Consider the following 57,671-nt stretch of genomic DNA (forward strand, 5'->3'; position numbering starts at 1 on the left):
ACCTCAGATGAGATGGCTTTAGCCTTAGGTCAGTATGTAAAACGTTGGCAGCGTTGGGCTGTCGCCGGTTTAGCGGGCATTACGATTGAATTCGCCATAGTTTGTGATGACAAACATAATCGCATGATATTCACTCTCACAAATCCCGATACACCGGCAAATCCTAATATAGCGTCATAAAAATCGACCGCTCCGCGGTAAAAGAAAAGGGTTAAAGGGATAAATAGTTAAAAAGCCCGAACAGCACGCACTCTAAGAACCCTGCTCTTGTACCAGTTGCCGTATTGTCCTCTCGCGGGATTGAATTGTTGGGGCCACGCGAAGCTATTGTGCCCACCGTGCGACGAACTCCAATAGCCGTCATGAGAAAAACCGCCGACAGCATCTTTTTGCATATATAACAGGGTTGCTTCATCTATGGAGGGCAAGTACCAACCCGGTCCGTAGGCCGATGCGACCGACGCGGCTGTAGTTTCGTCGCAACCAGCAATGATATCCGCCGTGTTCTGTTCACCCGTGCCGACCGCGGTACCGTTTGCGCCTGAGATTGACGTGCCATAACATCCCCACTGAGTTGCTACTTGGTCAGCCGGCGCCGCTTCTAGCCCATTTAAACCCTCATTCGAGACATAAAAAACGATACCCCCTGCTGGGCCCTGGTCGCCTATTTCATAGTACACGGGGCATCCCCCCTGGGTCCAGGTGGGCTGACCATCGCAGAATGACAGACTACCGGCATTTTCAGTCGGAGCCGTTATCATCATCCAAGCATTACCGTTCCAGTACTGCATGTCGCCCTCAAACGCGCCATCATACATGATGCCATCTGCGCCATCTGCACCATTTTTGCCATCTGGGCCATCTTTGCCAGTTGCGCCCACTGCGCCATCAGCGCCATCAGCACCATCAGCACCATTTTTGCCCACTGGGCCATCTTTGCCAGTTGCGCCCACTGCGCCATCAGCACCATCAGCACCATTTTTGCCCACTGGGCCATCTTTGCCATCTTTGCCAGTTGCGCCCACTGCACCATTTGTGCCATTTGTACCATCATTGCCATCTGCGCCCACTGCGCCATCAGCACCATCAGCACCATCAGCACCATTTTTGCCCACTGGGCCATCTTTGCCAGTTGCGCCCACTGCGCCATCAGCACCATCAGCACCATCAGCACCATTTTTGCCCACTGGGCCATCTTTGCCATCTTTGCCAGTTGCGCCCACTGCACCATTTGTGCCATTTGTACCATCATTGCCATCTGCGCCAGTTGCGCCCACTGCGCCATCAGCACCATCAGCACCATCAGCACCATTTTTGCCCACTGGGCCATCTTTGCCAGTTGCGCCCACTGCGCCATCAGCACCATCAGCACCATCAGCACCATTTTTGCCCACTGGGCCATCTTTGCCAGTTGCGCCCACTGCGCCATCAGCACCATTTTTGCCCAGTGTACCATTTGTGCCATTTGTACCATTTGTACCATCATTACCATCTGCGCCGGCAATTCCAGGCTCACCTTGTGCGCCAATAACATTTTCACCATTAGGGCCAATGACATCATCTACCACATTGGTTACTACCGCTAATAATGCTGCCGCTTCTGCTGCTTCTGCGGCCAGCTTTGCCGCTAACGCTGCGGCGATGGCTTCTTCGGTTCTTGCGGCAGCTTCTGCTACGCAACCCAAGACGTCTGCGTTAGTCATGGCTATCATGCCGTTGGCCATCACCCGACCTTTAACTGGCGAGTTTGATGCCACACCCGTGACCGTGACCGCTTTGCCTGCCAGAATATCGCCCTTAAAGTCACCTCGCGTCAGCGTCACTGCGTCCGCTACCCACCAAGTGACATTACAAGCTTCTGCACCGCCGCTCATATTCACCACGAAGTCGGTACCTGTCAACGCCCAGCCTTGTCCAATATGAAATGAGTCTTAACTAATTGCGTGTTTCCAAAATGAAATGCGTCTAAAGACTTAAATTCTGTTCATGATCATAAGATGCAAGCGATCATGAATATAGAAAACCTCACCACTATTGAAGAGCTTGAACGCTTTATTCAAGGTAACCAAGCCGTCGCCTTTACCGTTTTAGGTGATAAAAATCAGCGATATCAATTCATTCAAAAAACATTGATAAAATTTCGCTATATCACGTTAAAAAAAACCGACAAAGGGATCGTCAATCAATACCTTAAAAAGGTGACAGGCTACTCGCGGCAGCAACTCACTCGATTGATAAAACAATACAAGGACGTCGGCAGAATTAACTGGCAACCTTGCCGAACTAACGGCTTTTCAACCATTTACAGTACAAAGGATATTAAGCTACTGGCTGAAATGGACGCAAGGCATGATGATATCTGTGGTCATGCCACTAAAAAGCTGTTGGAGCGTGCCTACAATACGTTTGAGCAATCAGAATACCAAATGCTTGCCACTATCTCTGTTTCACATTTATATAACTTGAGGCACTCTCAAGGCTACCAAAAACAACGCAGACACTTCACAAAAACACAATCAAGACAAGTGCCTATTGGCGAACGGCGTAAACCTCAACCCAACGGCGAGCCTGGCTATATTCGTATTGATACCGTGCACCAAGGAGACCTAGATAAACAAAAAGGCGTGTATCATATTAATGCAGTTGATGAGGTGACACAGTTTGAGGTTGTTTGCTCAGTTGAACGTATTAGTGAGCGTTACCTCATTCCAGTACTAACGCAAATGATGGCCGCATTTCCTTTTATTATCAAAGGGTTTCATTCAGATAATGGCTCTGAATACATCAACAAACACGTGTGTAAATTACTCACCAAACTTGAAATAGAGCTCACTAAATCACGCTCAAGACACTCAAACGATAATGCCTTAGCAGAAAGTAAAAATGCATCAATTGTAAGAAAACAGTTTGGTTACACACATATTCCACAGAAATGGGCACCGTTAATCAATACGTTTAATTTAAAATATCTTTACCCGTATATCAATTATCATAGACCTTGTTTCTTTCCTGAAGTCACCACTGATGATAAAGGGAAACAACGTAAAACTTACCCTTACAAAAGTATGATGACGCCCTATGAAAAACTAAAATCTTTACCCAATGCCAAAACATATTTGAAAGCAGACTTTCATTTTGAAATACTAGATGAGCAAGCTATGGAAATGACAGATAATGCTTGTGCTGAATTACTTCAAAAAGAACGTAATGAATTATTTAACCAGATCTTTGAACAGAATAAACGAGCCTAAAAATTTACTTACTTAAGACTCATTTGTTAATTGGAATATACTCGCCCCGGCGCCTGACGCGCCAATTTTGAACAGCCAGGTGTCGCTTGCATCGCCATCAAGGGTTAGAACTCCACCGGTGTTGGTTGATGCGTTATCGACACAGTAAGTGCCAGGCTGGAGAACTTGGCCTGCCAGCGTTGTCAGAGTGTTATCGCACTGCTCAACGGCTAAAGCCGAGTACGCGGTGCTAAAATCTGTCTGTATATCTTGCGAAACAGGTGTCACGTCTTCCCCACTTTGCATGCAACCGGTTTTCGTACCCGCTACCGCAGAGCCCACATCTCCCTCGATAGTTGAATTAGTACAGTTGACAGCGCCTGAAGCGCTTAACACGGTGAATTCTGAAGCCGAGCCCAGTGATACCGGGTTTGCATTGGCTAAACCAGCGACAGACAAAGCCAAAGCGGTTAAGCAGGTTTTTAACACTATATCTTTATTTTTCATTATCTACTTCCATTTAATGTTACGTGATAACCCCATTGAGGGGTGACCAAGGTGTGAGGTAACAACTACCTATTAATCAACGCTCATGATATGAAGTGAATGAGCGTTGTTTTTCTGAAGAAGCAACAGCCTGTACCTTCATATTAGGTGCAATATATTGATGCTGAGCTTTCCGAAGCAATATACAATAATCACGCCAGAAATATTTATTCAATATAAAACAACGTGTTAGATAAATTTCACATTACCAATATATGGGAGTGTAAAAAAACATGACTCATCCATTTGGATTAAATTGTCATGAGATTGCGCGTACCATCCAAGGGCACTGCCATCACTTGATTTGCCGTTGTTTGCTAATAAGGCGGTGAAAGGGTGGCGTTTGATGGCATGTCAGTCATGATGTTGACTGCCCGGTATTTGCTCGGTTGAGTCAGATATCATCGAACAAAATTATAAACGAAAATTATAAAGACACCCATCGTAATAAACCCGAAACTATTTTTTGGGGTTGCTCACTATGATGACAGTCCTGCTAATTCACTTTCCAACTTCTACTTTATGAGCTATATATAACCCATTAGAATCCATATTGGGTTATATATAAACCATTTCAAGCTTGACTAGCTCCATACAACCATCTAACTTATGAGTTACATATAAGCCAATAACACACCTATTGTATTATATATAACTCATTTTATAGTGAAGCGATAAGTTTTGTAGAAACCGAACAATCGGAGAATACCATGCCAAAGTCAGTCACGCGTTCTTACTCGCGTTACACCGAAGAAGCGATAGCACTGTTATCAGGACTCATTCGCGCAGCAAGACTTGAGCGCAAGTTAAGCGCTCAGGAGGTGGCTGAGCGTGCCGGCATATCCAGAAGCATGCTTCAGCGGATTGAAAAGTCCGATCTCAAATGCGAAATTGGCGCTGTATTTGAAGTAGCCACAATTGTTGGCGTTAACTTGTTCAACGCCCAGCCCTCTTCCCTCACATTGGCACGTCACATTAAACAAACTGATGAAAAACTTGCATTACTGCCACAAAGGGCGCGTAAAAAGAACAAGGTGGTAGATGATGACTTCTAAAAGCCAATACAAAGAAGGGTACGTGTGGATATGGCTGCCCAACGAAACCAAGCCTGTTGTTGCTGGAAAGCTTGAATCTGAAGGCGATACCCTTGCATTTAACTACGGTAAGAGTTATTTAGAACGCATTGAAGATACGCCACCAGCCATGTCAATTTACCAGCCCGAGCTGCCGCTAAAATCTGGCATACTGCCTAACCTAGATGGATTGAAGATGCCCAGCTGTATTCGTGATAGCGCACCCGATGCATGGGGACGCCGGGTTATTATTAATAAAAAGCTAGGTTTAAAAGGGGCTGACACCGATACGGCATCACTTGATGAACTCACCTATCTATTAGAATCCGGTTCTGACCGGATTGGAGCGCTAGATTTCCAGCAATCCCCCACTGAGTATGTAGCACGTTCGGCCAAAAACGTCAGTATGGAAGAGTTGATACAATCAGCCGAACGTGTAGAAAAAGGCGTACCGCTTACACCAGAATTAGATCAAGCCCTCTATCATGGCAGCTCTATTGGCGGTGCGCGCCCCAAGGCATTAATCGAAGAAGATGGCACAAAATACATTGCTAAGTTTTCAGCCACTAATGACCTATACAGTGTAGTTAAAGCCGAATTCATCGCCATGCGGCTAGCTAAGATGGCCGGAATTGATGTTGCACCAGTGAAAATGGTAAAAGCGGCCAATAAGGATGTTGTGCTTATTGAGCGTTTTGACAGAATGCATAAAGGCAAAAACTGGACACGTAAATCCATGGTCTCTGCCCTCACCTTATTTGGCCTCGATGACATGATGGCACGCTACGCCAGCTACGAAACCTTAGCCGAAATTATTCGCCACCGTTTTACTGAGCCCAAAAATACGCTCAAAGAACTATTCTCACGTTTGTTATTCAATATCCTATGCGGCAATACTGATGATCATGCCAGAAACCATGCCGCTTTTTGGGATGGTAAACTGTTAAGCCTAACACCAGCCTATGACATATGCCCTCAAGGGCGAGCAGGAAATGAGGCTGGGCAAGCCATGCGTATTATTGGAAATAATAATTTAAGCCAGTTCAAAACCTGCTTAAGCGCAGCGCACAACTTCTTACTCAGTCAAGATGAAGCCTTTGGGATTTTTGAACATCAGAAAACAGTGATTGAACAGAATTGGCAAGCTGTTTGTGATGCAGCAGAACTGAGTGAAGTTGAACGTAACTTGTTTTGGCGACGCCAGTTTTTGAATCCGTTTTCGGTGGAGGAGTAATTGGCTATTTTATGGCCATGATATTGGAGATGTGACTTATAGTATGTGGATTATTAATCGTAGCTAATCAATACTATTAAGAATTATCGTGACTGTCCTGTTTTTTCAATTGAATCGAAGAACCCAATGGAAGTAATAAATGCCTACAGAAACACGCAGCTTTTTAATCACTAAGTCTGATCGTTGCCTTAAAGATAAAACCGGCAAGGTTTTTTCAGTGCCAACAGGTTGGGAAAATTTACCTGCCGGAGATGCCTCGGTTACACGCAAGGTGAAATCCCTAGGGCCGACTTGGACAGTTCAGGAAAAAAAAGGGCGTAAGGCATTTTCTCACGGCGTTTGGGCTGCAAAAGAACAGATTGAAGAAGCGATGTCTCTTGTCGAAGCGCAACGAGCCGATCCCAAACATCAAAAGAAATTAGCCCAGGTCAAAGTTCGCCGCGAAGAAAAGGAAACGGTTTTCGGCGAAGACTTTCAACAAGAGATCATTCAATTTCTCAACTTCGACCAAAAACATCACCTTTTAATTGAGCAATTATCAAAGCTTGTAAAAGAACACGCGGTGCCCGTTGGTAGCGGTACAGTAGCCCGTAGCTCATCGGTAACCTTGGAAGAAAAAGCAGCCTTGGCAGTCATGGCCTGGATGCGACATCAAACCAGTGCTTATGATTCAACATCTGTTGCGCGTGTTAAGGGCGCTAGGCGCGAGCTAAGGCGACAGATAGCGCGTCAGTCTGAACGAATTTTAGCAAAATACCGCAGTGGGGATGATGTCGATTTTAAGGTGTGCCCACTTTATAAGGCTTTGCATACCTAAAATGATTTCAAGGTCTGTGCCTAGCAATCTACAAACTGCTCTACCTTACTTGCATAATACAGTGGTAGCACTAAAGCATCAGGGTTTTCTATTGAGCCTTGGGAACCAATTAATTTTATTGTCTTTTCAGGTTGATAACGCTGAACATAAACATCAAGAGACTTAGCTCTAGTTCGTTTACCACTTTTCACTTCTATTGGAAAAATGCTTCCAGAATCATGCTTATATAAAAATTCAATTTCACTTCGAGCATATTCCCATGAATAAGTTGGATTACCATATTTTGCCACAAGCTCATTTTGTACAAAATTTTCAGCAATGTATCCTTTATAATTGAAGCCCTGATCTCTGTGCTCTTTATATGAAAGCCCGAGCATATTGCCCAGCAAGCCTATATCAAATAAAAATAGCTTAAATATATTTTCCTTTGCTAATGCTGGTAATGGTGAGCTCGGTTGGCAATCGATAGGTTGGCATTTAGACAGCAATTTACATTTATCTAACCAATTAATTGGCCCTGCTAGCTGCTGATATCTCGTTTTTTTCTGAATAACATCTTTGAATTTAAAGCGCTTTACCGAATCATCAATGTTTTGTGACAGCTGAATCCCAATGTTATGAAATATGGCTTGAATATGTTGTGCCGATACCTTGTCTGAGTACTTGCCAAAATCACGCTCATAACCAGCAATCAAAGCCGTATGAATTTGATTAACGATTTGAGTTCTTTCTAAGATACCTGTGGTGTTTTCAGTTTCAAACCATGCTTTGACAGCTTCAGGCATTCCGCCAACATAGTAATAATCAAGTAATAGGCTAAACAACTTATCGTGAGCAACTGTTGTCATTTTACTTTGTTCGAATGCTTTAATAAGAGGTGCTTGTTTTGACGCTAATAAAAACTCTTCGAACGTGAGCGGATAAAGCTCAAGGAGCTCTACTTTTCCAACGGGGAATGAGCCTAATAGGCCAATGTTAGAGCCTGATGCACACACATACATACCAGCACATTTTTCAGAAAAAAACTTTAACGAGTTGATAGCAGCTTGGCACTCTCCAATTTCATCGAAAATAATCAGCGCCTTGTCTCGTTTAATGCTGACATTCAGTTCAAGCTCTATGTTGTCGAGTATATCTTGTGGATCTAAAGAATCCTCAAACAGCTTGGATAATGCAGGTTGCTCTAAAAAATCTAAGCGGATAACTTGCTCGAAGTGCACCCCAAATAACTCTTCTAATAAAAATGACTTACCCGTTTGTCGCGCTCCATCGAGGAGAATAGGCTTACGCTGTATTTTATTTTTCCAGGCAATTAGTTTTTCAAGTAGTAATCGTTCCACTAGATACCCATTAAGCAAATGTATATTTGATTATCGAGTATATTCCAAAACTATTTCATGCGCAATAAAGTGTGCTTTATCCACATTTTTACGCGCATAAAAGTGTAATTAAACCACGCTTAACGTGCATAAAATTGTACGATGCATCCTAATTTATCCGCATTAAAATGTTTATATGTATATTTTACGTATCCACTATTGCACGTCAGTTACCGCCAACTTAGGTTATTAGCGGTTAATGGTAATGACTTGGATGCGACATCAAACCGGTGCTTATGATTCGACATCTGTTCCGCGGGTTAAGGGCGCAAGGCGCGAACTAAGGCGACAGATAGCGCGACAATCTGAACAAATTTTAGCAAAATACCGCAGTGGAGATAATGTGGATTTTAAGGTTTGCCCACTTTATAAAGCTTTGCATATAAAATAGAATGATTTCAAGGGCGCTGATCCTGCAGGTCACTGGCTGATGATTTAATTTAGTTTTGAGGAGAGATTTATGCCCTGAAGGGCACAGGCGTCCTTGCTGGTTTTTGACTCGAATCCAGCGCGGCGGCGGCCTTCAAGCCAGTCACTTTATGTTATGAATGACATCCATGTCATTCCCCCTTCGGGCCTCACTTCGTACGTTTTAAATTTATCCCTTAAATTTAGTCTGCAGCTAATAATAAAGTAACCACAAATTCGTCTGGAGCGAATTGACTCGCTACATCCTTGTAGCTCACCTGCAGAGCAGGCCAGCTTAAGCTGTTGTGATTTGTTCTAACAAATCTTGGTGAACATCCTGGGGATGGCCCGAAGGGTGAAATACAGCGGACGTATTTCATAAAAATAAGCCGCTCGCCACTATGTTCTTCATCCAATTATTTGTGATATTTTATATGCGCTCTTCCCAAACCAATGTAACCACTTCGAATTAGTCAATCACACATCCCTGATGATCGGCACTCGGTTACCGCGTAACAATCTCGACTTCCTTGTCGAGCTGTTCAACTGGGCGAAGCGGTGCTTCTAAAGAAACCAGTTTCACCCTTGCCATTTGCCCCAAGAACAAGCCATTTTCAGCTGAAACTTAAAAGGCGAAAACAGCAGTGGCGAAGCCACCAAAGCCACTATAATGACTGGCCTGTGCATTTCCTGATTGCGAGTAATTACAACGCAGCAATATGCGATAAGGTTTCAGGATGAGATTGTACTAATTTCAATAAGGTCACAGCTTGGCCATTGGGCGCACTGCGCCCTTGCTCCCAATTTTCTAGTGTTCGCACTGATGTGTGCAGGTAATTAGCAAATACCCCACGAGACATATTAAACTTTTCACGAATAGACAAAATTTCATGTGGTGAAATCACCAATTCATCAGCAATTTTCACCTCGTGGGTTTTTAAGGTTAACTTCCCTTCACTATGTTCTTTTGCCTCATTAAGAGAAGTTGTTAGCTCTGCAAATAAATCACGTTTGCTCATGTTTCCACACCTCCATAAAGTCTTTCAATTGTTTCTTTTGAGCACTGGTTAAATCTGTTGTTTCGTTTTTGGCATATATGGTGAGCAAATAGAAACGATTGTATTGGTCAAAGTGGTAATAAATCACTCGAGCACCACCACGCTTACCCTTCCCTTTTGCCGCTACTCGAACGTTTCGTAACCCACCAGCACCTTGTATTACATCGCCTTTGTTCGGCTCTGCTAACAACGCACATTGAAATAATTGATAATCATCGTCTGATAGATACTCACTACGATGCTTTTCAAAAATACTTGATTCAACAAATACTGATTCCATAGACAAAGTATACGCAGGTTGCGTACACCTTACAAATTATCTTTCGCTGAATTAACAGGAATATCAATAACTGGAACGCCAGTTCGATGCTCTTCAAGAAGTTAAAAGCATGGGATGTGCACACTGGGATCCATTCCAGATTTCAAAGAGTGGGGTCTTGTATTTTGTGCAAAACTCAAGACCTGAACCCTTCTGCCGTATTCGCTGTTTATTTCTCGCGACTAATATTGATCCCTAAATAATTCAGCCATTTGTCCTAACTTATACATTATGTTTCGAGATTTAGCCTGCTCATGGCCGTCAGGAGCGAGTATTGTCATAAGTAAGTAGTCGTCGTCGCTTGATGCACCTTGGCAATAAATAAGGTGAATATCGCTGGTTCTGTGAAATTGAATTTTCTTTAATGGAAGTGGTTTATCTTCATTGCCCAAGTGGATATGTTGGACCTCTTCTGATTTTACGATGGGTAATGTATTCGGGTGATCATAAGGTACATCTCGACCAAAGTTATCAGGCACAATACCTGTACTCTTATATGATACAAAATCGTTGACTAAATCATTTAACTCATCAGTTGATAATAAGTTTCGTATTAGCCGACTTTTAAAGACTCGTATCACTATTCAAAGTCAGCTAATTCTTTTTCAGAAGCGGTTAGCAATTGCTCGGCCCCTAAAGACGCAATGGATGCCAGACGGGCACTTGATGGACGAAATTGCGAACATTGAGACTTAGACTCTATCAGCCTAACCATCTGTTCATAGAGAGCAGCGCTAACCATATACCCAGCAGTCTTGTTATTAGATAAAACAGCTACTGGCTCATCTATAAAATAATCCATCGGTTTTTTTCTTAACTCAGAAACTGAAACCGTTTTTTCGGCCAAAATTAATTGCACTGACATATACGCACCCAAGAAACACAACATTAGACTTTATTATGTACTAAATTTTGTACTTTTCAACTTAAGTTTAATTGTTAATCACTCTAATGCCATTAATTGGACTGCGAACATACATGCGAGGGTAAATCAAAATACAAGAGCATAGGCTTTGCCGACAAACGGCAAAACTATGGTGACTGTAATGTTGATTCGTTTCAACGAACCTGCCCCACAGGTTCCTGCTTGCTACCCCGCCTCTTTATGCTAAATCCCGTAGAGTTCCTTCAAATGTGCCATAAAACCCGGCCTGTCAGCTGCGGCATCGGCGCGGATGGTTTTGACGTGGGGCCGCTCTTCCATGCGTGCGCAGTAGTCGCTCAGGCCCGGCACTGCAGCCAAGGGATCTTTGTTAAAGAATCGGTTGCCCACGCCGCGGACGACGGGCAAGTTCAGGATCGCGGCGATATCGGCCAGCGTAAACTGATCGCCATAAGCAAAGTTTTCAAAGCTGGATAATGCCGGCAGCGCAGCGGCTGCTTTAGTAAGACCTGATTCTACTTCCTTAAGCACCACCGGATCCGCTTGTCTGCCGCTTAGCAGGTTCGGAATCAATCGGCGTGCCACCAGCTCAAAATACAGCTCTATGAACTGCGAGAACTCCTGTACTTTGGCAACACCAAACGGCGTGTCGGGTAACAGGGAAGGTTCTGGATGCGCCCGCTCGATGTATTCAAGGATCGCCCGGGACTCGCTGATAAAGCCTTCCGGTGTCTCAAGGCAAGGTACTTTGCCCAAGGGGCTCTTCTGCAGATACTCAGGCCTGTATTTCGGACCGACGCCGGTATAGGACACGACCTCTTCAAACGGCAGGCCTTTTTCAAGCAGGGCGAGCTTGGGTACGTTGTAGTAATTACTGGAAGAAAATCCGTGGAGTTTTAGCATCTTTGTTTCCTGTCAAAAAGACACAGTGTAACAAATTTCTCAGAAATTTCAGGGGCAGTTTACCTATTTAACCCCGTAGCGCTGAGGATATCAGTCCCTGTATATTTGAAGTCTTTTACGTTGCAATATTCCCAGCAACCTCCTGCGAAAAAAACCAACAAGAGAGCAGTTTGTGAACCGAATCCCAAGAATCGCCTGCGAAACTGCTTTCGTGGGGATACCTCAGACTGACCCCGATAGTTTATAGTTTATAGTTTATAGTTTATATCATTGCTCCCTAAGACTTGGCCAAAGTTTGGGTCAAACCACCATCGTTTTTTACTTTCACGATTTCCTTTCTCTGTTATTTATCGAATTCAATCAAAACATATTTACATAGTCGCGGTTATGCATAACAGCAAACGGCCAGGATATTGGCTGAAACGTACTTAGATGGAGGGAAGTGAATACTTTAAATGAGAATTTAAATTGACTGTCCTATTAATTCCATAAATCAAAGACCCCGCAGGTTCGCTAATTACTTTTTTAGTTGCCCTAGTCCCATTTTGGGACTATTGTGGAACTTATGAGAATCATCGCCTTATCGACACTGAAATCTTTCTGGGAAGAACACCCAGAATACCTAGACGCTAAAGAGCCAACGTTGGCTTGGTATCGTCATGCATTAGCTGCCGACTGGAGTGCACCTGCAGCTGTTAAGCAGGATTACAGGCATGCCAGCATTCTTAAAGACGGACGCGTGGTATTCAATATTGCAGGGAATAAGTTTCGACTGATCGTATGGATCAACTATGTCTATCGAGTGGTCTACATCCGATTCATCGGAACCCATGCGCATTATGACAAGATTGATGTACAAACTATTTAATTGCCGGAGTAAACACTATGGATATCAAACCAATTAAAACTGATGGCGACTACCGTGCGGCATTAAAAGAAATTGAAAGCCTAATGATGGCGGACTCTGATACGCCAGAAGGCGAAAAACTGGATGTGTTGGTCACGCTCGTCGAAGCCTACGAGGCGAGACATTTTCCGATGGAGTTGCCCGACCCAGTTGAAGCCATTAAGTTTGAAATGGAAAGAAAGGGTCTAACAGTAAAAGACCTCGAACCAATGATTGGTAAAAGTAATCGTGTTTATGAAATTCTCAACCATAAACGCTCGCTGACATTAAAAATGATCAGGAAATTGCATGATGGTTTAGGTATTCCAGCGGAGTGTCTAATTAAGCCTTCACAAGTTAATGTTGAAGCAAAGTTATAACGATTCAAAATTTCAAAGTGCAGCTTATGATATGAAATTGACAACTTTGACGCGCTTCGCATCTACTTTGGGCATAGAAGTAGCATTACGACGAGTATATGAGGTGATGCGCTTGGTCATTATTCGCCCATTAGATATTTAATTTGACTACGTCCCTTTATTTCTAGATCTATTTTGAAAAAAAGCATGTGCTGTGCACACTGGAATCCATTCCAGATTTCAAACAGCATCCTTGCTGTCTGACTTATTTTCTTGCTACAGCTCTAGAAAGTAAGCAAAGAAAGCCGCTCGCCAACTATGTTCTTCATCCAATTATTTTTGATATTGAGTCCTTCTTTCGCTCCCAGATTCAAACACTTTAAATTGGTCAATCACACTTCCCTGATGATCAGCACTCGGTTACCGCGTAACAATCTCGACTTCTCGACAATTGCTCCTGCATTGTTCTACCTTCCGCCTTCCATGGCGGTCGCTTGTCGAGCTGTTCAACTGGGCGAAGCCGTGCTTCTAAAGAATCCAGTTTCACCCTACAAAATATCAAAAATAATTGGCGAACATATATGCGAGGGTAAATCAAAAGATAAGAGCATCGGCGGATGCCGACTTTAGTCACTATGATGACTGTCATGTTTATTAGTTTTCAACGAACCTGCCCCCGCAGGTCCCAGTTAATTGTAAGTGACCAGAGTATTTTCTAGCGCCATCAGAACAGGCAATGCATTTGCATTACCTGTTCATTCATACTAAAATCAAAACTCTTAATAGAAGTAAAAGATAGAGGTTGTTATGGCTCAAGTTGCTTTAGAAACTGAATCAACACTCACAGACCGTTTTCAAACTACAGTGCCTAGCTCTGTTCGTCAGGCGTTACACTTAGGAAAGAAAGACAAAATAAAATATGCAATTCAGTCTGATGGCAGCGTTGTTATCTCGCGTGCAGTAGCACAACAAAACGACCCGATTATTGGTGAATTTTTAGCATTTATAGCGCGTGATATACAGGCTAATCCTGGAAAGGTTGCACCGTTATCAGCAAGTATGCGCGAAAGTGTCGATGCATTGGTTCAAGGTGTTGATATAGATTTAGATGCTCTGTTATTGGATGAGGACGAGTAAGTTTGCAAAAAGCGATACCAATGGTGGTAAATGGTTGGACACTTTACACTCATCCATTGTTTAAAGAGCAGTATTTGAGTCTTAAAACACAAGTTGAGGCTCTACGTAAAAATGACCCTAAAGGTTACATTAAGAAAAATGCCACTAAACGATTAGCCGCTATTCAAAGGTTAATCTTCGAATTAATACCACACGACCCTACCAGTTCTGAATTTCGTCAAGGAAGTACATTAGGTTATGCTAACAAGCATTGGTTTAGGGCAAAGTTCTTCCAACAATACCGTTTGTTTTTCCGCTTCCACTTAGAGTCGAAAGTGATCGTTTATGCTTGGGTAAATGACGATAAAAATAAACGAGCTTATGGTAGTAAGACCGATGCTTACAAAGTATTCGAAAAGATGCTGAAGTCTGGTACTCCACCTGAAAAATGGGATGATCTTTTAAAAGCAGTCAAGGACAAAATACTCTCCCCATAAGCACAGCGCTCGCTTTTCCGCAAGGAAGTCCTATGGATCGTATTTCAGATAATTTTGTATTCAGGCACGAACTAAGACGACTGATAGTGCGTCAGTCTGCACGCATTTTAGCGAAGTATCGTAGTGGGGATGATGTTGATTTTTTGGGGGTGCATTTTATAGGGTTTTGCATGGGTAGTGGGATTGTTTCAAGGGATCTGGCCCAGCAGATCTTTAAGAAATTAAAAGCATGTGCTGTGCACACTGGAATCCATTCCAGATTTCAAACAGCGTCCTTGCTGTCTGACTTACTTTCTTGCTACAGCTCAAGAAAGTAAGCAAAGAAAGCCGCGCGCTACTAAAGTTTTTAACCGCACAAAAAAGCTTATTTTAGGGTCGCTACTAATGTGTTCCCTCCAACTTCCGCTCAAATGACTTCCCTGTCATTTGCCCCTAAAATAAGCTTTTTTGTGCTGAAACTTTAAATGCGGAGAAGGCAGTGGCGGAGCCACCAAAGATTAAAACTAAAGAGTTACAATAGCTCTTTTTTTGATGAGAAATTATTATTGTATGCCTGTTAATTCGTATTGTTGTTGGTAATTTTTTTCCATTTCTGATTTACTGATATTCTCCTTACTATATACAATACAAGTTTGAAATGGCCCAATCCATAGGATGGACAAGACAGCAATTGCTGGTAGCACTAAATATTTACTGCCGCACGCCATTTGGTAAACTTCATGCTAAGAATCCCGAAATAATTAGATTCGCTGAATGGATTGGGCGCAGTCCAAGTGCACTGGCGATGAAATGCTGTAACTTTGCCAGCCTTGATCCCCGAATAACCGAAACCGGTCGCGTAGGTCTAAAAGGGGCATCCAAAACCGACCGAGCAATTTGGCAAGAAGCGAATAAAAATTGGAGCCTATTACTAGATGAATCTATTGATGTTATCGAAACACTTAACGCCAAACTGATTGATATCAAAAACGTAGCCGATTTCGAATCCCCAGATTATAGCGTCGACGATCACTTCGTTACCGCAAAAGCACGTAAAGGCCAACAACTATTCCGGCAGACTGTACTTACCAGTTATGACAACCAATGCTGCATTACTGGTTTAAAAGAAACTAAACTAATTGTAGCTAGTCACATAATCCCGTGGCAAAAAGATAAGACCCATCGCCTTAATCCACACAACGGATTGGCCCTAAACTCATTACATGACAAAGCATTTGATCAGGGTTTAATTACTGTCGATGACGATATGACAGTGAGAATTTCCAACAGGTTAAAACAACACGATGAGTTCACCCAAAAGGCAATCGTAAAATTTCATGGTCAAGGATTGATACTGCCAAAGAGGTTTATGCCAAATACTGAGTTTTTACAATTTCACAGAGAAAATGTATTTACACTAAATTAAGCTTACAAGACAGGCATGAAAATTATTTACCGACTGAAAAACTAAACGTTGTTATGACTACGATTCAATCCACTTCCCGTTAAAAAAACCACTAGTCAATTATCCAACCTATTGTTTTTAAGACCTTTATCTAAAATTTATATTATAGTGGTTGTCCTGTTAATTCGGTTCGAAAATGCCATTCGTCCCTTTGCTGTTGGTAGGCGCGCCTGGTTATTTGCCGATACCCCAGCAGGCGCTAATGCCAGTGCAATCCATTATAGCCTGATTGAGTCAGCCAAAATTCATGAGCTTGAACCTTACGCTTATCTCAATGCCGTGTTCAAGGCGTTACCCTATGCTGACACGGTTGAAAAGATCGAAGACCTCCTGCCATGGAATTTCAAAAATTCAAAACCCAGTTGGCTACCCCCGCACGTTCAATAGCGCTTACTGTGAACTGTTAGATTATGACAAGGATATTTATACTTGGAAAGTACGTCGGTTTATTAAGCGCTTACAAAAAAACCACTAGTCAATTATCCAACCTATTTTTTTTAAGACCTTTATCTAAAATTTATATTATAGTGGTTGTCCTGTTAATTTCTACGAACCTGACCCCGCAGGTCACCGGGCTCAACCCAAGCATTGATCAATCTGGGACCAGTCTTAACCGTTCCAGCTTGTCAAAGACGGGCAGTACTAGATTACGAAAATCATTGTATATGCCAGCCATGGTTGCCGTCAGATATAACCCATTAATGCTCGCTTTTTATAATAAACTTTTAACCAAAGATAAGCCTAAAAAAGTAGCTTTAATCGCGGTGATGCGAAAATTACTGGTACTGGCTTTCGGTGTATTGAAATCAGGAAAGCCGTTTGATGTAAATTATCAACATTAATCAGATTTGGGCTTGATCCTCAAGACAGTATCTGACCCCGATAGTTCAAAGAATAAGCCATTTTTAGCTGAAACTTTAAAGGCGGGAAAAGCAGTGGCGGAGCCACCAGAGATTGGAATTAGTGCGTTAAAACGGCTCTTTTGAATAAATTTTTATCATGGCTGTGCTGTATATGGATTTAACTTTGTTCTGACCCCGATAGTTCATATGGATTTAACTTTGTTCTGACCCCGATAGTTCACTCTATGGATTTAACTTTGTTCTGACCCCGATAGTTCACTCCTTTAATTCTTAATTATTTCATTAGCGATGTATACCGTTGTGGCAAATCGTCCCATTTAGCAACCGTCGAAAGATCGTCTCTCCCCACAAAATTTAACATGCTTCTCCACTTTGCTCAGGCATGAACTAAACTGTATATGAAAATAAACAGTTTAAGGGAGTTCGAACATGAACACGCCAGAAGCCAGTTTTTTAACGTGGCAACAGCAATTCAGAACGAATAAAGATTGTCTCCAGTATCTGAAGGAAATGAAGTGGCCTAATGGGTTTATGTGTCCTCAATGTGGTCACGACAATGGGATTGACCTTCACTGCCGAGAATTAACCGAATGCAGCCTGCATATTAACATCCAACCCGATCACCTAATAACATTGATGCCGATCACCTAATAACATCCATCCCGATCACTCAATAACATCGAAGCCGATCACTTTTTGGTTAAAATGTTATTCAGTGACCGGCTTAATGTTATTGCCCAACTTTTACTCTTTTTTGTCTGTCCAGTAGGTGTTTTTAACCGTTATTCTTTTCATTTTTGATGGTGAGAATAACTATGCCAATGGCACCTATTTCAATGCGTAAGTTAAAAGAGATTTTAAGACTCAAATACGGCTGTTTGCTCAGCCATCGAAAAATAGCCAAAAGCTTATCTGTTTCAGCGTCAATCGTGTCTATTTATGCCATTCGTGCCACCTCTCTTGGGATCACTAGTTGGCCGCTTGATGAAAAATGGAATGATGAGACGCTTCAACGAGCATTCTTCAAAACCAAACCTAAGAGCAAGGGCTACATCATCCCTAATTGGTCTGTCGTCCAGCAAGAGCTGAGGCCGAAAACGATGACATTGCAGTTATTGTGGGAAGAATATGGTGAGCGGTATCCAGAAGGTTTTTACAGCTACAACCACTTCTGTCGTCTATATAAAACATGGCTAACATGTCAAAAACCGTCCATGCGTCAAAACCATAAAGCAGGTGAAAAACTGTTTGTTGATTATTGTGGACCCACTATGAATATTGTGGACTCAACAACGGGTGAATGCCGCACAGCACAGGTTTTTGTGGCAGTCATGGGCGCATCTAACTACACCTTTGCAGAGGCTACGTTTAGCCAAAAACTCGAAGACTGGGTGATGAGTCATGCACGATGCTTTGAATTTCTGGGTGGCGTACCTGAATTGGTCATCCCAGATAACTTAAAAAGTGCCGTGACAAAAGCGTGTCGTTACGAGCCGGATCTGAACCCAACCTACCAACAACTCGCCGCCCATTACGATACCGTTATCGTGCCTGCCAGACCTTATAAACCCAAGGATAAATCGAAAGCTGAGGTGGGTGTTCAAATCGTTGAACGTTGGATAATGGCGCGACTTCGCAAGGAAAGCTTTTTTAGCTTGCGACAGTTAAATCTAAAAATACAGACACTTTTAACCGATTTGAATCAAAGGCAAATGAAAAAGCATCCAGGCTCAAGGCTATCCCAATTTGAAGCGATAGATAAACCCGCACTGAAACCTTTGCCGTCACAACCTTATCGCTACACCTTAGTGAAACAGGTCAAAGTGCATATTGATTATCACATCGAGATTGAAAAACATTACTACTCGGTGCCACACGCCTTGATCAAGAAAAAGCTAGAAGCACATGCTACGGGGCAACTGGTCACACTTTATCATCAAGGGGTACAAGTGGCCGTTCATCCAAGATCATACCGCGTGGGAGGTCACAGCACCCTGGATATCCATATGCCCATCGCCCATCAAAAACAGCAGCAATGGACCCCCGAACGATTTGAAAGTTGGGCCAGAAAATTCGGAAAATCAACCGAGCAATTTGTCATTCAACTCATGCAAACCAAAAAACACCCCGAGCAAAGTTACCGTGCCTGTATGGGCATATTGAGTTTAGGAAAAAAGTTCACAGACAAACGACTTGAAGCCGCCTGCTACCGAGCGTTAGCAACAGGTGTTACGCGAGTAAACCAAGTGAAAGCTATCTTAGAGAAAGGGTTAGATAGCCAACCTCTACCGGAAAAACAGCTGGATCTTTTAAGTGAGATAGACCATCAAAATATCCGTGGCAATCATTATTACCACTAATAAAACCTAAGGAAACAACATGCAATCAGTGACGCAACAAATCAATACTCAATTAGTCATGCTAAAGCTAAGCGGCATACGTGATGCGTTATCACAACAAAGTGAACAACCCAATCTATACGTCGAACAAAGCTTCGAAGAGCGGTTATGTTTATTGCTTGACCATGAAATAACCCAGCGAGATCAACGTAAAATTGACCGACTGACCCGCCAAGCCAAATTTAGAGTGAACGGGACATTAGCACAGTTGGATTATGGTGCGTCGAGGCAGTTAAACAAAACGCAGATCCGCTCATTAGCGCAAGGTGAATGGCTTCGTCTTCACCAAAACATACTGATCACAGGAGCAACAGGTTGCGGTAAAACCTACCTTGCTTGTGCGTTGGGCCATAACCACTGCCAGCAGGGAGAAAACGTTTACTACTTTAGGCTCAAAGAATTGCTTGAAAAGATGTTTATGGCACAAGCGGATGGCAGTTATCGAAAGTTTATTAACAAACTCACATCAGCGAACTTACTGATCTTAGACGATTGGGGATTAGAGCCATTAACGGGGCAACAACGCAGTGATTTACTTGAGTTAATAGATGCGAGGTATGACACAAAATCGACACTGATTGCGAGTCAATTACCGATAGAAAATTGGTACGATATGATCGGGGAATCCACGCATGCAGATGCGATCCTAGATCGGCTTGTTCACGGGGCAATTAAGTTAGAATTAAAAGGCGAATCCATGCGAAAAAAACTAAATTCCTTGACTGAAGCCGATCACACAAGTTAGATTTTACTGAGTTCTACTGGAAGACAAAAAAGTGATCGTCTTCAATGTTATTGACCGATCGGTTTCATGTTATTACGCATGCAGCCATTGTCATAAGCAAACATCGGTGATGTCAGGTACTTTATTTCATGGTAGTCATCTACCGTTACTCAAATGGTTTTGGGCACTGTATTTTATAGGCTCAGACAAAGGCAGTATTTCAGCGTTAAGGCTAAGCAAGCTTATTGAAGTGAATTGGAAGACTGCTCGGCTTATGTTAACGAAAGTGAGAGCGGCTATGGGACACAGGGATAGCCTCTACCGATTGTCGGGCACAATAGAGTTAGATGATGCCTTTGTTGGCGGTAAGCACAAAGGCAAGCGTGGTCGTGGAGCAGAAGGGAAAACCCCCATTATCATAGCATGTGAAAACAAGCATAAAAAGGCAGGGTTTATCGCAATGAAAGCGGTTAAAAATGTGAATTTTAAAACAGTAAAAGAATTTGTATCACATCACCTTTTAGCTAATCAGCATGTCAGAACGGATGCTTATCCTGCGTTAAATATTATAGATAAAACACAGCAACATGAGCCAAGAGTCACGCCAAGTGAAAAGGTAGACGAATGGTTGCCTTGGGTTCATATCGCGATAGGTAATTTGAAAACGTTTTTGTTGGGCACGTTTCATGGCGTTACGGGTAATTACTTACAAGAATACTTGAATGAGTTTTGTTATCGGTATAATCGCCGTTTTGTGGAAAAACAAATACCTAATCGATTGTTAAACTTGGCAATTATTCATACTCCTTTAAAATCAACCTGAGTTAAATGGAGAAGCATGAAATTTAATTTAAAATGTATGTCCCAATCTTGTGTCATAACATTTTTTAAAATCAACGATTCACCTAAAGTAAATAGCCAATACAACTCATCTCCATTAAAGCTTAGCTCGGCACCTGCTTGCGCTATGCTGATATCTCCTCTTTTTACTTTTTCAGCCTTAATAATAGGGTAAAGGTATTTAATTTCTCTTTTCTGTCCTTCTAATTGAGTTAATGCAACAGCAAGATAACGTGCTTCAATTACAATGTGCTGCTCAATTTTTTGTCTTTTAAAAGCGGCTACTCGCGTATGATAAAACTTAGCTTTACCCGCATTGAATTGGTTAACGTACAACTCATTTCTGTTCGGTCCTAATTGATTGGCAGCAATAGTTAAATCTGTAAACCTTGAGATTGATGTCCCTCGATAAGAGATCCGAGGCGACTCTTCAACGAAATGTTTATCACTTGAAGCCTTATCATAAACTGTCTTTGCCCTACCTAATTTTTCTGCAAGAAACTCAGTCAACCAATAACTGCCTTCATTACTTTCACTGGGTAAAAGGCTGAATGCTCCAATGCCAATTTCGTTGATGGGGTCCTCATAGGGGTTTGGTTTGGATGTCTGTGCATGAAAACCTGGGTATAAAGCAAAGGCCCAAAAAACAGGCCTAGACTTCACAACTTGTTCGTAGTTTGACTGATTTTGATGTATCAACGCGTCTCTATATCGGTGCATCTGATTTATTGCATCGTCTGGCGCTAGGTCGCCTTGGTCAATTGGACTTCTTTCTTTATTTGAATCTTTCTTAATTCGGTATTTTGCATCAAAAATCCAAACAAACTGCTGACCATCGACAAAAGTGACTTCCAATAAAATATCGGGAATTTGAGTAGTGGTCCACGATTTTATTGGTGAACCATTTTTATTGAATTTTGGTTCGTGTGCCAACCTGATTTCAACTCCATCGTCACGTTTAAAGCTAAATGCCCCTTTCATACCATCTTGCATTGACACTTCAATGCCATTATTAACCATTGCCACTCTGGCACTTTCAGATTGTTCAAAACCTAACTCAAGCAATATGCGCCGCACTTCTAAAAAACACCATATTTCATAGAGCTCAGAAATACTGCGGAGTGACAGGTTATTTTGACCTTGTAGTAGTTCCAAATACCATTTCAGTTGTTGCCAAATTTTATAGACTCGCGCATATCCTGGTTTTTGTTGCAGTACTAGCGATTCACTCGACAAACCCGTGAAATTACCCACTTCCTTGAACATAGGTTGGCGCTGAAAAAAACGCATTGAAGCTTGCCATTTACCTAATTGATTAAAGAAGCTTTCAGAAATTCTCTGCTTGTCAGGCTCTAGTTGGTTTTCTTGTAATTGGTTTACAATTTTTGTGAGTTTACTTATGGAGCTCGAAACAACAGATTTGATAAATCGATTTTCGGGAGTATCTACACTCAATACTTTTTTATCTAAACGAAATCGTTTATCCCATTGACGATTTTCCTTTGCTTGATTGACTGCTTGCTCTAATTTAGGCGTTAACCTACCTTTAAGCCGATCCATATTTACAAATCTATGTGTAGCAACCAATCTACTGTGTGGGGCGTTTACAACCTGTTTTAACCCCTTTTCGAGATCAAGCCAAAGTGACTCAAATTGTGCTAACCAAAGAAGTAAAAACTGAGAATGAGGCTGCTTCACAGCTTTCATTTGGTGCTGGGTCTTTTCTGCTAACGAAAATCGCCATAAAGGATACTCTTCATCAATAGACTGATTCATCTTTTGAAAATCAGATGCTAAGTCGATTTTTGTAGGTAAAACCTCAAATGAAAATGACTGTCTGTAGGTTTCATTTTCAAATTGATATACAAGCTCTAGTCGAAACCAACCAATGTTATTAGCTGTATCAATGCTAGCCCTTAAAGAGTGAGTTCGTTCGCTATAATGAAATGAGTGACGTGGTTAACTAGATCCGACTACCTCAGTTAAGACATAATAAGCTTAACTGGAGATAGATAATGACAGCACGTAAGAAATACTCAAAAGAATTTAAATTGGATGCCATCGCATTGGTGGTAGAGCAAAAATACAGTCGAGTCGAGGCCGCTAGGAATTTAGGCCTCAGTCCTCAGATACTCGGTCGTTGGCTCAAAGAGGCCGAAGACGATGATGGTCATGCTTTTCGAGGTAACGGCACCCTGACACCCGAACAAGCCGAAATCCGCAGCTTGAAGGGGCAAGTCAAGCGTCTCGAAATGGAGCGTGAAATATTAAAAAAAGCGACGGTCTTCTTTGCCAAAGAAACGAAGTGAAGTATTCGTTTATTACCCGATATAAGAAGACCTGGCCTGTGCGCTTAATGTGCAGGCTGCTCGGTGTACAAAGTAACAATTATTACAGTTATCAGAAGCGTCAAACGAATAAACCTGATGATCTAACGCATCAAGAGATGCTGGAATGGGTAAAGGATATCGCCAAGTTCAGCGATAATACCTATGGCGAACGACGCATTCAAAAAGTATTGAATGCGCTGAGCTTTCCTGTGAGTCGCAGGAAAACAGCCCAATTGATGAAAGAAGCAGGCGTGTGGGTGCGGTATAAAAAGAAATATAAAGCCACCACCAACAGTGACCATAAAAAGCCTATTTATGACAATGTACTTAAGCAAGACTTTGTAGCACAAAAGCCTGACCAAGCTTATGTGCAAGATATCACCTACGTTTGGACATCAGAAGGCTGGTTGTATTTAGCTGTGGTGATTGATTTATATTCACGCAAAGTCGTGGGTTGGAGTATGAGTTCAAGAATGAAGGCCAGTTTAGTCTGTGACGCATTAACCATGGCGATATGGCAACGACAACCGAAAGCAGGATTGATTGTGCATTCAGATCAAGGCGTACAGTACGCCAGCAAAGCTTATCGACGCCTTATAAAGACATATGGTTTTGTAGGGAGCATGAGTAAAAAAGGATGTTGCTGGGACAATGCTGTAGCAGAAAGTTTCTTTGGAAGCCTAAAACAAGAGCGGGTGCATTGGCGCAATTACTCAACACGATTTAGCGCCCAACAAGATATATTGAATTACATGACCATGTGGTACAACAGCCATAGACTTCATTCGTACTTGGATTACCAAAGTCCTAATGACTTTGAAAGAGAAAACAATGAATTACAAAAAGTAGCTTAACTAAGGTGGTCGTATTAGGTTGACCACGTCAGAGTCCTCAATCGCTTTTAAGCGATGTTCTATAGTCGGTGCTTTCTCTTTAAACTCCTTTTTTAACCTTTCGTCAAATGTAAACTCAATATCATAGAGTTTGTTTTCAAAAAATACGGGATGTAATTGGTCGACTATATACTCATCACATAACTGCAATTCGTCATTTACACTTAACACTGGTGATAAGAGTATCCGCGATTTTTCAGGATATTTTCCTCTCGCAACTAGAGTCTTTTCTAGACGTTGTTGACTGCCCTCTACATTTTTTGACCATATAGCAAAAGTGTAATGTTCAGTTTTGAGCGCAACGAGCTCTGGCATAGGTATTCCTTAACTCAAGGCCAGAAACTAGTGAAGGTATTGGCTTCGAGTCGATTCTTCATCCACTCTATTTTTTTGCGTGAACGACACTCAATATTATCTATTTGTTTATCGTCATGGGTATTTCTGAAAAAATCCTTTCTTGTCTTTCCCTCAGCCCATATTTTAGACATATTTGACTTCAGAACCTCAGCAAGTGTATCCAATAAATTAACCGGTCCACTTGGGCGCACCAGCCGCAACTTATCTTCGTCTCCGTCAATTCTGGGTAATACTTTCGTCATCAGGAAGTCGTCCCAAACAGCATGTAATTCTTTATCATCTTGCGGATTAAAGCAGGCAACATGAAGTAATAATTCATTAAGGGCACGATATGCTAATTCAAAAGGAGTATGTTTAAGCACGTCATTAATTGACTCGAGAAATGCCACAGTTTTAGAGCCATCAACATCACCTGTGTTACTTAGGTCATTCTTAGTTGCATGAGTGAGTTGACTGTAAGTAAATACTTTAGGTTCATCTTGTTCTGTGAAGAACTTCTGATAGTCATTTGGAAAGAACTCACCAAAATCAAGTGTAAAGGCGCGGTCGATAACTTTGCGGGAAAAGCCATGGGTGGTTTCGTCCATATTTACCGTACCCGCCACAATTAAATTTGGCGGTAATGGAATTCCGTGATGACTAAAATATTCCCACAATCCATCTTCATCGTCACTAATACCCAGATCAGTTCGAAGACTGTTAATATCCATTTGGAAATTAGACTGAGTTAATAAAGGTTCGCAAGTGTACTTACCATTTTCGAATTTACGACTTTCTAAAACTGACAAGTAGTCTGCAAAATATTGCTCTACTGGCGCTAAATTCATCTCATCAAGACACAACCAATAAGGCGCGACAGACAAATCCAACTCACCCATACCTTCTTTGTCTGCATTTGGGGCCACTACACGCCAAGCATCAATAATAAATTTAAGGGCTTTAGTCGCGATATATTTGGTACCTGAAATTCGTGAAATATAACCAAGTAAATCAGAGGGCTCATGCCAATCAGGCCTGACAGGTATTTGGCAGAAATTGATATCACCGACGTTATGTTTAGCGGCCTGCTTTCGAACAAAGCGGGTTTTACCTGTGCCTGATATTCCAGCTAAGAGTAGAAAGGGTTTGGGGAGTTGGATTGCTTTTGATAAATCGAAAGGAATTATTTTAATAGTTTTATCCAAAACAAATTGGACAAAGCTATCGTCGCTTATATCTCGTGTCTCACCCAATTCATGTACATCTTTACTTAATAATTGAAGCACTTTATTTGGGGTGTCATTCCTACCACTACTTCCTTTCATGTATCCAATGGGAGGGAGACTCGCTAAGATTGTTTCAATGATAGTACGATCATTACTCCCAGAATGTAAAAAGGTATCAATATGAACAGGATTACCTAATAGTAATTTATCAATCACAAGGTTTATTCTTGTAAATTTTATACTTATTAACTTAATTCCTCTGCGGACTTCAACTTTTGGATCATCACTAGATAAATCTACACTTTCGATTATTACGTTATTACGTCCAGTAATATAATTTAACTTTTTATTTATTAAAGATTTAAGCCATATTTTTGTTTTTTCTAAGAACTCAATTTCATTTGCATTCACTTCAGTTTCCTTCTAAAAAGCTTTTTATAGTGCTCGCTATTCCTTCAGATGCCGAGAATGGTACACCATTACCGATTGTTTTAAACATGTTAGATAAAGTCATCGTTGGTGGCAAAGAAAACTCCCTTGGAAGTGATTGGATAGAAAGGGCTTCAGCTGCACTCAATCTGCGGTCCTTATAAGGATGAAGATGTACCTCATTGTTCCCGTAGGCAGCTGTGGGTGAATACCTCCAACGATGAAGTCGTTTAAATGACTTTTTGCTATCATCTCCCTCTAGTATTGATTGGAACTTAGGCAGCGCCTGCCTAGGTATAAAATGATGATTTGCGTTAGGGTGATTATAAACATCATTTTTTTCAAACCAGTACTGTACTGTTAATTCTTTAAAATCCACCAAATGTGCAGGCAATGCTTTTACAGACTCAGCCTTATATGCATCTTCTTTGGGCCACAACTGTTTATCGAGAACAATTTTTTTATCGAATTTTATATATTTTTCCCAATTGAAAGTTTCGACTAGTTTACTTTGGCTCATTGATGGGAAAGATTTATTTCTTATACCAAACATTAATATTCGATCACGATCCTGAGGTGCACCAAACTCAATACAATTTGTTAGCCTATCTGTTAAGAGATAACCATTTGCTCTTAGACGAACTTTCATTTCTTCGTAAAACGTGCGGTGTTTTGCTGTTCTCCATAACCCTTTTACATTTTCAAAAAGAAAAAAATCAGGTTGATTGTTAATTATACAATCAACATAAACTCTTGTTAATTTGCCGTTATCGCCTTCAGAACCTCTATTTTTCCCGGCAATAGAAAAATCGGGACAAGGTGGCCCACCAATAAAACCTACTAGTGAGTCTTCTTTCGATTCGTTTACATATTGCAATAATTCAAGCTTGTCAGGACCAGTCAGATAGTCTTCAATACTCAAATTTGAATGCCCATATTTTGGATAGGAAAGTTTCATTTGTTTTCTGGAATATTGGTAAGCTTCATTAAATGGTTTGTGAAATTCATTTACAAACCTGACATCAAAACCAGATTTTTCAAAGCCTAGATCTAAAAAACCACTACCAGCAAAAAATGAGAAAATAATTGGGTTATTACTACCTAACAATGTTGAGCCTTTATCTTTTTACAAGAGTTAATAATTTACGTCTCTATCAAATTAATAGAATAAAATTGATGATACAGCATTAGTCAGGGTGAATGCAGCACGACTCTATTCAAATTAATAAGATTTATTTGAGCAATTCTTAAAAATAGCTCTCTCATAGGCCAAGCTGGAGATTTTAACTTACCAAAATAGGCATAATTAAAAATCCGACATAAAAATTAATCCATTCAATTCAAGAATAAAAGGGTCGTAATCAATTTAGCTGAATAAAACGGCTCTGATACTTAGACAATTCCTTTACCCGATTAAACGCAAGGTGTACTCACTGCAAATCACTTGCCACAAAAAGCAAAGTAGTTATTTTTTGAGCGTTTTTGATGCTAGTGAGCACACCTCACCATAACTTCTCAAAATTAAGGTTTTTTTATTAAAATCGTGACAAGCTTCTCAAAAAAGGAAATTATTGAGAAGTTGATATTTAAGGAATAAAAGGGGTCGTAGTCAATTTAGTTAAATAATACGACTCTGACACTTAGACAATTCCCTTACCCTATTAAACGCAAGGTGTACTAACTCCAAATCACTTGCCATACCCATTCATATCCATCGAACGTAAATTATTGTTTTTAATAGTTTTTTACTACCGTCGAGCCTACTATTTTTACCAAGCAAACGCAAAGTGGTTATTTTCAAGCGTTTGTAATTCCAATGTGCACAGCACATGCATTGGCGGCAAAGCCGCTGTTTTTTGCCCTACCCTCGCATTTATGTTCGCCAATTAAATAACATAAATCCCCATCGTAACAGGCAAGATAGTCGGCTTCGCCGACAACCGCTTTGGTGGCTCCGCCACTGCTTTTCCGCATGTAAAGTTTCAGCAAAAAATGGCTTATTCTTTGGGCAAATGACAAGCGGACGCCGCGCGGGATGTCATTTGAGTGGAGCTTGTTATTCCAGTGTGCACCGCACATGCTTTGGCGGCAAAGCCGTTGCTTTTGCCCTACCCTCGCATTTATGTTCGCCGATTATTTTTGAGATTTAGTGGGTCAATTTACATGGATGTAAATTGAGTCGTAGAGTGCTGGGAGCACATTACGACGACCGGCTAAATCTCAAAAATAATTGGATGAAGAACATAGTTTGGCGAGCGGCTTCTTTTTGGTTACTTTATTCTTAGCTGAAGAAGAAAAAGTGACTGGCTAGCCATGGATGGCAGTCAAAAACGCAATGGATTGCGGTGTGCACAGCACATGCTTTGGCGGCAAAGCCATCACCTTTCGAATATTTCGAATACTTGACAAATTTCGAATATTGCGAATAATAACGCTAAGTCCAAACGATGGATACCTAGAGAATATGACAATGTTAAACGTACAGTCGTTACCAAGTGCCGAAGAGGTTGCACTAGCAAAACTGAGCAGCCAAGCGCTTTCAGCGGTAATGGAAACCAGTGGTGAGGTTCAACAATTTAACGTGGTAGGAAGGGATGGAGAAAATCATCCACTTACACTTCCTGCCAGCGCAGTTAAACTTATGATTGAGTTACTAACACAACTTGGCCAAGGCAATAGTGTGAATATTACGCCGATCCATGCTGAACTGACCACACAAGAAGCGGCTGACATTCTAAATATGTCTCGACCAACTTTAATCAAATTATTGGATGCAGGTAATATCCCCCATTCAAGAAAAGGTAATCGTCGTAAAGTAGCCTTTGTTGATGTGATGACGTTCAAGCAAAATATGGACAAAAAACGCCTTGCCTCTTTGGATGAATTGACTGCTCTAGATCAGGAACTCGATTTAGGATATTAATCAAATGACAACTTACACCGTTATCTTGGATGCGTGTGTTATGTATCCAGCACCACTACGTAGTTATTTACTTTACCTAGCACAAACTGGGTTATTTAGAGCCCGCTGGACAGCGCAAATCCATGATGAATGGATAAGAAATTTAATAAAAAACAACCCTAGCTTAGACAGGAATAAACTGCACAGAACTCGCCAACTTATGGACGCCCATATGCCTGATTGCTTGGTTGAGGGCTATGAATTCTTGGTGGAAAGTATTGAGTTACCAGATCTAGATGATAGGCACGTTGTAGCTGCCGCAATTAAAGGGCAAGCTGAAGGTATCATCACATTCAACTTAAAAGACTTTCCCGATGAGAAATTGGCTACTTATGAATTGTCAGCGATTCACCCTGATACATTTTTGGCTGATATGTTCGAACTAAGTCCCAGCGCGGCAATTGAAGCGGCACAGAAACAACGAGCAGCACTTAAAAATCCCCCAATGACAGTTGATAATTACCTCGACTGTTTATTACGTCAAAAATTACCTGTATTTGTTTCAAAATTAAGAGCTTTTGAGAAAATAATCTAAATCATAAATTTATGAGACCTGCTGTTTAGACAGCTGAAACAAACTCGACGTTATAAATCACGGATGCTCAGAATAAAATTAGCTATGGCGGCTGTCCTGCTAATTTATCCCAAATTATCCATCTGGATATTCTCCGGGGTCCTTAGATTTTCATAATACTCACTACAATCCACTGTAAGCCCTTACTAAATAAGTAGTTCAGTTCAAATAAAAACAATTTGAAACGCAATTAACCAACTTGCCAAGCCACTCTTATGTCAAATTAATGGCTAGTTTCCGATTTAACGGAAAAGTTAAATCGGAAACTCATGCATAGAATGCGAGAACAAACTGCAAAAACAAGGAAGATAAATAACAATTACTGAAACTTGACTTATTGAGTCAGAACGAACCTTCCTTGGCGACAAACTCGCTGCTTTTGACCTACCCTCGCATTTATGTTCACCAATTATTTGTGAGCTTTGGTGGCTCCACGACTGCATTTATGCTTTTAAAGTTTAAGCACAAAAAGGCATGTTTTAGGGGGAAATGGCAAGGATGCCATTTGAGTGAAGTTTGAAGGGACACATTCGTAACGACAACGCGGTTGGCGCCCATAAACCAAGTCTTTTTGTGCGGTTAAAAACTTTAGTAGTCGGCGGCATTTTTTGGTTACTTATTTTTTGCTGTTGAAAAAAAGTAACTGGCTAGAAGGGATTCGAGTCAAAAACCATCAGGGATGATGGCGCGAAGCGTCCTTTGGCGGCACAGCCGCTGCTTTTGCCCTACCCTCGCATTTTTGTTCGCCTATTATCAGGGGAATTTGGTAGGGCAATTGGCAAGAACCGAATTACATGGACACCATCGTAACAAGCACTGAATTAATGTTGTTCAACACACTACTTTTTTTTGTAACACTAATGTAGCGTGCTACACTACAAATATGATTAGATCGTTTGCAGACAAAAAAACGAAAGATATCTTTGAAGGTCATTTGGTAAAAAATATCCAACCCGAGCTTCAAAAGAAGGCGCTTCGTCGCCTACGTTATATTGATGCAGCACAACGGATTGAGGATTTAATGGTTCCGCCCTCCAATCAATTGTAAAAGAAAAAAGGCGACCTAAAAGAATTTTATGCCATTTGGGTCAATACTCAATTTCGCATTGTTTTTAGATGGGAAGATGGAAGTGCCCATGATGTAGAACTGGTGGATTACCATTAGAAAGGATAAAAACATGATTGATATAGAACACCCAGGTGTCATGCTCAAAGAAGATTTTCTAGATGACCTTGAAGTTAAGCCTGGTGCGCTGGCGAAGTCAATTGGCGTTGATAGAACAGCTATTAAAAACATTATCGATGGGAAACGCGGTATTAGTGCGGAAATGTCCATTCGCTTAGGCTTGTTTTTTGGAATGAGCGACACGTTTTGGCTCAATTTACAGCGCGATTATGACTTGCGTTTAGCGAGGCGAAAACGTCTTATTGAATTCAAGGCTAATATCACCCCCCTGACGGAATTGAGTTAACTCGAATAATGCGGGGTCAGCTTCGTTGAAAAATAGAAATCAGATGAGGAATTGAATCACCATATTTAAGCGACAATTCCTTTACCCGATTAAACGCAGGTGCTCTAACTCCAAATCACTTGCCATATTAATTCATATCCATCGAACTTAAATTATTGTTTTTAAAATTTTTTACTACCGTCGAGCCTACTATTTTTACCAAGCAAACGCAAAGTGGTTATTTTCAAGCGTTTGTAATTCCAATGTGCACAGCACATGAGTTTTTATCGGGACAGCCATAATAGTGGCATGACCAACAACCGCCTACTTTTTCAAGTACGAGGTGCATTAGTGCAATACGGGCTACAAAAAATGTGCATCGACGCCAACGTGATCAGCGCCGAACCACGCGCTCAGCAAATCGTGATTGAAAATATGGATGGGATTAAGAGGTGGTTGTTTGGGTGATGAGTCTGTTTTTCCATTGGATTGACATTACGTACGTTTAGTCGTACGCTAGTCTGTAAGGAGAAATTCAATGACAACACTTAATGCTACAGAAGCACGTTCTAAACTTTATGCCCTTATTGATGAGACATCAGCAAGTCACCAACCCATAGTCATTACGGGGAAAAGAGGCAATGCTGTGCTTTTGTCTGAAGGAGATTGGAACGCTATTAATGAAACTTTGCATCTTGTATCCATACCCGGCATGCGCGAGTCAATTCAAGAAGGTATGCAAGAAGAATTAACGGATTGCGAAAAGGAGCTTGATTGGTGAGCTGGACGCTTTATTACACCAAGCAAGCGCAAAAAGACGCCAAAAAGTTAGCTTCGTCTGGTTTGAAAGCTAAAGCCCAAGAATTGTTGAATATTATTAAAAATGATCCTTATCAAAATCCCCCACCATTCGAAAAACTTGTTGGTGACTTAACGGGCGCGTACTCACGTAGGATCAACATTCAACACAGACTTGTCTACCAAGTATTAGAGCAACAACAATCAATAAAAGTGCTTAGGTTATGGACTCATTATGCATAGACCAATTACCTCCATAATAAATTTTGCGCCAATGCTCATTCAAACGAATAAAAGAGGTCGAACGAATATAAAGGGGTCGTAGTCAATTTAGTTGAATAAAACGGCGCTTACACTTAGATAATTCCTTTACTCGGATAAACGCAAGGTGTACTAACTCTAAATCACTTGCCATAAATATTTATATCCATCGAACGTAAACAATTTTTTTTAGTGTTTTTATTAAGCACTCGAACCTACTATTTTTACCAAGAAAACGCAAAGTGGTTATTTTTTTGACTATTTTTAATTCCAGTGAGCGCAGCTCATACTTTGACGGCACAGCCGTTACTCTCAAATCTCAAAAAACATCAGCGAACGCCGCGCAGGACGATGGCGCGAAGCGTGCTTTTGATTTTCAGTTTTAAAAAAAGAATAAACTCCGGTGTGCACAGCTCATGTTTTGGCGGCAAAGCACGCTGCAACTAGATCCCCATAAACAACGCATCATAAGCATTAACAACATAAATCAAAGACCTTACCCCGCAGTCCCTGATTGAGTTGGTTGTTTTAAATGGATGATTTGAGTCTTTAGTGTGTGTGATGCATATCTGAGCTAATGATATATTTCGCGTATATGAACGATTTTATCATTACCACGGAACAAGCCAAATGTGGCAGTAGACCTAGGGTTATCGTCCAATATTTTGGCATCAATGCCATTCCAGTTCCAGTCATACTTTAGCCACGGATACGTGTCATATTGAACATGTATTGTTCCCTGATTACCTGCTCCCGGTGCAGTTAATATTATCATTCTAGTTTTACCTTCCTCAAGTTTTCCTGTGACTGCATTAACCCCGGATAAATTTTTATTTAATGTACCTGAAGTGAGTGTGATATTACCAGCATCATATTGTGTACAACTGTCTTGTTTATTCATCACATAACGGCCACTAGCATTTACATATTGTGCTGACAAATGCTGCCGAAAATCATCTGTTTCGGGGCCAAAGCTATTGTTGAGTGATGCACGACCAAAGCGAATGTTAATACCTGTTGTACTGGTTATATCTTCAGGATAGGTTATGTTAATACCATCACTGTCCACAAAGTGTGCTTGATCGATTAAAAAATCAATATCATTGTCTTGTGCGAACACTTCTGAATTTTCATTGCGCGGATAAAAAAAGTTATCATCATCAGCTAGCTCATAATGCAATATTCCTGCTCCGAGGGGCAAATCAAAGCTTGGTTCGCTTGTGACAAGTCCATTATGGCTCACAGTTCCAGGGAGTAAATGGGCGGTTAAAGGCAGAAGTTGAGAGTCGTTGCCTAAAATAGAAGAGTCTGTTGTAGGCGCAATAATAAAATTAGCACTAGCAATCAGTTTATTATAGCCCGTTTCTGTATAATTTTGCACTGTGACCCCCTGGACATTTTTCGCTGTTAGCTCAACAACAGGTATGACAAAGTAAGTAATAGCGCCTTTTTCAGCATCATTCACCAAAACTTGGCCTGTGTAAGCAAAAGTGCTGTTTTGAAAACAAACCGCATCTAGGCTGCCATGTTCAACCACCGTTTGCTCAAAATGATCAGGAGTAAAACGCCCCATATTAATAGCGTCAGCTGAAATGGTATTACCTAAAAAACCATAGTTTTCATCTTGAAGGTCGAGATTTAATAATCCCACCTCAGAATAAGATGCACTTTGAGAAGCAGACACTCCTGAGTTAAACGTAGTTAATGAAACGCTTTGATAACTTGGCATAAGGCGACTTGTCAAAGTGCCACTGCCATAGTTAAAACCACCATCAACGCCACCTACAGTTGGACCTGTTCGCGCTAATAACAGCTTAATATCATTAGGAACATAATTTGCTGTAACGTTGCCAGCCTCAGTGCCAAGAGAATTGTATGCTGTAACGGTAAAATCAAAAGCTTGCCCTGCTTTATGTTTGATAGTTGAGCTGTCCGAATTGCCGCTGATATTACTGCCATCAGATGATGCCGTAACAATTAATTTGGCAGGACTCACCCAAAAATCGGTACTATTACCCTCTAAGCTAACCCCAGCAACATTATATTTAGCATGCAAACGAATGTGACCTGCGTCTAAATACACTGGCGTTGGAATAATGGCTTTGCTATCCCCATCAAAAACAAGTGTGATATTAGGTGTAAAAGTGGGATATTTAGCAATGCTTGTACCTGAAGTGCCATTTACTTTTAAACTTAATTCAGCTGCGCCGCTAGGGGTTATATTTTGTTGCGACAATTCAACATCCACTTGACCAGCAAACAGGCCTGTACACACCCCATTTACATTTTCGACGGCTTGCAGTTTTATTATGTCCGCAAAGTTATTGCCACTTATTTGATGACCAATAGACGTGGTTTCAGTTGCGCCATATAAAAACCTGAAACCTGCATCAGCGAAAACCACATCACAACTGACTGAGTTACCATTTTTACATTCATATGTTTGGTCTACACTTAAGTTTGCCAATTCTGAATTAGTATAAGAAAAGTCAACAATAGTACTACCACCAGAAATAGTGACCGTTTGATCAAGAATGCTATTTATGGATAACTGCACGTCAATAGCATCAGTATATAAAGTGGAGCACGTCGCATCAGCACAAGCCTTCAAAGTTAGGCTCTCAGCAGAACAAGTTAAGCCTTTGCCATCATGTTCGATTTGAATGTATTCCAACGAAGGTGGTACTGCACAGCCGGGGGGGGCTGGTACAACTAACGTACTGTCGTTAGTTGTACTGTCCGTTAGTGTAACAACTCCTGCACCTGAAGAGGATACAGTGCCAGCAACTCGTGAGCTTGTTAACGTTATGGCGCCAGAGCTAGTGGCTACATTGCCGCCTATATTGACACTTGTTAGCGTCACAACACCAGCACCCGAAGGGCTAACGTTGCCTCCAACCCTACTTCCAGGACCAATAGTGATGGCGCCTGGAACGGTGTTGACATTGTTGCCGATTAGTACATTTGTTGCTATTGAGATAACACCTGCACCAGTGGTAAATACGCTTCCACACGCTGAGCTTCCATCTCCAATGGTAATGCCGCCTGCGTCGGTGCCTATGTCACCACCAACTTGTATGTTAGTTAGTAATGTTACAACTCCAGCTTGTGTGGAAAGCCCTCCCCCGACCGTGCTTAAACTAGCGATATTGATTGCACCGGCATCAGTCTGAATAAAACCACCTACCACGCTCTCGGCACCGAGGGTGACAACGCCTGTGGTAGTGCTTGCCGAGATATTGCCGCCAATGGAACTTCTAGCCCCCATGTTAATGGCGGCAGTGCCTGTTACATTTGCATTTAAAATGGTGTCAGCACCCAGTGTAAGTGTGCCTTTAGTGATGAGATTCAAGTCAGAGGTAGCACCTGCGGTATTAATTAAATTACCGGCGGCTGTTGTGAATGCACCGGTAAAAGTAACAGTAACTGGCGTAAACAGCGGTATCACTCCGACCATAACTGTGTCTCCTACTTCGAGAGAGACAACACCACAGGTATAGGAAGTACTGCTGAGTAAATCTAGACTACAGCCAACAGGCAGTGTTCCATCTGGGGTAAAACTATAATCGGTCGCCGCATATGCTGGCAGCCCAGCAAACGCAGGCAATAGAGTAACTAAAGCTAATAGCCACCTAAAGGTGATATTAGCGTTGGACAAAATGCCATCGAAGTGCTCTATTTTACGTTGTTTCACTTTTTTGATACCCGCCAGAAAACTAAAATGATCCTTGAAATGCACGGGTCTGGCTATTGGTAAAAATACCTAAACTTAAGGTTTATAGGGGTTAGAGGTTGAAACTATATTGAAAGAATAAAGGGAGAATAAAAGGGGGGGATAGATTCAAATTAACCGAAATAACCGAACATATATGGACGATCCCAAAATGTCAGTAATTAACATCAGCCATAGTAAGTAATCAAAACAATTGGCTTTTCCGATACCCGCTTTGGTGGCTCCACCACTGTTTTTCCACCTTTAAAGTTTCAGCAAAAAATGGCTTATTCTTGGGGCAAATGGCATGGGTGAAACTGGTTTCTTTAGAAGCACTGCTTCGCCCAGTTGAACAGCTCGACACGGATGTCGAGATTGGGTGCGGATCATCATGGATGTGCGAGTGACTAAATTAAAGCGTTTACACCGGGAAGGAAAATAACATTCGTAACGACAACGCGGTTGGCGCCCAAGAAAAAGTCATTTTTTGCGGTTAAAAACTTTAGCAGCGACGGCTTTCTTTGCTTACTTTCTTTAGCTGTAGCAAGAAAGTAAGTCATATAGCATGCGGCCGCGCGGGATGATGCCGCGAAGCCTACTTTTCTACCAGTAGGAAATAATGTCGACTACGCCCTTCGCCAACTGGCACTAATATTTTTTTCTTTAAAAGATCAGCTATATCTCTTGCTGCGGTGGCGTCGGTTGTTTTGGTTAGTGCCTTATATTAATAAGTGTTTGTTGGTGTCTTTGCCAAAAGTGAGTGGTTTGCATCACCCGTTCAAATTCTTTTTTAGCATCGAGAGCGGCTATTTCTACCATAGATAAAAACCAGACTATCCAAGCGGTTAAATCAAGACCGTCACTATTTTCGGTCGTGCTTTTCAAGCTTTCCATCTGACAACCTTGATGGTTCTGTAACTGTTGATAATATTCATTACGGTGAGTTTCAAGGGCTGACGATAAAAGCTCAACCATCGCATCACTTTGTTTGTTAAATTTACTTCCTTTTCCTATGCCTAGTTTATTGACGATACTAGAACGCACTGAATCGCGATCATATAACTCACCTTCAATTTTGGCTGAGGCTAATGTTTCATCGAGTAATATAGCGGCTTCCCAATCTAGCCTTTGTTCATCACTCAGTACTGCACTTAGTTGCTTTAACGGGGAGACGGCCTGAATACAAGACTCTAACCTCGTCATAACGGTTGCCTGATCATAAGTAAAATTAGGCCAATTTTTGTTCTGCCAAATGTACAAAGGCGAGGAGAGCATAATTTTCCTGAGTCGGTTACGCATTAATCATATCAAATTATGAGTCGATTAAATGTATTAATCAACTCAATTAGATATTTATCTCTGAACGATAAAGTGTGGGAAAAAGCGGGAAAAAGGGGTCGTAGTCAATTTAGTTGAATAAAACGGCTCTGACACTTAGACAATTCCTTTACCCGATTAAACGCAAGGTGTACTCACGCCAAATCACTTGCCATACCTATTCATATCCATCGAACGTAAATTATTGTTTTTAATAATTTTTTACTACCGTCGAGCCCACTATTTTTACCTAATAAAGCAAAGTAAATATTTTACTCCCGTTTTTAATCCCTGTGAGCGCAGCTCATGCTTTGGTGGCCCCGCCACTGCATTTCCCGCCTTTAAAGTTTCAGCACAAAAAGGCTTATTTTAGGGGCAAATGACAAGGATGTCATTTGAGCGAAAGTTGGAGGGACACATTTGTAGCGACAACGCGGTTGGCGCCCATAAAATAAGCTTTTTTGTGCGGTTAAGAACTTTAGCAGCGACGGCTTTCTTTATGAAATACGTCCTTGTATTTCACCCTACGGGCCATCTTTCAGATGTTCAAAATGGTTCCCGACCATTTTGTCTGGTTACTATTTTTTGCTGTTGACCATATTTACGGGATAAATATGGAACAGCTTCAGCTGGCCTTTAGGTAAAGTACAGCGGACGCCGCGCGGGACGATGGCGCGAAGCGTGCCTTTGATCTTCAGTTTTAAAAAAAGAATAAACTCCGATGTGCACAGCAAATGCTTTTGTACCTCATGAAAATCGACAAAGTCAGCCCTATTAGATACCTAAGCAATTTGTTATAAATGCCTATCTGGCTCCATGCTTTGATGCAAGATATCGATGATATCAATATGCGTATCTCTGATACGGTAATAGATTGTGTGCCTGCGTTCGTAGTAGCTGTAATAGCCCGTCTTAATTTCGCTTCTGGGCTTACCATCTAAGGGGGACTTAGCTAATTGCTGCATTCTTTTGCGCAACCCATTTAAATACAAACTTGTTTGCTGTTTACCGTAGTTTTCGAAGGTATAGCGCTGGATTTGTGTAAGGCTTTTTTGTGCTTGTGGTGAAAGAACGAATTTAGCCATCAATTAATTCTTTCATAAATGCATCACCATCAATACCTTGCCCTTGGTCGAGCTGGGCTTCCCCTGCGGCCAAAACAGCTTTTAATCTATCCAGCTTTGTTTCTTGCTCTTCAAGTAGGCGCAACCCAGCGCGTATAGCTTCGCTTGTGGAGCCGTAGCGGCCTTCTTGAACTTTGCTTTCTATGAAGCCATCAAAATGCTTGCCGAGCGTGACGCTAGTATTTCTAGGCATGGCAATATCCTTTATAAAATAGTGTATTACTTATTAATACACTATTTTAGGGATAGTTTCCAATGAACCTGCGGCTTCTTTTTATGAAATACGTCCTGTATTTCACGCTACGCGCCATCTTTCAGATGTTCAAATTCATTCCAGATGAATTTGTGCTTACTTTTTGCGGCTGTAGGTAAAAAGTAAGTTGAACCCAAGGGACTGGGTTTAAGAAACGCAATGGATTGCGGTGTGCACAGCACATGCTTTATCGGCAAAGCCATCACCTTTCGAATATTTCGAATGCTTGAAAAAACTACTAACATTGCGAATACATCAAATCACTGGACTCAAAACAAAATTAAACTTCCCTAGGCGGCTCAGCCGCTGATTTTCCCTACCCTCGCATGTATGTTCGCTAGTTATCAGGTGAATTTAGTACTTACTCCTTTCCTGCCAGATGTGAACGCAACTTAGAAAAGTGAAACATTTGAGGTAGTCAAATACACATCCTTGATGATTTTCACCCAAACCCAACATCCATGTTGTGTTGTTAAGTCGGATGGAGCAGTGCTCCAGAGAGCCCCGACTTAACCCTTGATGATCCGCACCCAATCTCGACGTCCATATCGAGATGTTCAACTGGGCGAAGCCGTGCTTCTAATGAATCCAGTTTCACCCTTCGGGCCATCCCGAGGATATTCACCAAGATTTGTTAGAACAAATCACAACAGCTTCAGCTGGCCTGCACGGCAAGTGAGCTACAAGGATGTAGCGAGTCAATTCGTTCCAGACGAATTTGTGGGCAACATAGATAATTGGTACCAGCATGAAATTAATTAGCTGTCGTCTTTATCGTAGCCAAATAATCTTTTTAATTGTTTACGGACTAAAAACAATATTAAGCCAAAGAATAGCGCTAACAAGGCTGCCCAGAATTCAGTTGTTTTAGCCCAAAATATATCCACAAAACTTTGGCGTCGCTGTTCATCTAATAAGGTTTGGTTTACTGCCACATTAACCTTGAGAGTATTTGCTGTTTTGGGAATGGCAGGGCCTGAACAATCTTGGGTATTAAATAAATTCACTGTGGCGCTGACCACAAAATTCCCTGCCTTTAGCGCGGTCAGATAAAATTTTGCATCAACTCCTGACGGGTGAAGTAATAAACATTTTGATGTGACGGGCGATACCTCAAAATCAGGTGCGTTGGCTTCTACTAGAGCATATTCACCTACGGCGATAATGTTAGAATCGGCTATATTCATGGTTTCGTCTGCGGCAGGTTGAAAGTATTCATCGCCAATCCAAACGTTGAGTAAACCTTTGCTACCGGGCAGTTGCAGGTGTTTAGAGCCTGAGACCACTACACGATAATATTCAAGGGTCGGCATGGATGCTCCAGCATCTGGTGGTAAAGAGGCAATCCATTCTTCAAGTGCTTTTGGGTCATTAGGTTCTGGTTGTGTACTTTTTTCAATAGGTTCTGGGGTGGGTGGTTGACCATTTGCGATGGGATTATCTGATTTTTTTTGCCCACATGAAGTGAGAATTAACAACAATAATAGGCCACCAATAATGCCTAGGCTACCTCGATATAATTGAGCTAGGTGCATGTCAACTCCCTATGATTTTTATAACCAGTGTTTTGATATTAATTCAACCATTGGGCTTAAACAAGCGTTAGCATCATGTGACTCGTGTCATCATTCTTTCTAACCTGCAGGTCAGGTTCGTTGAAAAAGATAAAAGGGGTCAAGATCCAAATTAACAAGATTTATCTTCTTTTCGCCATCCGACTGGCATGCCCCTACCCCCTAACTTAACCTAGGTATTCACAGAGACCGCACTCTTTCTTGCCATTCTTTATTGCAACTCTTTCTTGCCACTTAGATTTCTTGCAGTCATTGATCGCTTGGCATTTTTATATTGAACAACAAGCTTAAAAAATCAACAATAATCTACGCCAGCTATAAGGCCGTTTTTGCCTGCAACCAATACTATTCAACGGCGGCTATGAGCGATCAACGTTTGTTCAAGCAATCTCTGAATTTTTAGATTTGTTGATATACTAATGGCAACAGATCCGACAGAGCAGGCATACTGTAGTTATCATATGTGGTATTAATGTTGTGGTATTAATGTTGTCATCTTATAAATTATCTATTATGTCTTTAGCCAATTATTGAATTGTTTTTTTTACTTTAGGTTTAATAAAAACAGGGGAATTACATGACCTCAAAGCTTCCTGCTAAAAAGTCGAGCGCCCAAGATATCCAAGCATTTATTGGTAAAGTCAAAAATACTCCGCTGGTCACTGGTGTAGCCAAGGGCAGATTAATATTTGCAATGGATGCCACGGCAAGTCGTGAGCATTGCTGGGATATGGCGAGTCAAAATCATGCGGCTATGTTTGTCGAAGCATATAAGGTGAGCACACTGAATGTGCAGCTTTGTTATTACCGGGGAATGGGAGACTTTACAGCGCTTCCTTGGACACGCTGCGCGGATGACATTAAACAAGCCTTACTTTCGGTGCGATGCCTAGCTGGACAAACCCAGATTGCCAAAGTACTAGCACATGCATTGCGTGAGGCTCGCACAAGCAAAGTAAACGCGCTGGTATTTGTGGGTGATTGTGTCGAAGAAAACCCGGATTCACTTGGCGCCTTAGCAGGGCAGTTGGGAATACTCAATCTACCTTTATTTGTTTTTCAGGAAGGAAAAAATCCAAAGGTTGGCAGTATCTTTTCACAGCTAGCGACATTGAGTGGCGGCGCACATTGCCAGTTTGATCAAGGCAGTGCCAAACAATTAGGTCAGCTGTTAGCAGCGGTTGCGGTGTATGCAGCGGGCGGTAAACCTGCCCTAGAAAGTCATTTATTGAGTAAGGATACGAGCGTGCGCCGATTATTGCAGCAGCTAAAATAATCATGATGATACCCATGCCACCTCAAAATGCGTGTTTCAGAACGACTGGGGCGCTTCAACTCAAGGCGCGTCAATGACTGAATGTCGATCACCTTCTGAATTGGCGCAACGAAGAAGTGGAGTGCCCCAGCCGTTCCCTTCGGGCGGGTTTTAAAGCGATTTATCCGTTGTTGGCCATTTTTGACTTAGATAGCTAAGCCTGCAAATAGCCGCCTAGTCTAAATCGCTTTAAACTCCCACTGAATCCGTCATTTTGAGGTGGTATGGGTATAGATAGCCGCCAATAATTCAACTGTTTCCACGGAAATAACCACACCGTAAATGAAAGCATGATTGGCTTTGCGGCTTAACGGGTAACTCAAATAAGTGAAAACTCTATGTTAGTATTTGTCGCTTTAATAGCGGTTGTCATCATCGGCTATATCACAGTGGGATATATTCAAACCCTGAAACAGGAACAAAGAAAAAAAGCCGGTGCGAAAGCCGGCGTACTGGCTTTTATCGCGGGGCTGATCTTGCTAACGGTCACTGGAAAGCTTTATATTTTGGCAGCACTGGGAACAGGTTTAGTTGTATTTGCTAAGCGCTTGTTTCCTTTTTTACGTTACTTTCCGCTTTTTAAAGGCCTTTTCCAGAAAGCTAAAGCTAAACAGAGTGCGGGTTCGTCTAAGCATTCTACCGTTGAAACCAGTTTACTCAAAATGACCCTCGATCACGAAAGTGGTGAAATAGATGGTGAATTATTGGACACGGTTAGCGAGGGTAAATATCTGTCTGAATTTGAGCTGCCAGATTTAATTTCTCTGTATATTCTTGCTGGTAAGCAATATCCGGATTCTATTGAGATTTTGGCTACCTATCTTGATCGCAAGTATGGTGCTGACTGGCGCGAAGCGGCTAATGCAGGAAAGGGCTCTCAAGAGAGCGGGCAAAACGCTCGCACAAGCGATAGCAGTGAGATGACTGTCATTGAAGCTTATGCTGTACTGGGCCTTGATAATAACGCAACACAGGAAGAGATTATTGCCGCCCACCGCAAACTGATGCTGAAGCTCCACCCCGATAAGGGTGGAAGCAATTATCTGGCAACAAAAATAAACCAGGCGAAAGATTTACTAGTGAGCAGTAAAGACAAGTAAGCGAAGATAAAAGGGGATCAGATCCAAATTAAGCAGATTAATTTTCTTTACGCCATCCGACTGGCCTGCCCTTCTTTCCTTCCTTTAACCTTTTTCCTGTAAGGGCTTCAACCTCTTCAACATATCGTTTACTTCCTAAAACCAAATCTTTATTCGCCGCTTGACTGATATGAAAATTAACAAGAAAACATTAAATGCACTTTCCATCAACTATTGTTCACCACGACTAATGTTAAGTTTAGTGGCAATTTGCAGCCAAATTTATCAGGGCAGCCAAAATAGTGAATCCTTTAGATTCAACAAAAATTCCTTTGGCGGCAAAGCCGCTGCTTTTGCCCTACCCTCGCATGTATATTCGCCGATTATTTTTTGAGATTTAGTGGCTTTGGTGGCTCCGCCACTACTTTTCCGCCTTTAAAGTTTCAGCACAAGAAGGCTTATTTTAGGGGAAAATGACATGCGGACGCCGCGCGGGATGATGGCGCGAAGCGTGCTTTTGTTTTTTATAAAGAGTTAAAGCAGCGAGTTCCGAAGAACGACGACGTAAAACGTCCTTCTAAATTCCCATCAACAACGCATCATAAGCATTAACAATACCATCTCGTGAATCTATAACATTACAAACAAGGTCACTTAATCTATTACTTTCAATGGTTGCCATAACATTCATGCAAAGGTGAAATTCAGTGTCGTTTATGGATATAGGCACACTGACTTTATCAAAAGCCACTGTTGCATCGCCAGTGACAAAGCACACAACTCTAGTCGATAAACCATACAACAATTCACTTTGTAGGCAGCATACATAGGGATATAAGACACGCCCTTTGGCAATGGGGTTGATATACACATCGAATTGATTCATATCTGACTAGATCGCCATATCTTCATCATCAAACGGCAAGCCATTATCGGCAACATGCTGGTTGTAACGCTCTATTTTACCTTTATTGACCTCTTGCCATTTCTTAGCAATATCAGCGCGTAACGTGCGTTCAAGGGTCTGGCTCATATTAATGCCGAGCTTTTTAGCATCATCAGATAATGATTTCGAAATATACAAATTCACTCTGGATTTATCTTGCGTGGTTTGCATTGAATATATCCTCACACTCATTTTTATACACACTAAACCATACGCACAAATTAAACCAATGAATAATTTTTCAGTACTAATCTGTGGGAATCTTTTCAAGTACTAAACAAAAAATGTCGCTAATTTTTAGTAAGCAGCATTTTCAATCTATTACCCTTCGTAACAGGCATTTACAGTTGTTCCAGTATTAATAGACTAGGAGCCAATATCGACGGCAATTTTTAAACCGTGTTTTATGATTGAGGCTAGAATCAAATTTTAACGTTAACACCAATCCAATATCTATTGAATTATCAACTGCCAAGACAATCTTGGGATCGCCGTCTTACGTACAAATTCCATGATGCACTTCAAACTAAATTCAACGTAGTCATTGTTTATGGACAAAAATTGTTTTGGCGCAAGATTAGAGTCATCAATATAATTATAGTGGGCACAATTAATCACTTTCAAATGGACAAAAATGCCTACACTGACTCAACACCGCGTATATATTCCTACGAATGCACGCGCTAGCCACTATCTTTTAGCAGAAATAATTCCCAACGATGATTTTTATAAAAGCTTTAGTGATATTAATTGTTGTTATGAGGATATTGCGAAGGAGTTATTTACTTGTTGCGATGAGTACGAGCTTCATAACGTACATGTCTTAGCAAACGACAAGTTACCTGTAGTGAGATTTAATCATGAGTCTTATCAACTAGAAACCGATAAACAAATGTTGTTTTTTTACAACCCAAGCTACCACGAAGCGCATAACATATATTACACACCAGACACAGCAAGTAAAAAAATCAGGCTATTATTTTTAGCCACTGGCGATGATTTACGTGCTAACTCAGCGCAGTTTCATAATAAAGTTCAAAAGGTGTTAAACAACTTACAAAAGCAACTATTTCTAAACCAACCTCCTTTTAAACTGCGCGATCACCAACATTTAACCTATGATTTATTTGCCAAGGAAAAAGGCAATAAAGAAAGCTATGGTTATAAATTCAGAAGCCTCTACCCTCGTTATGAATCAAGACAATGCCATATTCCTAGTAATCATGCTGAAATGACTTATGCAACCTTTGCTATTCCTGTATCACGTGCCATTAAAACCCAGTTTCAATCACTGATACACAATAACGATTACACTCAGTTTTATGATTTTTTTGCAGATGTTTTTAAAGGTGCATGCCAATCAAACAAGTTAACTCACGGTGCTCTGGTAGCTAATGGCACGACGCCGATTGTCCGAAACAGTAAAATTGACATTAATGACGGAAATGCTGAATTACAAAAACTAAGTTTTGATGTTGAGTCAAATAAACCTCAAATAAAATGTATTTATCAAGCAACTAAACTAGTAGAGACACTGCATTTTGTAATTGTAGCAACTGAACAAAATAAACATCCAGTTGGTTACGGTCGTTTTATGAATCAAGTCGAAAAAACCATTCGCGTGCTATGTGATGAGTTTCCTATAAATAAGCAACGTCAGGATTTGTCAGTACGATTTTTTCAGCATATAAGCTACCTGTTATAAAAAAGCGGCCCAACTGATTGGCGTTTTGTTCTTTGATATCAAGCTCAATCAGTTGGTTTTTAACATGTTTTTTTATGCTTTAATCACTTGCATAACATGGCTAGTTACTAACTTTGGCTCTCCCCTAATAACCATGTGATTGTGATTTTTGGGGATCTCTAACTCTTGAATATCAAAGTCCTAGTCAATCTAAAAATTGGATAAATGGGCTCAGATCCGTTTTATGTGAAAAAATAGCATCGACAAAATCAATATTTACATAATCACCCCATCATAATAAAATGCAAAAAACAGTTGCTTGAAGAACCATTATTTCTATATACCTTTAGAGTTTTGGAGTTAATTATGGATATTGATAAAGATAAAATAGACGATGCAGCACTGGCTTTAATGTATCTCACATTGCACGATAACTTCCGAGTATGGAAACAAATTGATTGGGAAGTCACTAATCGGTTATATCAAATACGCTTACCCTAGGTTTATTTGCGGGGCGATTCAATTTAATGGCTACATCTTGATTGTCTAATGGCAGGAATTCAGGTAAGACTTTTAATTGCGTTTATTTAACTCATCCTTATTGCAGGTAAAAGTGCTTCTATTCTTTCATTAAACTTTTTGACCAAGTCGATCAGGGTTGTAATATTCTCAATCGCGTTTATGGGCTCATCAATTGAATCACCTAATTCATCCCACAATGCTTGTAACCCGTCTAAATCACTTTTAATGGTTGTAGCACTATGTTTTTGTATCGCCGAGGCGAGGTTGTCAGCATCAATACCTGACTCGGTAGAATACAAATCATAAATGAAGTTAAGGCCAATCTCGATGAGCTAAATAACCCGTTAAATCATGGGTGTTAACTTGGGTTATGACACTAGGATGGTAAAAACGACCATTGGTTGGTTCCCGCCTATAACGTTTCACAAGCATAAAGGGGTCATATTTGTGCGAAGCAACGGTCATTTTTTTAATACAATCGTCTATATCATCGGTGACGACATTCGTTTTGGGATCAGCACCATTGATGTCATTTACCTCGTGGATGATCCGGCTAACATTGGCAATAGACCAATATTTTTCAATCTTCTCGTGGACTGTACTAAAATGATCAAGTTCTTAGCCATTATTATTCACTCTTTAAGTATTCAGTATTAGCAAATAAGATTGGAAAAACAGTGCGGTATGAACACCTCCATATGCTTTCTTGCGTCGATTGATGTACATCCAATATCATCAGTGTTCAGTCTGTACTTCTGTACGTTTTTAGCTAGCCTTATGATTTATTAGAATAAAAATAGAAAATAAATAAGATTTTCATTCTAATAAATCATAACTTAAAAAAAATGCCGCTCATTTTACTGAGTGGCATTTTTATCAAACATAAATTTCGTCGAAACGAAGATTAGGGTGTGTAGTTACCCCTGATACTTCTGCATCACCAAAGTGGCGTTGGTGCCACCAAAACCAAAGCTATTTGACATAACTGTGGTTAATTTACTTGCACGGGTTTCAGTGACTACGTCCATGCCTGCGGCTTTTTCGTCCAAGTTATCAATATTGATTGATGGTGCGATAAAATCATTTTCCATCATCAAAATACTGTAAATCGCTTCGTTTACACCGGCAGCCCCTAATGCATGACCCGTCATGGCTTTAGTGGCACTCAGTGGTGGCGTGGTATCACCAAACACTTCACGAATTGCCCACAACTCTTTCACGTCGCCCACTGGGGTCGAAGTGCCGTGAGTATTGATATAATCAATGGGTTTATCTAAACCTTGCATGGCTTGTTGCATACAACGTACTGCACCTTCACCAGAAGGAGCAACCATGTCGGCACCGTCTGATGTGGCACCATAACCCACAATTTCAGCGTAAATTTTGGCACCACGAGCTAACGCATGTTCAAGTTCTTCGACTACCACAATTCCGCCACCACCAGCACCAACAAATCCATCGCGATCGTTGTCGTAGGTACGAGAGGCTTTGGTTGGGTTGTCGTTATACTTAGTTGACATGGCACCCATAGCATCAAATTCTGCAGACAAGGTGTAATGTAATTCTTCACCACCACCAGCAAAAACAATATCTTGTTTGCCTAATTGAATTTGTTCTAACGCGTTACCAATACAGTGAGCACTGGTGGAACAAGCAGAACTAATCGAGTAGTTCACCCCTTTGATTTTAAAAGGAGTAGCCAAACAAGCTGATACGGTACTGCCCATACAACGGGTTACCATGTATGGCCCAATACGTTTTACGCCTTTTTCACGCAAAATATCGATAGCTTCAACTTGGTTTTTAGACGATGCCCCACCAGAACCAGCAATAATGCCCGTTCTTACGTTAGACACCATGTCATCAGGCAAACCTGAATCTTCAATCGCTTGTTGCATGGCAATATAGGCATAACCAGCAGCTTCGCCCATAAAACGTAATATTTTACGATCAATGTGCTCTTTAATATCTATATTAACTTTTCCCCAAACTTGGCTGCGCATACCCGCTTGTTCAAATTCTTCGGAAAAAGTAATACCCGAACGACCTTCTCTAAGAGAGGTTGTTACTTCATCTTTATTGTTACCTATGCTGGATACTATGCCCAGCCCAGTAATTACCGCTCTTCTCATGATTAACCCTTCAGGAAAAATTTGTCCATATTCTAATGAATTTACTCAGCCAACTGGTCTGCTTTGAGCGCACACGTGTTAGCTTAATTTGAAAATCAAAGCCATGCAAATGATTACTGTGATTGTTGTGACCTGACGCATACCTTAAACTGTACAATTATATAATATCCTGCTTTGTATGCATGACTATCTAGAGTTTAATTAATTTGACTATTGCCAACGCCAAGATTCGGTTTAATGAAAATGGCACCCCTTATGCCACACAGTTTGAAGACCTATACTTTTCTGATAATCAGGGTCTCGATGAAACTAACCACGTGTTTGTTAAACACAACAAACTACTACAACGTTGGGAAAATTGGCAAAATCAACAGTTTGTCATAGCTGAAACTGGGTTTGGCACTGGACTGAATGTATTGGTGACTATGTTGCACTTCGACATATTTAGACAACAAAGCGACAACCCAACGTTTAGATTACATTTTATTTCTATCGAAAAATTTCCTATTAGTCATGAGGATTTAGCCAAAGCTCTCTCCCTTTACCCCGAGTTAGCACCCTACTCTCACGCTCTGCTTGAGCAATACCCGATACCCGTGGCAGGTTGTCACCGCCTGACGTTTCTTGGCGGTAAGGTCATTTTGGACTTGTGGCTAGGTGATGTGCATGAGGTTTTACCTAAAATGGAAAACAAACCCCAAGGTCTAATCGATACCTGGTTTCTTGATGGCTTTGCGCCCAGTAAAAACCCTGAGATGTGGACCCAAGGGTTATTTGAGCACATGGCGTTACTTGCTAAAGATCAATGCCACTTTGCCACTTTCACTGCTGCAGGACATGTGAAACGTGGCCTTAGAGAAGCTGGGTTTGATGTACAGAAACAACCAGGTCATGGTCGCAAACGGGATATGTTGGCGGGATCAATTGATAAACCAGCAGATAACCTTAGTCGATTACCTTATTTTGCTCGAAAACCCGCAACGATGAACAAAACACCCAAGATTGCCATCATTGGAGGGGGCTTAGCAGCAGCAAACTGTGCCTACGCCCTGAGTAAAAGAGGTTTACAAGCCACACTTTATTGCCAAGATAATGCTTTAGCGGCAGGGGCTTCAGGTAATGCCCAAGGTGGATTTTACCCGCAACTCAATGCACAAGCTGGTCACGCCAGTCAAATCCATGCCTTGTCATTCAATTATGCTAGCAAGTTATATCAACAGTTACTCAATCAAGGTATTCACTATAGTCATCAGTGGTGCGGTACTTTTCAGGTAGCCTTTAATGACAAGGTGGCCGCTCGATATCGTAAATTAGTTGATAACCAAACATGGCCAGACGCTTTGATACATTGGATTGACGCACAACAAGCAACAAACATTGCTAAAGTGGATTTACCCTATCCGGGCTTATTTATTCCACAAGGAGGATGGATTAATCTGCCGGAGTTGGTGGCAGGGCTTGTCAAAGCCGCTGACTCAACTGTGGTTATTAATCAACAACTAACCTCCTTAGCCCGCACCAATGGCCCATGGCAACTTAATTGGCAAGATGGTAGCCAATGTGATGCGGATATTGTGATTATGGCAACGGGCAGCGATAGCGCCGCTTTTCAGCAGATGTCACCACTGCCATTTCGCTTGGTCAGAGGCCAAGTAGAAGCGATCAACAGTCAAAACGCGCTAGCTAATCTATCCACAGTATTGTGCCATAAAGGGTATTTAACCCCAGCTTGGCAAGGCTCTCACGCTATGGGATCAACCTATGTCAAAGATGATACAAACCGTGATTATCGACTATCCGAACAACAAACCAATCTCACTATGCATCAGCAAGCCCTGGAAAAATGTGACTGGATTAATGATATTCAGCCCACTACGAGTGGCCGAGCAGCAATAAGATGCAGTACACCAGATCATTTACCCATGGTAGGAGCGGTGCCCGATACCAAGATACAATCAGAACAATATCATGACTTGTATAAGGCGTTGCCTGCCAAACACTACCCGCCACCTATTAACCACACTGACTTATTTATGCTATGTGGTTTAGGCTCAAGAGGATTAAGCACTGCGCCTCTTTGCGCAGAAATATTAGTCAGTCAGATATTAAACGAGCCCTTGCCGCTGTCGAGCAATTTATTGGATGCTTTAAACCCCAATCGTTTTTTAATTAGGGGGCTGATCCGCCGGCAGGGATGATATTTGCAGCAGACATTTTCAGTTTTCAAACTTGGGGCTATACTTTTTAATCAGAGGTTAATGATAAACCCACTTTGCTAATGGACTGACATGTTATGAGCGAACCCCATAAGTCGTTTTTTCACACATTTACTGGCGTGATAACTGCCATCACTTCATTGATCATTGCCCTTACTGGTTTATATGCGGCAACGGGGGGATTTAATTTCAACACACTAGCCGCCCCTCCATCTAGCAACACCGAGAAATCGGTGGTCAGCACATCAGAGCAAGATCACCAAAAGCAGCTTGAAGCATTAAAACGACAAAAACAAATTGATGATTTACGTATTACCCAACAAAAACAAACCCTCTTAGCGGAACAAGAACTGGCGGCCCTGAGGGCGAAAAATGCCAAATTAAATCAAAATATAACCGTCATTCCGGATCAGTCTTCCCAATACCATGTTACTAACAACCTTTCTGGTCGCTGGCATTATGCTAATGCAGCAGGTACCTACGTTTTTGTGCTTGAACAAAATGGCAGTGAACTATTATTACAAGAATTTGACAGTTACGGTAACAACGTGGGCAACGGCAGTGGCGTAATCCAAGGGACACAGGTGTTCCTAAATTGGGTTGAACCATATTTGTTTATCATGAGCTTAGAAATAGAAGCACAGTTACAGATAAACTCACAAGGCAACGCGTTAATCGGCAATATGTTCGCCCAGGGCAATACCGTCCCAATCGCACTTTACCGACAATAAACCTTAATGTGCGTTTTTAACTATGAATATTTTTATGCTTTTTGAAAACTATCAACAAGAATGTGAAATTCACTAATAGACAACCCTTGAACTAGACTGACATTGTTTTGACGAACATGGCGCTTATACCCGTCGACGTGCATGAACACGACTAACTTATCCTGTGTATCTACTTTGAATGTCTTATTTCCATGGAGAAGTATTAGTCCGTTAATCTCCATGTAGGTCCGTTCCTTTTTCAATTGATGCTGGCGTGCATCCAATCAAAAAGTAGAACAGTGCAAATTTTGTATTTTTTGAAGTGTTATACCGCTCGCCATTGGTTATTATACTGGGCTAACCCTCTAACAATATCTGCCATAAACCTAACACTTGTTGCTGATCATCAGCGATGAGTTCGTTGTGACTAAAAGCAGCGGTTAAACTGGTGTCCATCAGCTCAGCTAATTGTTTAACTTGTGTCATTTTTTGCACTTGGCTTTGCCCAGCTTGCACGGCAAAGTGCCCTTGCAAATAGCTGGCAATAAACAACTCTTGATCGTTTCCATGCTGTACCACTTGGTCTAAGTAACGTTCGGTTTTATGAATAAAAGAAGTAAGCTCATTTTGTTGCTGCTTGGATGATGTCAAACCGTGTCCTTAATAGGTAAATTTAAATTGGCTATGGGGTATAACACTTGGTCGTGATATCCGGTAATGATACTGATTAGCCCTGACAGTTGTTGATCGACATGTGTATCACCAGAGTCAACAATCAGTGGACGTCCAGACAAATTAGACAGCTTGCTTTTGGTCGCAACCAACAAGATGTTATCTTTATCTAAAGATCTTAAAAAATCCGCGCTCAATTGCTGGTTTCCGCGGCCTATTATATGTCCTTGACCACCAATTAAGGTCAGCACCAACTTGCAGTTTTGATGGGTTGTCAGCGCGACTAATTCGCTGGCAGTCACATCACTGGCCAGTAGGTGTTTGTGTTTAATCACATCAACACCTAACAAGGTATTTTTAATGCCCAGCTCTTGCATCACAAATTCAACGGTAGAGCCTGAGCCCATTACAAATAAATGCTCAGGGTTGTCCTCGATGATCTCAATGATATGGGCGGCGATATCCGCCAAGACCAGTTCATCCGACTCTTTGCCGCCCATTTTAACGGCTTGAATATATCTGAGTTCAGTGGGTACCTGCATTTCACCAAATTGACGGGCATTGACTTTACCATTTCTAAACAGCGCTTCATCAATATCCATGACCTGGGCGTCACTGACACTGACAATTTCACCCTGTATCACTTGTTTCAATACTCTACCGGCGGCCGCTGGCGTAATAGCATAAACAGCCGAGTGAATTTTGCAGCCTGCAGGCACACCCAAAACAGGTACTGAACTGCCCACTACATGACAAACATTACGGGCGGTGCCATCGCCACCAGCAAATAAAATCAAATCCACTTGATGGGCAAGCAAAGCTTTTGCTGTAGCTTCAGAGTCTTGGCTTTCTGTTTGTGAGTTTTCAGGCTGATAGACCACGGAGTAGCTAAAGCCCATATCCTTAGCCAAAGTTTCGCCCATATCACCTGATGCAACATATAGCTGCACTTGGTCTTGTATAGGTACAATATGTGCAAGGGCTAAGCGGGTTTTATCTAAGGCTTTTTTTTCTGCCCCCATAGATAAGGCTTTTTCGCGGATTTCAATACCATCGCTACCTTTTAAGGCTAAGGCCCCACCAATGCCTGCATAAGGATTGATTAACACACCTAACTTAAACAGTCTGTGAGGCTTAGGCTGATTCAACATCGAACATCTCCCGGTGCAGATTGTCTGTTTGATAAAACCTTTGTAATATCCCCATGAACTCTGCGGCACGAGGTGGAAAACCATGATCTAGATACAGCATAATTTGACGCTTTACTGCCTCTTGGAAACTTTGAGTATTAGCAACTGCACCATTTAAATTATCGGTACTGACCGTAAAGGGTTTGCCTGATGCACAAGAAAAAGCCCACTCGATAGCTTGGGGTTTCACTTCTACCTTTTCAAATTCAACCTGTTGTTTACTATTTCTACCATCAGGTTGATACCAATAACCATAGTCCTCTAACAAACGCCTTTGTTTGCCGGCAATACACCAGTGGGCTATTTCATGTAATGCACTGGCAAAGTAGCCATGGGCAAATACAATCTGGTGATGTTGTGGTGAACGTCTAGCGGGAATATAGATAGGTTCATGGTCTCCCTTTGCCAAAACCGTATTTTCAGTCTCGATAAAAGTAGCGTTGAATAACAGGATAAGATCCTGATAGTTGTGCAACCTTGTCCCGGCTGAAGACAGCGAGGCAGTGGTTTGTTTGAGAGGTAAGGCAATGTTCATATTCATAAGGGCGGCATTCTATACATAAAGAGCATACATAAAAAGACTTCAGGTGCAGACTCAGTAAAACATTAGTCGAATATTTAGCCTCTGAGTTTGGCAGGGCAATCGCATTAAAATATTTGTAGCAGTTTCAGCAAGTAATCATTATCCCAACCTGCCATTTGCCGCTTAATCTTAATACCTACCTTATTATCATTATCTGACGTTAATAAATTCAAAGATATGTGGCGTAATATTGCCATGTTTTGATCTGCATATCCTTGACGAATTCGACAATGATCTTCGTCAAATGCCATATCTAATCTCCAGTGAAGATTATTCTCTACACCCCAATGAGCACGTACATAGTGAGCAAATTTCTCTGCATCGTTATGCTTAACGCTACTAATAAAGTATCGCGTTTCTTCTGACCATTCGTTCGCAAGAAATCTTCTTGATTTGACGCTAACAATACTGGCAAGGTGTGGGTGAGTATGATGCTCAGTAAGCCAGTCAATTCGGTTGCAGGAAGTCACTGTTCTTTCTTCAATACGGCCATGCCCTGAATCAATACTCTTATAAGTATTTAACGTGCCCTCATAACTTTTAGGGGTATTTTCAAAGAATAAAATCACATCATCATGTAGGGTGCTTTGATTTCCTTTCAGTGCGGTTAAATAATCAGCGCCTTTACTCACGATCAGTTCAGCCGATTTCTTTTGTGTGTTTAATGCATCGGTTGTGATGATACTGCCTGTGATGTCTAAGTTTTTGAGTAGGGAAGGTAAGGCGGTTATTTCATTCGATTTTTCATCAACTTTCACTTGTCCAAGTGCCAGCTGATTATCATGTGACCATGCGCTAACCATATAAATAGCTGATTTATTAGATGACTTATCATGAGTGCGTCGAAGGCATTTACCGTCAATAGCGATCACATCGCCCGTGACATTTTTTACTATCTCTTTGATCCAGCTAGAAAAACAGGTTTGAAATTGCTCAGGATCAATTAAGGAAAAAATACGTCCCAAAGTATCATGAGACGGAATACCATTTTCTAGGGATAAATATTGTTCAAACCAAGTGCGTTTAATGTTGGCAAATTTTTCAATGGCAACCCAGCCATCACAGCCACAGATAACGGCACATAGGGTAATAAAAAAGATGTCATCTAATTTATGTAATTGTTTTCTTAGAAGACGAGGATCTTCAATGTCTTTGAAATGTTCGATAAGTGTGGGCTTGTATTTGGTCATATTACGTCGCGTAAAGCGAAGTAATAGATCAAATTAGGGGATCTGTGTCAAGCCATTTTTAATGCGATTGCCCTGCTGAGTTTGGCATCACCTATTGTTTTCGCTCAAAGATTACGCCAAGCTATGAGAATAGTTTTCACTAAGGAAAGTATTTTGCTCAGAACGTTTCTATTTAGCAGTGTGTTCTGCTGTGCACAAATTAGTGCCACTGAAGTTAAACATACTGCCACCCCGATCAAAATAGACGGTGTAGCTGAGCAGGCATGGGATAATGCCCCATGGCAACCCATGCCCTATCTAATGGCAGACTCAGTGCCCAAAGTAGAAGACTTTTCTGGACGTTATAAGTTGTTATGGGATAACCAATATCTCTATCTTCAAGCACAGATTACTGACGATATATTGTTTGATAAAACCGCAGATCCTAAAATAAAGTATTGGGACGATGACTGTTTAGAAGTATTTATAGACAGCGATGCATCAGGTGGCAACCACCAATATAATCACAGCGCATTTGCTTACCATATCGCCTTAGATAACCAAACCGTAGATATAGGCGACGATCAAAAAGCCCATATTTATAATGATCACGTCACCAGTCGCTGGCAGCGCGAGCACAAACAACCGAATACGATAATCTGGGAAGTGGCCATCAAACTCTTTCCTGATACATACACCGACAAGCAACCTTTAGCCCCCATCATATTAAAACCTGAGCAAAAGATCGGCTTTATGTTGGCCTATTGTGATAACGACGGCAGTGCCACTCGGGAACATTTTATGGGTTCACATAAAATCGAACCGGTAAACGGTGACACTAATCGTGGTTGGATAGACGCCAGCGTGTTTGGCAACATTAACTTAAAAAAATGAGTTCTTTCTATTGAGTACCTTTATAATGAGCACCTTCTAAATGAGTGACAGCACCAAGCAAATAATCCGCCATTTACACGGAATCATCACCATGCAAGAAATTGCAGACAAAGCTGGATTAATACCGACAATTAGGGCGGTGCAGGCTTGGCAGTGCAAACGTTTGTTAGTCAGTCATCAGCACATGTATCAACAAAAACGTTTTCAACCCGCGGTTGAGTTTTTTATTAACGAACTTTATGGGCCCAACGATTTTAGCCAGCGGGATCAAGACATCGCCCGTATTGTGCCTAAAATGTCAAAATTTCTGCCTGAAAAGGCACTCCAGTCACTGGCCTCAGCGTTACACTTAAATACCTTATCTTTTGAGCTAGATTTTGGTCTAGCCAACAAGTTAGTGGATACCGAGATTAATCGGGAGAGTTATGCCAAAGCGTATGTCAGTTGTGACAACCTTAACGTCAGACAACAACAAATCGACTATATCCGTACCTTGGGAAACGACTTGGCTGAGGTGGTCAAAATGAAAGGCATTTCAAGCTTGTTATTTATTTCCCGAAAACCGGCAAAAATGGCAGGGGTTTTAGCCTTACATGAGTTTCTAGAAAAAGGCTTTAAAGCTTTTAAAAACATTGGCAATGTGGAAGACTTTATTATTCCTGTGGTGAATAAAGAACATCAAATTATGCAACAACTCGTTAATCCAAATTCTCCTAATCCTTTACCAGATGTATAGTTAACTTATGCCTTGGCTGCTTCCTACCCCCTTTATATGCACTTGGCAGGTCACACCTGAGCAAATTGATCATTATCAACATGCCAATAATGTGGCCTACGTCAGTCAACTAGAAGTGACCTCATGGACACACTCCAAACATTTGGGTTTAAATATTGAGCAATATCAGGCTTTAGATAGAGGCATGGCCATTAGTCGTCATGAAATCAACTATTTAGCCGCGGCCCATGTCAATGACGTGATTGATTGTGCCACTTGGATAGTGCAGTGCGACAACAAGCTAAAATTGGCGCGACAATTTCAGTTTATTCGCCGTAGCGACCAACTCACACTGTTAACAGCACGCACCGAGTTTGTGTGTATTTCTCTTTCAACAGGTAAACCTAAACGTATGCCAAAAGAGTTTGCCAATGCTTATGGACCCGCCACCCTACCCTCGCAGCCTCAAGCCACAATGTCAGCAATAGACACAAAATGAACAAGTGGATAAGCTTATTACTGTTATTGCTTAGCGTCTCTGTAGCGTTAAATTTTTATTTATTATCTACCACACCCAAGCAAAATGTGTTCTCCCAGTCAGAAGATAAACATGCCAAGGTCAAACAAACTAAGCCATATGGGCCATCTGAGCCATTATTCAACTGGACTTTCACCGAGCAATCGGCGGATGGGACAAACCAAGCACCACAAGTTATAGATGCAAATAATCCAAGACCTAACACACCATTTAATCAACCTGTGAGTAACAGAGTCGAGCTACTGGAACAGGCAAATTTGTGGTTAAAAGAGAGCCAGTTTTTAAGGTTGGGGGCATTTTTACAAAGCTATTTGAAACAATACCCACAAGACATGGACTTTTTGTTATTAGAAGCAAAATTGAAGGTAGAAACCACACTGTTAAGTGATGCCATCACTCATTATTACTACTTGTTAAGAAACCCCATGACAGCCGCACAGCAAAGTGAGATTGAAGGACAAATCGAACAGTTGAGCAAAAACACCATTGAACAGTTAAAGCGTAACTACTCGTGGGATATTTTAGCGATGTTTGTCGAACCATTGTTACAACTTGAGCCGAGCAACAGACTGTATATTTTGTCCCTCGCTATGGCTTACGCTGAACTACTTCAAGAAGGCTTAATGGAAAACGTGCTGGCTTCCCTAGACTTTAACGACCCTGACGCACAACGAATTAGAAACATCATAGTGGCGCAACAAATCTCACCCGTTAATGATGAGAGTGATGAGATTGATGACTTAGATGCAGGCGAAACAACCGCCAACCTAGGGCAACCTATCCCTCTCAAACAATTTGGTAACCAATATGTGGTTGCGGCTAAACTAAGCAGCAACCCCGTAGCACTATTAATTGATACTGGCGCGTCGGTAACCGCCATCTCAAAACAATATTTTGATAATTTAAGTAATAGATACAAAATCAATTATCTAGGTAGCTTTAGCATTGGTACTGCAGGTGGCAAAATTATGGCCCGTATGTATCAATTTCAAGAATTAACCATCAACCATGTCACAGTGAAAAACTTACCTGTGGTGATATTACCCATGCACGGCATTGAAAACGCCGATGGTCTATTAGGCATGAAT

General features: G+C 41.4%; 62 protein-coding genes and 3 pseudogenes (1 of these 65 running past the window's edge). 36 read left to right on the top strand and 29 right to left on the bottom strand.

Annotated elements, in window-relative coordinates:
• Positions 1-180: hypothetical protein (locus CXF95_RS28105; protein WP_157828285.1), on the top strand; the 180-nt coding region annotated here is incomplete at its 5' end.
• A 47-nt stretch (positions 181-227) separates the two neighbouring features.
• On the opposite strand, the gene CXF95_RS28110 is transcribed toward CXF95_RS28105, so the two are convergent.
• Positions 228-1,901 carry a hypothetical protein gene (locus CXF95_RS28110; RefSeq protein WP_157828286.1) on the bottom strand — a complete coding sequence of 558 codons (1,674 nt, stop codon included), beginning with the start codon at positions 1,899-1,901 and terminating at the stop codon, positions 228-230.
• Positions 1,902-1,997: 96 nt separating this feature from the next.
• On the opposite strand from CXF95_RS28110, the gene CXF95_RS28115 reads away from it, so the two are divergent.
• Entirely contained in the window at positions 1,998-3,251 is a 1,254-nt protein-coding gene (locus CXF95_RS28115) for a DDE-type integrase/transposase/recombinase (RefSeq protein ID WP_101196919.1), read from the top strand.
• A gap of 12 nt (positions 3,252-3,263) precedes the next feature.
• Here CXF95_RS28115 and CXF95_RS28120 read toward each other — a convergent pair whose 3' ends face one another.
• Positions 3,264-3,737, bottom strand: coding sequence for an ice-binding family protein (locus CXF95_RS28120; RefSeq protein WP_101201717.1), 474 nt, complete (start codon positions 3,735-3,737; stop codon positions 3,264-3,266).
• 749 nt (positions 3,738-4,486) lie between these two features.
• On the opposite strand from CXF95_RS28120, the gene CXF95_RS28125 reads away from it, so the two are divergent.
• From CXF95_RS28125 to CXF95_RS28135, 3 genes are all read left to right on the top strand, one after another.
• Positions 4,487-4,831 carry a helix-turn-helix domain-containing protein gene (locus CXF95_RS28125; RefSeq protein ID WP_101201718.1) on the top strand — a complete coding sequence of 115 codons (345 nt, stop codon included), beginning with the start codon at positions 4,487-4,489 and terminating at the stop codon, positions 4,829-4,831.
• Positions 4,818-6,083: a type II toxin-antitoxin system HipA family toxin gene (locus tag CXF95_RS28130; RefSeq protein WP_198556745.1), complete on the top strand. Its 1,266-nt coding sequence runs from the start codon at positions 4,818-4,820 to the stop codon at positions 6,081-6,083. Before CXF95_RS28125 ends, CXF95_RS28130 begins: the two co-directional genes overlap by 14 nt.
• Before the next feature lie 139 nt (positions 6,084-6,222).
• Positions 6,223-6,900: a DUF2293 domain-containing protein gene (locus CXF95_RS28135; protein ID WP_101201720.1), complete on the top strand. Its 678-nt coding sequence runs from the start codon at positions 6,223-6,225 to the stop codon at positions 6,898-6,900.
• Positions 6,901-6,920: 20 nt separating this feature from the next.
• Here CXF95_RS28135 and CXF95_RS28140 read toward each other — a convergent pair whose 3' ends face one another.
• The gene (locus tag CXF95_RS28140; RefSeq protein ID WP_101201721.1) at positions 6,921-8,240 is read right to left on the bottom strand and encodes an ATP-binding protein; all 1,320 of its coding nucleotides are present in this window, start codon (positions 8,238-8,240) and stop codon (positions 6,921-6,923) included.
• Positions 8,241-8,484: 244 nt separating this feature from the next.
• Here CXF95_RS28140 and CXF95_RS31610 point away from each other — a divergent pair, with 244 nt between their 5' ends.
• Positions 8,485-8,670 carry a hypothetical protein gene (locus CXF95_RS31610; RefSeq protein ID WP_101201912.1) on the top strand — a complete coding sequence of 62 codons (186 nt, stop codon included), beginning with the start codon at positions 8,485-8,487 and terminating at the stop codon, positions 8,668-8,670.
• A gap of 721 nt (positions 8,671-9,391) precedes the next feature.
• Here CXF95_RS31610 and CXF95_RS28150 read toward each other — a convergent pair.
• The 5 genes from CXF95_RS28150 to CXF95_RS28170 all read right to left on the bottom strand — a co-directional run bounded on the left by CXF95_RS28150 (position 9,392) and on the right by CXF95_RS28170 (position 11,850).
• Positions 9,392-9,706, bottom strand: a complete 315-nt coding sequence (locus CXF95_RS28150; RefSeq protein ID WP_101201722.1) for a DNA-binding transcriptional regulator — start codon at positions 9,704-9,706, stop codon at positions 9,392-9,394.
• Positions 9,693-10,025 carry a type II toxin-antitoxin system RelE/ParE family toxin gene (locus tag CXF95_RS28155; RefSeq protein ID WP_101201723.1) on the bottom strand — a complete coding sequence of 111 codons (333 nt, stop codon included), beginning with the start codon at positions 10,023-10,025 and terminating at the stop codon, positions 9,693-9,695. The genes CXF95_RS28150 and CXF95_RS28155 overlap by 14 nt, the downstream gene beginning before the upstream one ends.
• A 221-nt stretch (positions 10,026-10,246) precedes the next feature.
• Positions 10,247-10,645 carry a type II toxin-antitoxin system YafO family toxin gene (locus CXF95_RS28160; protein ID WP_101201724.1) on the bottom strand — a complete coding sequence of 133 codons (399 nt, stop codon included), beginning with the start codon at positions 10,643-10,645 and terminating at the stop codon, positions 10,247-10,249.
• On the bottom strand, positions 10,645-10,929 hold the full coding sequence (gene yafN / locus CXF95_RS28165; RefSeq protein WP_101201725.1) for a type I toxin-antitoxin system antitoxin YafN: 285 nt from the start codon (positions 10,927-10,929) through the stop codon (positions 10,645-10,647). The genes CXF95_RS28160 and yafN overlap by 1 nt, the downstream gene beginning before the upstream one ends.
• A 243-nt stretch (positions 10,930-11,172) precedes the next feature.
• A complete protein-coding gene (locus CXF95_RS28170; RefSeq protein ID WP_101201726.1) occupies positions 11,173-11,850 on the bottom strand; it encodes a glutathione S-transferase family protein in 678 nt (225 codons plus the stop codon).
• Between the two features lie 565 nt (positions 11,851-12,415).
• Here CXF95_RS28170 and CXF95_RS28180 point away from each other — a divergent pair.
• From CXF95_RS28180 to CXF95_RS28245, 11 genes and pseudogenes are all read left to right on the top strand, one after another.
• A complete protein-coding gene (locus CXF95_RS28180) occupies positions 12,416-12,718 on the top strand; it encodes a type II toxin-antitoxin system HigB family toxin (RefSeq protein WP_101201727.1) in 303 nt (100 codons plus the stop codon).
• Between the two features lie 17 nt (positions 12,719-12,735).
• Entirely contained in the window at positions 12,736-13,116 is a 381-nt protein-coding gene (locus CXF95_RS28185) for a type II toxin-antitoxin system HigA family antitoxin (RefSeq protein ID WP_101201728.1), read from the top strand.
• Between the two features lie 786 nt (positions 13,117-13,902).
• Complete coding sequence (locus tag CXF95_RS28195; RefSeq protein WP_101201730.1) at positions 13,903-14,232, top strand: type II toxin-antitoxin system PrlF family antitoxin; 330 nt, start codon at positions 13,903-13,905, stop codon at positions 14,230-14,232.
• Positions 14,233-14,252: 20 nt separating this feature from the next.
• Positions 14,253-14,708: a type II toxin-antitoxin system YhaV family toxin gene (locus tag CXF95_RS28200; protein ID WP_101201913.1), complete on the top strand. Its 456-nt coding sequence runs from the start codon at positions 14,253-14,255 to the stop codon at positions 14,706-14,708.
• Between the two features lie 637 nt (positions 14,709-15,345).
• A complete protein-coding gene (locus CXF95_RS28215; protein WP_101201732.1) occupies positions 15,346-16,113 on the top strand; it encodes an HNH endonuclease in 768 nt (255 codons plus the stop codon).
• Between the two features lie 171 nt (positions 16,114-16,284).
• Positions 16,285-16,539 (top strand): annotated as a pseudogene (locus CXF95_RS28220) (transposase domain-containing protein); the annotation flags it as partial.
• Positions 16,540-16,562: 23 nt separating this feature from the next.
• A complete protein-coding gene (locus tag CXF95_RS31235; RefSeq protein ID WP_255418967.1) occupies positions 16,563-16,994 on the top strand; it encodes a transposase in 432 nt (143 codons plus the stop codon).
• Positions 16,995-17,444: 450 nt separating this feature from the next.
• Complete coding sequence (locus CXF95_RS31615) at positions 17,445-17,666, top strand: transposase (protein ID WP_101201734.1); 222 nt, start codon at positions 17,445-17,447, stop codon at positions 17,664-17,666.
• A 164-nt stretch (positions 17,667-17,830) separates the two neighbouring features.
• Positions 17,831-19,375 carry an IS21 family transposase gene (gene istA, locus CXF95_RS28235; RefSeq protein WP_101198246.1) on the top strand — a complete coding sequence of 515 codons (1,545 nt, stop codon included), beginning with the start codon at positions 17,831-17,833 and terminating at the stop codon, positions 19,373-19,375.
• A 19-nt stretch (positions 19,376-19,394) separates the two neighbouring features.
• On the top strand, positions 19,395-20,159 hold the full coding sequence (gene istB, locus CXF95_RS28240) for an IS21-like element helper ATPase IstB (RefSeq protein WP_101198245.1): 765 nt from the start codon (positions 19,395-19,397) through the stop codon (positions 20,157-20,159).
• Between the two features lie 73 nt (positions 20,160-20,232).
• A pseudogene (locus CXF95_RS28245) lies at positions 20,233-20,961 on the top strand (IS1595 family transposase); the annotation flags it as partial.
• On the opposite strand, the gene CXF95_RS28250 reads toward CXF95_RS28245, so the two are convergent.
• Positions 20,937-22,886, bottom strand: coding sequence for a DUF2357 domain-containing protein (locus CXF95_RS28250; protein ID WP_255418973.1), 1,950 nt, complete (start codon positions 22,884-22,886; stop codon positions 20,937-20,939). The pseudogene CXF95_RS28245 and the gene CXF95_RS28250 overlap by 25 nt on opposite strands.
• Before the next feature lie 107 nt (positions 22,887-22,993).
• Between CXF95_RS28250 and CXF95_RS28255 the strand changes: the two genes are divergently transcribed.
• Positions 22,994-24,162, top strand: a protein-coding gene (locus tag CXF95_RS28255; RefSeq protein WP_101198285.1) for an IS3 family transposase whose coding sequence is annotated in 2 segments (ribosomal slippage) — positions 22,994-23,240 and positions 23,240-24,162 — 1,170 coding nt in all. Because the reading frame shifts where the segments join, the coding sequence is not laid out codon by codon here.
• On the opposite strand, the gene CXF95_RS28260 is transcribed toward CXF95_RS28255, so the two are convergent.
• From CXF95_RS28260 to CXF95_RS30150, 4 genes are all read right to left on the bottom strand, one after another.
• A complete protein-coding gene (locus tag CXF95_RS28260; RefSeq protein ID WP_101201736.1) occupies positions 24,163-24,516 on the bottom strand; it encodes a hypothetical protein in 354 nt (117 codons plus the stop codon).
• Positions 24,517-24,530: 14 nt separating this feature from the next.
• On the bottom strand, positions 24,531-26,174 hold the full coding sequence (locus CXF95_RS28265; RefSeq protein ID WP_198556746.1) for an McrB family protein: 1,644 nt from the start codon (positions 26,172-26,174) through the stop codon (positions 24,531-24,533).
• A gap of 1 nt (position 26,175) precedes the next feature.
• Complete coding sequence (locus CXF95_RS28270; protein WP_101201737.1) at positions 26,176-27,300, bottom strand: DNA cytosine methyltransferase; 1,125 nt, start codon at positions 27,298-27,300, stop codon at positions 26,176-26,178.
• Positions 27,301-27,989: 689 nt separating this feature from the next.
• The gene (locus tag CXF95_RS30150; protein WP_198556747.1) at positions 27,990-28,166 is read right to left on the bottom strand and encodes a hypothetical protein; all 177 of its coding nucleotides are present in this window, start codon (positions 28,164-28,166) and stop codon (positions 27,990-27,992) included.
• 343 nt (positions 28,167-28,509) lie between these two features.
• Between CXF95_RS30150 and CXF95_RS28280 the strand changes: the two genes are divergently transcribed.
• From CXF95_RS28280 to CXF95_RS28310, 8 genes and pseudogenes are all read left to right on the top strand, one after another.
• Positions 28,510-29,115 carry a helix-turn-helix domain-containing protein gene (locus CXF95_RS28280; RefSeq protein ID WP_232788088.1) on the top strand — a complete coding sequence of 202 codons (606 nt, stop codon included), beginning with the start codon at positions 28,510-28,512 and terminating at the stop codon, positions 29,113-29,115.
• 4 nt (positions 29,116-29,119) lie between these two features.
• Positions 29,120-29,689 carry a PIN domain-containing protein gene (locus CXF95_RS28285; protein ID WP_101201739.1) on the top strand — a complete coding sequence of 190 codons (570 nt, stop codon included), beginning with the start codon at positions 29,120-29,122 and terminating at the stop codon, positions 29,687-29,689.
• A 922-nt stretch (positions 29,690-30,611) separates the two neighbouring features.
• Positions 30,612-30,776: a type II toxin-antitoxin system RelE/ParE family toxin gene (locus tag CXF95_RS30155; RefSeq protein WP_198556748.1), complete on the top strand. Its 165-nt coding sequence runs from the start codon at positions 30,612-30,614 to the stop codon at positions 30,774-30,776.
• Positions 30,777-30,794: 18 nt separating this feature from the next.
• Positions 30,795-30,893: pseudogene (locus CXF95_RS31620) on the top strand (type II toxin-antitoxin system RelE/ParE family toxin); the annotation flags it as partial.
• Positions 30,894-30,906: 13 nt separating this feature from the next.
• Positions 30,907-31,200, top strand: a complete 294-nt coding sequence (locus CXF95_RS28295) for a HigA family addiction module antitoxin (RefSeq protein ID WP_101201740.1) — start codon at positions 30,907-30,909, stop codon at positions 31,198-31,200.
• Between the two features lie 255 nt (positions 31,201-31,455).
• Positions 31,456-31,647, top strand: a complete 192-nt coding sequence (locus tag CXF95_RS28300; protein WP_101201741.1) for a hypothetical protein — start codon at positions 31,456-31,458, stop codon at positions 31,645-31,647.
• A gap of 70 nt (positions 31,648-31,717) precedes the next feature.
• Entirely contained in the window at positions 31,718-31,960 is a 243-nt protein-coding gene (locus CXF95_RS28305; protein WP_101201742.1) for a type II toxin-antitoxin system Phd/YefM family antitoxin, read from the top strand.
• Positions 31,957-32,220, top strand: a complete 264-nt coding sequence (locus CXF95_RS28310; RefSeq protein WP_101201743.1) for a Txe/YoeB family addiction module toxin — start codon at positions 31,957-31,959, stop codon at positions 32,218-32,220. Before CXF95_RS28305 ends, CXF95_RS28310 begins: the two co-directional genes overlap by 4 nt.
• 592 nt (positions 32,221-32,812) lie before the next feature.
• On the opposite strand, the gene CXF95_RS28315 is transcribed toward CXF95_RS28310, so the two are convergent.
• The 6 genes from CXF95_RS28315 to CXF95_RS28345 form a co-directional block, all read right to left on the bottom strand.
• Positions 32,813-35,932 (bottom strand): DUF6701 domain-containing protein, encoded by a 3,120-nt coding sequence (locus CXF95_RS28315; protein WP_157828288.1) that lies wholly within the window; start codon positions 35,930-35,932, stop codon positions 32,813-32,815.
• Positions 35,933-36,661: 729 nt separating this feature from the next.
• The gene (locus CXF95_RS28320; RefSeq protein ID WP_157828289.1) at positions 36,662-37,225 is read right to left on the bottom strand and encodes a DUF4172 domain-containing protein; all 564 of its coding nucleotides are present in this window, start codon (positions 37,223-37,225) and stop codon (positions 36,662-36,664) included.
• A gap of 836 nt (positions 37,226-38,061) precedes the next feature.
• On the bottom strand, positions 38,062-38,352 hold the full coding sequence (locus tag CXF95_RS28330; RefSeq protein WP_101201747.1) for a type II toxin-antitoxin system RelE/ParE family toxin: 291 nt from the start codon (positions 38,350-38,352) through the stop codon (positions 38,062-38,064).
• Positions 38,345-38,584: a type II toxin-antitoxin system ParD family antitoxin gene (locus CXF95_RS28335; RefSeq protein WP_101201748.1), complete on the bottom strand. Its 240-nt coding sequence runs from the start codon at positions 38,582-38,584 to the stop codon at positions 38,345-38,347. Before CXF95_RS28335 ends, CXF95_RS28330 begins: the two co-directional genes overlap by 8 nt.
• Positions 38,585-38,691: 107 nt before the next feature.
• Positions 38,692-38,889: a hypothetical protein gene (locus CXF95_RS28340; RefSeq protein WP_101201749.1), complete on the bottom strand. Its 198-nt coding sequence runs from the start codon at positions 38,887-38,889 to the stop codon at positions 38,692-38,694.
• 513 nt (positions 38,890-39,402) lie between these two features.
• A complete protein-coding gene (locus CXF95_RS28345; protein WP_101201750.1) occupies positions 39,403-40,179 on the bottom strand; it encodes a hypothetical protein in 777 nt (258 codons plus the stop codon).
• 616 nt (positions 40,180-40,795) lie between these two features.
• Here CXF95_RS28345 and CXF95_RS28350 point away from each other — a divergent pair.
• On the top strand, positions 40,796-41,494 hold the full coding sequence (locus CXF95_RS28350) for a hypothetical protein (protein ID WP_101201751.1): 699 nt from the start codon (positions 40,796-40,798) through the stop codon (positions 41,492-41,494).
• Between the two features lie 377 nt (positions 41,495-41,871).
• Complete coding sequence (locus tag CXF95_RS28360) at positions 41,872-42,633, top strand: DnaJ domain-containing protein (RefSeq protein WP_101201752.1); 762 nt, start codon at positions 41,872-41,874, stop codon at positions 42,631-42,633.
• Between the two features lie 556 nt (positions 42,634-43,189).
• Here the strand turns inward: CXF95_RS28360 and CXF95_RS28365 are convergent.
• Both CXF95_RS28365 and CXF95_RS28370 read right to left on the bottom strand, forming a co-directional pair.
• Positions 43,190-43,498: a CcdB family protein gene (locus tag CXF95_RS28365; RefSeq protein ID WP_101201753.1), complete on the bottom strand. Its 309-nt coding sequence runs from the start codon at positions 43,496-43,498 to the stop codon at positions 43,190-43,192.
• Positions 43,499-43,504: 6 nt separating this feature from the next.
• Positions 43,505-43,729, bottom strand: coding sequence for a type II toxin-antitoxin system CcdA family antitoxin (locus CXF95_RS28370; RefSeq protein ID WP_101201754.1), 225 nt, complete (start codon positions 43,727-43,729; stop codon positions 43,505-43,507).
• 463 nt (positions 43,730-44,192) lie between these two features.
• Here CXF95_RS28370 and CXF95_RS28375 point away from each other — a divergent pair, with 463 nt between their 5' ends.
• Positions 44,193-45,263, top strand: coding sequence for a DUF3083 family protein (locus tag CXF95_RS28375; protein ID WP_101201755.1), 1,071 nt, complete (start codon positions 44,193-44,195; stop codon positions 45,261-45,263).
• Positions 45,264-45,335: 72 nt separating this feature from the next.
• Here the strand turns inward: CXF95_RS28375 and CXF95_RS31625 are convergent, their stop codons facing one another.
• Positions 45,336-45,434, bottom strand: a complete 99-nt coding sequence (locus tag CXF95_RS31625) for a hypothetical protein (RefSeq protein WP_369809359.1) — start codon at positions 45,432-45,434, stop codon at positions 45,336-45,338.
• Positions 45,435-45,608: 174 nt separating this feature from the next.
• Here CXF95_RS31625 and CXF95_RS31240 point away from each other — a divergent pair, with 174 nt between their 5' ends.
• Entirely contained in the window at positions 45,609-45,743 is a 135-nt protein-coding gene (locus CXF95_RS31240) for a hypothetical protein (RefSeq protein WP_255418968.1), read from the top strand.
• Positions 45,744-45,829: 86 nt separating this feature from the next.
• On the opposite strand, the gene CXF95_RS28385 is transcribed toward CXF95_RS31240, so the two are convergent.
• Together CXF95_RS28385 and fabB are read right to left on the bottom strand one after the other, a co-directional pair.
• On the bottom strand, positions 45,830-46,063 hold the full coding sequence (locus tag CXF95_RS28385; RefSeq protein ID WP_101201756.1) for a hypothetical protein: 234 nt from the start codon (positions 46,061-46,063) through the stop codon (positions 45,830-45,832).
• A 618-nt stretch (positions 46,064-46,681) separates the two neighbouring features.
• Entirely contained in the window at positions 46,682-47,896 is a 1,215-nt protein-coding gene (fabB, locus tag CXF95_RS28395; RefSeq protein ID WP_101201758.1) for a beta-ketoacyl-ACP synthase I, read from the bottom strand.
• A 206-nt stretch (positions 47,897-48,102) separates the two neighbouring features.
• On the opposite strand from fabB, the gene mnmC reads away from it, so the two are divergent.
• Positions 48,103-50,094, top strand: a complete 1,992-nt coding sequence (gene mnmC, locus CXF95_RS28400) for a bifunctional tRNA (5-methylaminomethyl-2-thiouridine)(34)-methyltransferase MnmD/FAD-dependent 5-carboxymethylaminomethyl-2-thiouridine(34) oxidoreductase MnmC (protein ID WP_101201759.1) — start codon at positions 48,103-48,105, stop codon at positions 50,092-50,094.
• Between the two features lie 95 nt (positions 50,095-50,189).
• Positions 50,190-50,843, top strand: coding sequence for a hypothetical protein (locus tag CXF95_RS28405; protein WP_101201760.1), 654 nt, complete (start codon positions 50,190-50,192; stop codon positions 50,841-50,843).
• A 32-nt stretch (positions 50,844-50,875) separates the two neighbouring features.
• Here CXF95_RS28405 and CXF95_RS28410 read toward each other — a convergent pair whose 3' ends face one another.
• The 5 genes from CXF95_RS28410 to CXF95_RS28430 form a co-directional block, all read right to left on the bottom strand.
• A complete protein-coding gene (locus tag CXF95_RS28410) occupies positions 50,876-51,064 on the bottom strand; it encodes a hypothetical protein (protein ID WP_101201761.1) in 189 nt (62 codons plus the stop codon).
• 115 nt (positions 51,065-51,179) lie between these two features.
• Complete coding sequence (locus CXF95_RS28415) at positions 51,180-51,473, bottom strand: YfcL family protein (RefSeq protein ID WP_101201762.1); 294 nt, start codon at positions 51,471-51,473, stop codon at positions 51,180-51,182.
• Complete coding sequence (locus CXF95_RS28420) at positions 51,470-52,645, bottom strand: ATP-NAD kinase family protein (RefSeq protein ID WP_101201763.1); 1,176 nt, start codon at positions 52,643-52,645, stop codon at positions 51,470-51,472. The genes CXF95_RS28415 and CXF95_RS28420 overlap by 4 nt, the downstream gene beginning before the upstream one ends.
• A complete protein-coding gene (locus CXF95_RS28425; RefSeq protein ID WP_232788110.1) occupies positions 52,629-53,219 on the bottom strand; it encodes an elongation factor P hydroxylase in 591 nt (196 codons plus the stop codon). The genes CXF95_RS28420 and CXF95_RS28425 overlap by 17 nt, the downstream gene beginning before the upstream one ends.
• Positions 53,220-53,332: 113 nt before the next feature.
• The gene (locus CXF95_RS28430; protein ID WP_101197148.1) at positions 53,333-54,457 is read right to left on the bottom strand and encodes an ISAs1 family transposase; all 1,125 of its coding nucleotides are present in this window, start codon (positions 54,455-54,457) and stop codon (positions 53,333-53,335) included.
• Positions 54,458-54,580: 123 nt separating this feature from the next.
• Here CXF95_RS28430 and CXF95_RS28435 point away from each other — a divergent pair, with 123 nt between their 5' ends.
• The 4 genes in view from CXF95_RS28435 to CXF95_RS28450 are tightly spaced (at most 40 nt apart) and all read left to right on the top strand, a layout consistent with a single transcriptional unit that may run on beyond the window.
• Entirely contained in the window at positions 54,581-55,330 is a 750-nt protein-coding gene (locus CXF95_RS28435) for a CBM9 family sugar-binding protein (protein WP_369809355.1), read from the top strand.
• 40 nt (positions 55,331-55,370) lie between these two features.
• A complete protein-coding gene (locus CXF95_RS28440) occupies positions 55,371-56,066 on the top strand; it encodes a hypothetical protein (RefSeq protein WP_101201765.1) in 696 nt (231 codons plus the stop codon).
• A 7-nt stretch (positions 56,067-56,073) separates the two neighbouring features.
• Positions 56,074-56,544: a thioesterase family protein gene (locus tag CXF95_RS28445; RefSeq protein WP_101201766.1), complete on the top strand. Its 471-nt coding sequence runs from the start codon at positions 56,074-56,076 to the stop codon at positions 56,542-56,544.
• A protein-coding gene (locus tag CXF95_RS28450) for a TIGR02281 family clan AA aspartic protease (RefSeq protein WP_101201767.1) crosses the window boundary here: on the top strand, positions 56,541-57,671 show its 5' portion. The gene runs 60 nt beyond the window's last position; the window shows 1,131 of its 1,191 coding nt (coding positions 1-1,131); the start codon lies at positions 56,541-56,543; its stop codon lies beyond the right edge, outside the window. The genes CXF95_RS28445 and CXF95_RS28450 overlap by 4 nt, the downstream gene beginning before the upstream one ends.

It is taken from the genome of Paraglaciecola sp. MB-3u-78 (assembly GCF_002835935.1).
GTDB lineage: Bacteria > Pseudomonadota > Gammaproteobacteria > Enterobacterales > Alteromonadaceae > Paraglaciecola.

What these genes read in the sequence shown, in the direction of transcription:
- CXF95_RS28115 (WP_101196919.1), top strand. Translation starts at nt 1,998, where the DNA reads ATGCAAGCGATCATGAATATAGAAAACCTCACCACTATTGAAGAGCTT.
- CXF95_RS28120 (WP_101201717.1), bottom strand. Translation starts at nt 3,737, where the DNA reads ATGAAAAATAAAGATATAGTGTTAAAAACCTGCTTAACCGCTTTGGCT.
- CXF95_RS28125 (WP_101201718.1), top strand. Translation starts at nt 4,487, where the DNA reads ATGCCAAAGTCAGTCACGCGTTCTTACTCGCGTTACACCGAAGAAGCG.
- CXF95_RS28130 (WP_198556745.1), top strand. Translation starts at nt 4,818, where the DNA reads ATGATGACTTCTAAAAGCCAATACAAAGAAGGGTACGTGTGGATATGG.
- CXF95_RS28135 (WP_101201720.1), top strand. Translation starts at nt 6,223, where the DNA reads ATGCCTACAGAAACACGCAGCTTTTTAATCACTAAGTCTGATCGTTGC.
- CXF95_RS31610 (WP_101201912.1), top strand. Translation starts at nt 8,485, where the DNA reads ATGACTTGGATGCGACATCAAACCGGTGCTTATGATTCGACATCTGTT.
- CXF95_RS28150 (WP_101201722.1), bottom strand. Translation starts at nt 9,706, where the DNA reads ATGAGCAAACGTGATTTATTTGCAGAGCTAACAACTTCTCTTAATGAG.
- CXF95_RS28155 (WP_101201723.1), bottom strand. Translation starts at nt 10,025, where the DNA reads ATGGAATCAGTATTTGTTGAATCAAGTATTTTTGAAAAGCATCGTAGT.
- yafN (WP_101201725.1), bottom strand. Translation starts at nt 10,929, where the DNA reads ATGTCAGTGCAATTAATTTTGGCCGAAAAAACGGTTTCAGTTTCTGAG.
- CXF95_RS28170 (WP_101201726.1), bottom strand. Translation starts at nt 11,850, where the DNA reads ATGCTAAAACTCCACGGATTTTCTTCCAGTAATTACTACAACGTACCC.
- CXF95_RS28180 (WP_101201727.1), top strand. Translation starts at nt 12,416, where the DNA reads ATGAGAATCATCGCCTTATCGACACTGAAATCTTTCTGGGAAGAACAC.
- CXF95_RS28185 (WP_101201728.1), top strand. Translation starts at nt 12,736, where the DNA reads ATGGATATCAAACCAATTAAAACTGATGGCGACTACCGTGCGGCATTA.
- CXF95_RS28195 (WP_101201730.1), top strand. Translation starts at nt 13,903, where the DNA reads ATGGCTCAAGTTGCTTTAGAAACTGAATCAACACTCACAGACCGTTTT.
- CXF95_RS28200 (WP_101201913.1), top strand. Translation starts at nt 14,253, where the DNA reads ATGGTGGTAAATGGTTGGACACTTTACACTCATCCATTGTTTAAAGAG.
- CXF95_RS28215 (WP_101201732.1), top strand. Translation starts at nt 15,346, where the DNA reads ATGGCCCAATCCATAGGATGGACAAGACAGCAATTGCTGGTAGCACTA.
- CXF95_RS31235 (WP_255418967.1), top strand. Translation starts at nt 16,563, where the DNA reads ATGACAAGGATATTTATACTTGGAAAGTACGTCGGTTTATTAAGCGCT.
- CXF95_RS31615 (WP_101201734.1), top strand. Translation starts at nt 17,445, where the DNA reads ATGAACACGCCAGAAGCCAGTTTTTTAACGTGGCAACAGCAATTCAGA.
- istA (WP_101198246.1), top strand. Translation starts at nt 17,831, where the DNA reads ATGCCAATGGCACCTATTTCAATGCGTAAGTTAAAAGAGATTTTAAGA.
- istB (WP_101198245.1), top strand. Translation starts at nt 19,395, where the DNA reads ATGCAATCAGTGACGCAACAAATCAATACTCAATTAGTCATGCTAAAG.
- CXF95_RS28260 (WP_101201736.1), bottom strand. Translation starts at nt 24,516, where the DNA reads ATGCCAGAGCTCGTTGCGCTCAAAACTGAACATTACACTTTTGCTATA.
- CXF95_RS30150 (WP_198556747.1), bottom strand. Translation starts at nt 28,166, where the DNA reads ATGCGGAAAAGCAGTGGCGGAGCCACCAAAGCGGTTGTCGGCGAAGCC.
- CXF95_RS28280 (WP_232788088.1), top strand. Translation starts at nt 28,510, where the DNA reads ATGGCAGTCAAAAACGCAATGGATTGCGGTGTGCACAGCACATGCTTT.
- CXF95_RS28285 (WP_101201739.1), top strand. Translation starts at nt 29,120, where the DNA reads ATGACAACTTACACCGTTATCTTGGATGCGTGTGTTATGTATCCAGCA.
- CXF95_RS30155 (WP_198556748.1), top strand. Translation starts at nt 30,612, where the DNA reads ATGATTAGATCGTTTGCAGACAAAAAAACGAAAGATATCTTTGAAGGT.
- CXF95_RS28295 (WP_101201740.1), top strand. Translation starts at nt 30,907, where the DNA reads ATGATTGATATAGAACACCCAGGTGTCATGCTCAAAGAAGATTTTCTA.
- CXF95_RS28300 (WP_101201741.1), top strand. Translation starts at nt 31,456, where the DNA reads ATGAGTTTTTATCGGGACAGCCATAATAGTGGCATGACCAACAACCGC.
- CXF95_RS28305 (WP_101201742.1), top strand. Translation starts at nt 31,718, where the DNA reads ATGACAACACTTAATGCTACAGAAGCACGTTCTAAACTTTATGCCCTT.
- CXF95_RS28320 (WP_157828289.1), bottom strand. Translation starts at nt 37,225, where the DNA reads ATGCTCTCCTCGCCTTTGTACATTTGGCAGAACAAAAATTGGCCTAAT.
- CXF95_RS28330 (WP_101201747.1), bottom strand. Translation starts at nt 38,352, where the DNA reads ATGGCTAAATTCGTTCTTTCACCACAAGCACAAAAAAGCCTTACACAA.
- CXF95_RS28335 (WP_101201748.1), bottom strand. Translation starts at nt 38,584, where the DNA reads ATGCCTAGAAATACTAGCGTCACGCTCGGCAAGCATTTTGATGGCTTC.
- CXF95_RS28340 (WP_101201749.1), bottom strand. Translation starts at nt 38,889, where the DNA reads ATGTTAGTAGTTTTTTCAAGCATTCGAAATATTCGAAAGGTGATGGCT.
- CXF95_RS28345 (WP_101201750.1), bottom strand. Translation starts at nt 40,179, where the DNA reads ATGCACCTAGCTCAATTATATCGAGGTAGCCTAGGCATTATTGGTGGC.
- CXF95_RS28350 (WP_101201751.1), top strand. Translation starts at nt 40,796, where the DNA reads ATGACCTCAAAGCTTCCTGCTAAAAAGTCGAGCGCCCAAGATATCCAA.
- CXF95_RS28360 (WP_101201752.1), top strand. Translation starts at nt 41,872, where the DNA reads ATGTTAGTATTTGTCGCTTTAATAGCGGTTGTCATCATCGGCTATATC.
- CXF95_RS28365 (WP_101201753.1), bottom strand. Translation starts at nt 43,498, where the DNA reads ATGAATCAATTCGATGTGTATATCAACCCCATTGCCAAAGGGCGTGTC.
- CXF95_RS28370 (WP_101201754.1), bottom strand. Translation starts at nt 43,729, where the DNA reads ATGCAAACCACGCAAGATAAATCCAGAGTGAATTTGTATATTTCGAAA.
- CXF95_RS28375 (WP_101201755.1), top strand. Translation starts at nt 44,193, where the DNA reads ATGCCTACACTGACTCAACACCGCGTATATATTCCTACGAATGCACGC.
- CXF95_RS31240 (WP_255418968.1), top strand. Translation starts at nt 45,609, where the DNA reads ATGGATATTGATAAAGATAAAATAGACGATGCAGCACTGGCTTTAATG.
- fabB (WP_101201758.1), bottom strand. Translation starts at nt 47,896, where the DNA reads ATGAGAAGAGCGGTAATTACTGGGCTGGGCATAGTATCCAGCATAGGT.
- CXF95_RS28405 (WP_101201760.1), top strand. Translation starts at nt 50,190, where the DNA reads ATGAGCGAACCCCATAAGTCGTTTTTTCACACATTTACTGGCGTGATA.
- CXF95_RS28410 (WP_101201761.1), bottom strand. Translation starts at nt 51,064, where the DNA reads ATGGAGATTAACGGACTAATACTTCTCCATGGAAATAAGACATTCAAA.
- CXF95_RS28420 (WP_101201763.1), bottom strand. Translation starts at nt 52,645, where the DNA reads ATGTTGAATCAGCCTAAGCCTCACAGACTGTTTAAGTTAGGTGTGTTA.
- CXF95_RS28425 (WP_232788110.1), bottom strand. Translation starts at nt 53,219, where the DNA reads ATGAACATTGCCTTACCTCTCAAACAAACCACTGCCTCGCTGTCTTCA.
- CXF95_RS28430 (WP_101197148.1), bottom strand. Translation starts at nt 54,457, where the DNA reads ATGACCAAATACAAGCCCACACTTATCGAACATTTCAAAGACATTGAA.
- CXF95_RS28435 (WP_369809355.1), top strand. Translation starts at nt 54,581, where the DNA reads ATGAGAATAGTTTTCACTAAGGAAAGTATTTTGCTCAGAACGTTTCTA.
- CXF95_RS28440 (WP_101201765.1), top strand. Translation starts at nt 55,371, where the DNA reads ATGAGTGACAGCACCAAGCAAATAATCCGCCATTTACACGGAATCATC.
- CXF95_RS28445 (WP_101201766.1), top strand. Translation starts at nt 56,074, where the DNA reads ATGCCTTGGCTGCTTCCTACCCCCTTTATATGCACTTGGCAGGTCACA.